General features: G+C 38.3%; 49 protein-coding genes and 1 other RNA gene (2 of these 50 running past the window's edge). 35 read left to right on the forward strand and 15 right to left on the reverse strand.

The window, feature by feature from the left end:
* On the reverse strand, positions 1-2925 hold the start of the coding sequence (locus tag ACUNWD_RS08275) for an Ig-like domain-containing protein (RefSeq protein ID WP_445587322.1). 4290 nt of this gene lie to the left of the window's left edge; the window shows 2925 of its 7215 coding nt (coding positions 1-2925); its start codon is at positions 2923-2925; its stop codon lies beyond the left edge, outside the window.
* 1439 nt (positions 2926-4364) lie between these two features.
* Between ACUNWD_RS08275 and ACUNWD_RS08280 the strand changes: the two genes are divergently transcribed.
* The 4 genes from ACUNWD_RS08280 to rnpB all read left to right on the forward strand — a co-directional run bounded on the left by ACUNWD_RS08280 (position 4365) and on the right by rnpB (position 8238).
* Positions 4365-4820, forward strand: coding sequence for a hypothetical protein (locus tag ACUNWD_RS08280; RefSeq protein WP_445587323.1), 456 nt, complete (start codon positions 4365-4367; stop codon positions 4818-4820).
* Positions 4821-5122: 302 nt separating this feature from the next.
* Entirely contained in the window at positions 5123-6130 is a 1008-nt protein-coding gene (gene gap / locus ACUNWD_RS08285) for a type I glyceraldehyde-3-phosphate dehydrogenase (protein WP_445587324.1), read from the forward strand.
* Positions 6131-6363: 233 nt separating this feature from the next.
* Positions 6364-7611, forward strand: a complete 1248-nt coding sequence (locus ACUNWD_RS08290) for an ABC transporter permease (RefSeq protein WP_445587325.1) — start codon at positions 6364-6366, stop codon at positions 7609-7611.
* Positions 7612-7834: 223 nt separating this feature from the next.
* An RNA gene (gene rnpB, locus ACUNWD_RS08295) (RNase P RNA component class A) lies at positions 7835-8238 on the forward strand.
* A gap of 27 nt (positions 8239-8265) precedes the next feature.
* Here rnpB and pdxH read toward each other — a convergent pair.
* Positions 8266-8895, reverse strand: coding sequence for a pyridoxamine 5'-phosphate oxidase (gene pdxH, locus ACUNWD_RS08300; protein WP_445587326.1), 630 nt, complete (start codon positions 8893-8895; stop codon positions 8266-8268).
* Positions 8896-8972: 77 nt separating this feature from the next.
* Here pdxH and ACUNWD_RS08305 point away from each other — a divergent pair, with 77 nt between their 5' ends.
* From ACUNWD_RS08305 to ACUNWD_RS08350, 10 genes are all read left to right on the forward strand, one after another.
* The gene (locus tag ACUNWD_RS08305) at positions 8973-9575 is read left to right on the forward strand and encodes a thioredoxin family protein (protein WP_445587327.1); all 603 of its coding nucleotides are present in this window, start codon (positions 8973-8975) and stop codon (positions 9573-9575) included.
* Positions 9576-9979: 404 nt separating this feature from the next.
* Positions 9980-10489, forward strand: coding sequence for an IS1096 element passenger TnpR family protein (locus tag ACUNWD_RS08310; RefSeq protein WP_445587328.1), 510 nt, complete (start codon positions 9980-9982; stop codon positions 10487-10489).
* A 56-nt stretch (positions 10490-10545) separates the two neighbouring features.
* Positions 10546-11451 carry a tRNA (adenosine(37)-N6)-dimethylallyltransferase MiaA gene (gene miaA, locus ACUNWD_RS08315; RefSeq protein ID WP_445587329.1) on the forward strand — a complete coding sequence of 302 codons (906 nt, stop codon included), beginning with the start codon at positions 10546-10548 and terminating at the stop codon, positions 11449-11451.
* Positions 11444-11902: an NUDIX domain-containing protein gene (locus ACUNWD_RS08320; RefSeq protein WP_445587330.1), complete on the forward strand. Its 459-nt coding sequence runs from the start codon at positions 11444-11446 to the stop codon at positions 11900-11902. Before miaA ends, ACUNWD_RS08320 begins: the two co-directional genes overlap by 8 nt.
* Positions 11903-11915: 13 nt before the next feature.
* Positions 11916-13073 carry a glycosyltransferase gene (locus ACUNWD_RS08325; RefSeq protein WP_445587331.1) on the forward strand — a complete coding sequence of 386 codons (1158 nt, stop codon included), beginning with the start codon at positions 11916-11918 and terminating at the stop codon, positions 13071-13073.
* Positions 13063-13632, forward strand: coding sequence for a D-sedoheptulose-7-phosphate isomerase (locus ACUNWD_RS08330; protein ID WP_445587332.1), 570 nt, complete (start codon positions 13063-13065; stop codon positions 13630-13632). Before ACUNWD_RS08325 ends, ACUNWD_RS08330 begins: the two co-directional genes overlap by 11 nt.
* A 155-nt stretch (positions 13633-13787) precedes the next feature.
* Positions 13788-16028: a RelA/SpoT family protein gene (locus ACUNWD_RS08335; protein ID WP_445587333.1), complete on the forward strand. Its 2241-nt coding sequence runs from the start codon at positions 13788-13790 to the stop codon at positions 16026-16028.
* A 68-nt stretch (positions 16029-16096) separates the two neighbouring features.
* Complete coding sequence (locus tag ACUNWD_RS08340) at positions 16097-16537, forward strand: Fur family transcriptional regulator (protein WP_445587334.1); 441 nt, start codon at positions 16097-16099, stop codon at positions 16535-16537.
* Positions 16538-16721: 184 nt separating this feature from the next.
* The gene (locus ACUNWD_RS08345) at positions 16722-17999 is read left to right on the forward strand and encodes an adenylosuccinate synthase (protein ID WP_445587335.1); all 1278 of its coding nucleotides are present in this window, start codon (positions 16722-16724) and stop codon (positions 17997-17999) included.
* Positions 18000-18310: 311 nt separating this feature from the next.
* Positions 18311-19414, forward strand: coding sequence for an alanine racemase (locus ACUNWD_RS08350; protein WP_445587336.1), 1104 nt, complete (start codon positions 18311-18313; stop codon positions 19412-19414).
* On the opposite strand, the gene ACUNWD_RS08355 is transcribed toward ACUNWD_RS08350, so the two are convergent.
* The 5 genes from ACUNWD_RS08355 to ACUNWD_RS08375 are packed head-to-tail and all read right to left on the reverse strand — an operon-like array spanning position 19411 to position 25576.
* Complete coding sequence (locus ACUNWD_RS08355) at positions 19411-21204, reverse strand: hypothetical protein (RefSeq protein ID WP_445587337.1); 1794 nt, start codon at positions 21202-21204, stop codon at positions 19411-19413. The two genes, ACUNWD_RS08350 and ACUNWD_RS08355, sit on opposite strands and share 4 nt — an antisense overlap.
* An 8-nt stretch (positions 21205-21212) precedes the next feature.
* Entirely contained in the window at positions 21213-22043 is an 831-nt protein-coding gene (locus ACUNWD_RS08360) for a hypothetical protein (protein ID WP_445587338.1), read from the reverse strand.
* Between the two features lie 10 nt (positions 22044-22053).
* Positions 22054-23622 carry a polyprenyl synthetase family protein gene (locus ACUNWD_RS08365; protein WP_445587339.1) on the reverse strand — a complete coding sequence of 523 codons (1569 nt, stop codon included), beginning with the start codon at positions 23620-23622 and terminating at the stop codon, positions 22054-22056.
* 6 nt (positions 23623-23628) lie between these two features.
* On the reverse strand, positions 23629-24804 hold the full coding sequence (locus ACUNWD_RS08370; RefSeq protein ID WP_445587340.1) for a radical SAM/SPASM domain-containing protein: 1176 nt from the start codon (positions 24802-24804) through the stop codon (positions 23629-23631).
* Between the two features lies 1 nt (position 24805).
* Complete coding sequence (locus ACUNWD_RS08375; protein ID WP_445587341.1) at positions 24806-25576, reverse strand: 4Fe-4S binding protein; 771 nt, start codon at positions 25574-25576, stop codon at positions 24806-24808.
* A 213-nt stretch (positions 25577-25789) separates the two neighbouring features.
* On the opposite strand from ACUNWD_RS08375, the gene ACUNWD_RS08380 reads away from it, so the two are divergent.
* The 4 genes from ACUNWD_RS08380 to ACUNWD_RS08395 all read left to right on the forward strand — a co-directional run bounded on the left by ACUNWD_RS08380 (position 25790) and on the right by ACUNWD_RS08395 (position 27957).
* On the forward strand, positions 25790-26050 hold the full coding sequence (locus tag ACUNWD_RS08380; RefSeq protein WP_445587342.1) for a TfoX/Sxy family protein: 261 nt from the start codon (positions 25790-25792) through the stop codon (positions 26048-26050).
* Positions 26047-26472 carry a VOC family protein gene (locus ACUNWD_RS08385; RefSeq protein WP_445587343.1) on the forward strand — a complete coding sequence of 142 codons (426 nt, stop codon included), beginning with the start codon at positions 26047-26049 and terminating at the stop codon, positions 26470-26472. Before ACUNWD_RS08380 ends, ACUNWD_RS08385 begins: the two co-directional genes overlap by 4 nt.
* Before the next feature lie 45 nt (positions 26473-26517).
* Positions 26518-27315 carry an ion transporter gene (locus ACUNWD_RS08390; protein ID WP_445587344.1) on the forward strand — a complete coding sequence of 266 codons (798 nt, stop codon included), beginning with the start codon at positions 26518-26520 and terminating at the stop codon, positions 27313-27315.
* Between the two features lie 81 nt (positions 27316-27396).
* Complete coding sequence (locus ACUNWD_RS08395) at positions 27397-27957, forward strand: hypothetical protein (protein ID WP_445587345.1); 561 nt, start codon at positions 27397-27399, stop codon at positions 27955-27957.
* A gap of 188 nt (positions 27958-28145) precedes the next feature.
* On the opposite strand, the gene ACUNWD_RS08400 is transcribed toward ACUNWD_RS08395, so the two are convergent.
* The 3 genes from ACUNWD_RS08400 to ACUNWD_RS08410 all read right to left on the reverse strand — a co-directional run bounded on the left by ACUNWD_RS08400 (position 28146) and on the right by ACUNWD_RS08410 (position 32481).
* Positions 28146-29609, reverse strand: a complete 1464-nt coding sequence (locus ACUNWD_RS08400; protein WP_445587346.1) for an aminoacyl-histidine dipeptidase — start codon at positions 29607-29609, stop codon at positions 28146-28148.
* A 146-nt stretch (positions 29610-29755) separates the two neighbouring features.
* Complete coding sequence (locus ACUNWD_RS08405; protein ID WP_445587347.1) at positions 29756-30856, reverse strand: DUF4831 family protein; 1101 nt, start codon at positions 30854-30856, stop codon at positions 29756-29758.
* 110 nt (positions 30857-30966) lie between these two features.
* A complete protein-coding gene (locus ACUNWD_RS08410; RefSeq protein ID WP_445587348.1) occupies positions 30967-32481 on the reverse strand; it encodes an NAD(P)H-hydrate dehydratase in 1515 nt (504 codons plus the stop codon).
* A gap of 163 nt (positions 32482-32644) precedes the next feature.
* On the opposite strand from ACUNWD_RS08410, the gene ACUNWD_RS08415 reads away from it, so the two are divergent.
* A complete protein-coding gene (locus tag ACUNWD_RS08415) occupies positions 32645-34177 on the forward strand; it encodes a peptide MFS transporter (protein ID WP_445587349.1) in 1533 nt (510 codons plus the stop codon).
* A gap of 169 nt (positions 34178-34346) precedes the next feature.
* Positions 34347-36056, forward strand: a complete 1710-nt coding sequence (locus ACUNWD_RS08420) for a peptide MFS transporter (RefSeq protein WP_445587350.1) — start codon at positions 34347-34349, stop codon at positions 36054-36056.
* A 59-nt stretch (positions 36057-36115) separates the two neighbouring features.
* Here the strand turns inward: ACUNWD_RS08420 and ACUNWD_RS08425 are convergent, their stop codons facing one another.
* Positions 36116-39583, reverse strand: coding sequence for a hypothetical protein (locus ACUNWD_RS08425; RefSeq protein ID WP_445587351.1), 3468 nt, complete (start codon positions 39581-39583; stop codon positions 36116-36118).
* Positions 39584-39821: 238 nt separating this feature from the next.
* Positions 39822-41735 (reverse strand): acetate--CoA ligase, encoded by a 1914-nt coding sequence (gene acs / locus ACUNWD_RS08430; RefSeq protein WP_445587352.1) that lies wholly within the window; start codon positions 41733-41735, stop codon positions 39822-39824.
* A gap of 176 nt (positions 41736-41911) precedes the next feature.
* On the opposite strand from acs, the gene ACUNWD_RS08435 reads away from it, so the two are divergent.
* The gene (locus ACUNWD_RS08435) at positions 41912-42571 is read left to right on the forward strand and encodes an NAD(P)H-binding protein (RefSeq protein ID WP_445587353.1); all 660 of its coding nucleotides are present in this window, start codon (positions 41912-41914) and stop codon (positions 42569-42571) included.
* Between the two features lie 18 nt (positions 42572-42589).
* Here ACUNWD_RS08435 and ACUNWD_RS08440 read toward each other — a convergent pair whose 3' ends face one another.
* Positions 42590-43387 (reverse strand): dienelactone hydrolase family protein, encoded by a 798-nt coding sequence (locus tag ACUNWD_RS08440; protein ID WP_445587354.1) that lies wholly within the window; start codon positions 43385-43387, stop codon positions 42590-42592.
* A gap of 161 nt (positions 43388-43548) precedes the next feature.
* Between ACUNWD_RS08440 and ACUNWD_RS08445 the strand changes: the two genes are divergently transcribed.
* The 14 genes from ACUNWD_RS08445 to ACUNWD_RS08510 all read left to right on the forward strand — a co-directional run bounded on the left by ACUNWD_RS08445 (position 43549) and on the right by ACUNWD_RS08510 (position 53983).
* Positions 43549-44130 (forward strand): RNA polymerase sigma factor, encoded by a 582-nt coding sequence (locus ACUNWD_RS08445; protein ID WP_445587355.1) that lies wholly within the window; start codon positions 43549-43551, stop codon positions 44128-44130.
* Positions 44127-44642, forward strand: a complete 516-nt coding sequence (locus ACUNWD_RS08450; RefSeq protein ID WP_445587356.1) for a hypothetical protein — start codon at positions 44127-44129, stop codon at positions 44640-44642. The genes ACUNWD_RS08445 and ACUNWD_RS08450 overlap by 4 nt, the downstream gene beginning before the upstream one ends.
* 10 nt (positions 44643-44652) lie before the next feature.
* Positions 44653-45753, forward strand: coding sequence for a DUF4097 family beta strand repeat-containing protein (locus tag ACUNWD_RS08455; RefSeq protein WP_445587357.1), 1101 nt, complete (start codon positions 44653-44655; stop codon positions 45751-45753).
* Between the two features lie 122 nt (positions 45754-45875).
* Entirely contained in the window at positions 45876-46598 is a 723-nt protein-coding gene (locus ACUNWD_RS08460; protein ID WP_445587358.1) for a head GIN domain-containing protein, read from the forward strand.
* A gap of 8 nt (positions 46599-46606) precedes the next feature.
* Positions 46607-47110 carry a hypothetical protein gene (locus tag ACUNWD_RS08465; protein WP_445587359.1) on the forward strand — a complete coding sequence of 168 codons (504 nt, stop codon included), beginning with the start codon at positions 46607-46609 and terminating at the stop codon, positions 47108-47110.
* Positions 47111-47133: 23 nt separating this feature from the next.
* Positions 47134-47760: an outer membrane beta-barrel protein gene (locus ACUNWD_RS08470; RefSeq protein WP_445587360.1), complete on the forward strand. Its 627-nt coding sequence runs from the start codon at positions 47134-47136 to the stop codon at positions 47758-47760.
* 128 nt (positions 47761-47888) lie between these two features.
* A complete protein-coding gene (locus ACUNWD_RS08475) occupies positions 47889-48371 on the forward strand; it encodes a MarR family winged helix-turn-helix transcriptional regulator (protein WP_445587361.1) in 483 nt (160 codons plus the stop codon).
* A gap of 152 nt (positions 48372-48523) precedes the next feature.
* Positions 48524-49843 (forward strand): lysine 2,3-aminomutase, encoded by a 1320-nt coding sequence (ablA, locus tag ACUNWD_RS08480; RefSeq protein WP_445587362.1) that lies wholly within the window; start codon positions 48524-48526, stop codon positions 49841-49843.
* Positions 49806-50663: a putative beta-lysine N-acetyltransferase gene (gene ablB / locus ACUNWD_RS08485; RefSeq protein WP_445587363.1), complete on the forward strand. Its 858-nt coding sequence runs from the start codon at positions 49806-49808 to the stop codon at positions 50661-50663. The genes ablA and ablB overlap by 38 nt, the downstream gene beginning before the upstream one ends.
* A gap of 2 nt (positions 50664-50665) precedes the next feature.
* A complete protein-coding gene (locus ACUNWD_RS08490; protein WP_445587364.1) occupies positions 50666-50881 on the forward strand; it encodes a hypothetical protein in 216 nt (71 codons plus the stop codon).
* 3 nt (positions 50882-50884) lie between these two features.
* Positions 50885-51100 carry a hypothetical protein gene (locus ACUNWD_RS08495; protein ID WP_445587365.1) on the forward strand — a complete coding sequence of 72 codons (216 nt, stop codon included), beginning with the start codon at positions 50885-50887 and terminating at the stop codon, positions 51098-51100.
* Positions 51101-51109: 9 nt separating this feature from the next.
* Entirely contained in the window at positions 51110-52543 is a 1434-nt protein-coding gene (locus ACUNWD_RS08500) for a sodium:solute symporter family protein (RefSeq protein ID WP_445587366.1), read from the forward strand.
* 47 nt (positions 52544-52590) lie between these two features.
* Positions 52591-53508, forward strand: a complete 918-nt coding sequence (locus tag ACUNWD_RS08505) for a DMT family transporter (protein WP_445587367.1) — start codon at positions 52591-52593, stop codon at positions 53506-53508.
* A complete protein-coding gene (locus tag ACUNWD_RS08510; RefSeq protein ID WP_445587368.1) occupies positions 53480-53983 on the forward strand; it encodes a YkgJ family cysteine cluster protein in 504 nt (167 codons plus the stop codon). The genes ACUNWD_RS08505 and ACUNWD_RS08510 overlap by 29 nt, the downstream gene beginning before the upstream one ends.
* Positions 53984-53988: 5 nt before the next feature.
* Here ACUNWD_RS08510 and ACUNWD_RS08515 read toward each other — a convergent pair whose 3' ends face one another.
* The gene (locus tag ACUNWD_RS08515) at positions 53989-55848 is read right to left on the reverse strand and encodes an AMP-dependent synthetase/ligase (protein ID WP_445587369.1); all 1860 of its coding nucleotides are present in this window, start codon (positions 55846-55848) and stop codon (positions 53989-53991) included.
* Between the two features lie 179 nt (positions 55849-56027).
* Positions 56028-57671 carry the 3' portion of a c-type cytochrome biogenesis protein CcsB gene (gene ccsB, locus ACUNWD_RS08520; RefSeq protein WP_445587370.1) on the reverse strand. The gene runs 1404 nt beyond the window's last position, so only the last 1644 of its 3048 coding nucleotides appear in the window; its start codon lies off the right edge, out of view — the gene reads right to left on this strand; its stop codon occupies positions 56028-56030.

Consider the following 57671-nt stretch of genomic DNA (forward strand, 5'->3'; position numbering starts at 1 on the left):
AATATCAAAATCGCCAATTGCAACAACATACTCATCACCTTCAGCACTACTAATTGTAACGTTTCCTGTTCCGGCTTTCAAATCTTCGCCACTGCCGGTTTCAGTAATTGTTATCGTTAGTTCTAGTCCATCAAACGCTTCTACTGCAGCAATAGTTGGTGCATCAGTATCTTTAGATGTAAAGTTCAATGTTGTTGCATCTAGAATACCACCGTATTTAACTTCGTTTGATGATGAAGAGACAATAATATCTTCTTCTATATTAATATAGTAATCTGTTTCAGATGTCCACGCTGCCCCTGGAGTAAAAGTCAGGGTTACGATGCTTCCATCAAAATCGCCAGCTTCAAGAGTCTGGCTAGCAATCTCAGAATCGTCAGAGGCTAAGTGAAGCGTTGCAGCTCCTGATAAACCAGGATTTGGTTTAACATTTTGGTCAAACGTAAGCATCACAACTAAATCTCCGCCAGCAAGCTCAACTCCAGTAGCACCATCGTTAGGATTCGAAGAAGATAACTCCACAACATCAGGATATGCAGGAGAATATGTGAACGTTCTGAATTGTGCATCAACTACATTGGTTCCGTCAGTTACAGCACCAACACCATAATAATATGTGTTTCCATCTACTAAATCAGCATCTGGATTAATTGTAACAACTGTACCATCAAAACTAACTGCTGCATCAAGATCAGCACCGTTTTTATCGTCTGCTTTAAACACGACAACAAGGTCGCTACTTGCAGGTGAAGGACCAACCTCTTCGTCAAATGTAATTGTAAGATCACCATCCGCGTTAACCGTTGTATAAGGATCTTCGTGGCTAAATGTAGCTGTTGGAGCAGTCACATCAGGAGTAGTGAATACCAAACTAGCTAAAGATGGGAAAGCAACTCCAAATTCATCTTCGAAGCTCTCAGTATCAACATCAACAGTATATTCAACTTCCTCAGCCAAATCAGCCGCTGGAGTTATTGTTAAAGTTGTACCAGCAAAAACAGCTGCATTTGCAACAGCACCACCATCAGAATAAGTAACTGTAAAATCAGCAGATTCAGCAGCAACTCCACCAATGTATACTGGCTTGTTGAATGTATAAGTTACTACACCGCTTACACCATCCATGTCATAATCAACGTCAACGGCAGGAGTAGTGAAATTCTCAGTAGTAACATCTAAGAATACCTCAACAGCACTGAAAGGATTTTCAGAAAGATCTTCAACAGTATTAGGACGAATCTTAACCTGATAAGTAGTCATCGGATCTAATGCAATTGTTGGAGTAATTACCAATTCCATTGCTGCATAAGTTGCAGTAAACGGTAGTTCTTCTCCTTCTTCTTCCAATGTAATATATGGGAACCAAACAGTTTGGTTCTGACCATTCAAGGTTGCAACATCTGTTCCATCAACTAGCTGAACGTCTTCACTGAATGTAACGATAACATCCTCAAGTCCATTTGGAGAAGCCGCAACTTCCATTGCAACAGTAGCAGTAGGAACTTTACTATCCGCAGAAGTAAACATCCAGTCCGTTGCAACAACAAAGTCAGAATCATAAGTATTACCAGTTGCATCAGCTACAATAGCGTCATCTACCAATACATAATAACCAACTTCATTTTCAAGACCTGCAAAACTTGCAGTAACAATCGAAGCATCTTCTGCATCAACCATCAAATCAGCAGCTGCAATTGTTCTTACAACTTCATTATTGCTTTGTAAACGAATTTCGATATTACCGGTTCCAGTAACAACATCTTCGTCAAATACCAATTTTAATCCAGTAGTAACATTATCAGTTGCTAATTCAGAATTAGATTCTAAGCTTGGTTTTGTAACATCAACAGTAGTAAACTCAATTGTTCCTACAGTTTCGCTTTCCACTCCGAAAGAGCTTTCAGCGGTATAATGTATGTAATAAGTAACACCATCATTAAGTGGAGTCAAGTCAGCTGTTTCAATTACACCGTCTTCATCAGTAGTGGCACTGAAGTAACCTGGACCTCCAGCAAACAATGTAGCAGCAGTAGGTGCTTCCTCAGACATATTTACTGTAAAATAAACAGTACCAGCTTCGCTTAGCGTAGCATCAAAATCTGCAGAATCATCAGTTACATTAGAAACAGCAGCTGAAACAAATGTAGGTGCTTCATAAACAGCAGTAGTAAATGTCCAGGTAGTATTATCCATAATCCCGGCAAACTCATTCGCATTCTCTGTGTCATCTTTAAAGGCACCTGCTTCAACATTTACGTAATATGAATTTACACCATAAAAATAAGCACCAGCAGCAACATCCACGGTAACGCTACCATCTAGATTAACAGTAGTGTTTCCTTCATTCATTTCAATGATGTCAACAACAGTTCCATCGGCCTGGTAAATCCAAAACTTACCACCTTCAACAGGATCAACAGTATTTGCATCAGTAAAACTGATAGTAAGTGAGAAACCGTCTTCTGTGTATACATTTGTTGCGCCATTTTCAGGATCCAGTGTATTAACAACAGGAGCAGTATAATCACCAACAGTGAAACCCCAGTCGATTTCCCCATTACCAGTTGGCGTAGCCACTGTTTCAACTGAACCAGCTGTAAGTATCACTGAGTAACTCATATTCTCTTCAAGGGTTACTCCAGAAGTAATCACCAAGCTATCTCCATCAATGATAGAAACATCAGTGCTTGTTGAACTTACAACGATGGCTTCAATTGGACTTCCATCCTTATAGATTGTAAAAGTCCCACCGTTTGCTGTAAACTGGATATCCTCCATGAATTTTACAGCAAATTCCGTGGTTGTTGGATCTACATTTGTCCCAGTTGGATAGGTATCGTCAAAGATTCCCTCGCCAAATGATGTAAACCCAAACGCACAGATCAGTATAAAAATACTAAAAAGCTGAGTAAATGATTTTCTCATAGCATTTGTTTTTTAATTGTACTTAATTGATTGATTGATTGTATTATATCATTCATATTTATTGATTATTTCATCCTATCATGGACATAGTGAGTCCAAGACCATACAAACCTATAAAAATTCTATTCAAAGAACAAGCGTTTAATTGCAATAAATTCAAGAATTTTTCCACTTTCTAAATTATTTTGAATCGCTCCAAAAGTGGAGTGGGTGCAAAGTTTAAGAATATCGCAGAGCTAATTTAACTTAATTGACACATTGATCTATTGCAAAATAATATTGACAATTCATGACACCACTTTGTCAATTCTTCATTCTACTTTTAATTGCAATTAATTACATTTTATCGTTTATAATAATTCAATTATATTCACGTTTCTTAAACAATATGAATAAAAAGTTGAAAAAATACTCCCTACTCATTTCCCTAATTGGCATTACGTTATTTACTGTCTCTTGTAAAACATGTGAATGCCCAGCGTATTCATTAAATAAACATACACCAACATTCAAGAATACCACTCAATCATCTTCACCTCCGTTTATTCAAGAAAAGTACAGCCAGGAGCTCGTCCTGACAGTACTACTTCCCAAATCACAATTTTAACTTCTTATAATAGAATTGAATTAACTTCAGATTTTTTCAAAGAACATTCAATCGCTATTTATGATTGAAATCTAGCTACATTTAGGTCTAATACCCTTAATAAGAAAATTACCCTACCAGAGCTTGCAACAACCCGGTGTACGATCGCCAAATAATAAATAAGGTTGTAAGAGAAAGGAGACCGGAGAACGGATGTTGCGGGTTGCAGGTTACGGGTTGAATTTGAGCAACGAGCACTGGACACAGAGAGCTGTAGCAAGGGAACCGTTCTCTTAGAAAAGGACGGTCCCTTTGGATCAAAGCTCAAATAGTGACTGGATGCTGGATCTTAGATAAATGGATTCGAACATTGATCATTGAACATTGAACATTGAACATTGAACATTGAAGGAAGGTGAGCACTGCGCCAGTGGAGAAAGGAAACCGAAATGTGGAATTTGGAACCCGCAACATTGATCATTGATCATTGATCATTGAACATTGATCATTGATCATTGATCATTGAACATTGATCATTGAACATTGAATTTTGAACCAACTCTCCTAGATTTCAAAAATACCGGAACAATAAAAACGGCTCATGAAAATTAAATATCAACAACTTATCCTTTTTAAAGGCCTGTGAGATTTTAATATTCAACTTACACCTGTGCTATTTCCTTAAATATTGAAACTACGTCTCGTTAAAATCGTAAAGTAAGTTTGCAAGCTAATTCTCTACCTTTTTGAAATAATTCAAAATTTGTACTATATTATTTGTTGTGTTTAAAAATATAAAATCAATGATCATGTAATTCTTTTTATATATTGTGATGTGAAAATAAAATATGAGATGAAACGGACTTCAAAACAAAAAGGGACAGGATATTTTAACGAAGCGATTGAGGTAATTAGTTCAAATTTGCAAGACGACCAATTAAGGAAATTACTTTCGAGATTAAATGACTTATTAAACTACTCAAGAAAACATTTAATAGATAAAGATTACGAGGGTTATTTCAAATCGACCAAGATGGCTTTCCATGCTGCGCATGATTTGAATAATGATGTATTAAAAGATTACTCCGAACTTTTCATGACATTTATAAAAGACTCGCTTGCCGAAACAAGGACTGAACTTAAAATCATGAGTTCAGGAATATTTGGAAAGAAAAAATATCTCCGATACGTTCAACAAGCTAATCTGCTTTTAGAAGAATTTGAAAATTATCGTGTCGCGGCGAGTGATCTGGATTCATTTGATATTAGTCAGTTTGAACACACCAAACACCGGTCGGGAAAAAAATAACGGAAAGGATAAACTTTCACTTTCTCGTTTCATTTCTATTATTCACATCCTATACATTATTATATAGTATACCTTAATCGTATCAGAATCACCTGTTCCACTATTTCAAACTATTCGTATTCACAGATTCTTCGAAGACTAACATTAATTAAATTTTAAACCGTTAGCAAAATAAAGAAATCGAAATAGAAAAATTTGAAGTTCTTGAATATAGTTAGTTATTTTGTGTGGCTTTAAAAAAATCAAATTAAAGGCTTAAAATATCAAAGAATAAATCTTTCATTAATTTTAAATTATTCACTATGTCAAAAATTAAAATCGGTATCAACGGATTTGGCCGTATCGGACGTTTTGTTTTCCGTCAGGCTGTTGCAAAAGGCACCATTCAAGTTGTTGGAATTAACGACTTGATCGATGTGGACTACATGGCTTACATGCTAAAATATGACTCTACTCACGGACAATTCGACGGTACTGTTGAAGTTAAAGATGGTAAACTAATTGTTAACGGTGACGAAATCCGCGTAACTGCTGAAAGAAATCCTGCTGACATTAACTGGGGTGCTATTGGTGCTGAATACGTTGTTGAATCAACTGGTCTTTTCTTGACAAAAGAATCAGCTCAAGGTCACTTGGACGCTGGTGCTAAAAAAGTTGTTATGTCTGCTCCTTCAAAAGACGATACTCCAATGTTCGTTATGGGTGTAAACAACACAGCTTATACTAACGATATGAATTTCGTTTCAAACGCTTCTTGTACTACTAACTGTTTGGCTCCTGTAGCTAAAGTATTGAACGACAACTTCGGTATCAAAGAAGGTTTGATGACTACTGTTCACGCAACTACTGCAACTCAAAAAACTGTTGACGGTCCTTCTATGAAAGACTGGAGAGGTGGACGTGGAGCTGGTCAAAACATTATCCCTTCATCAACTGGTGCTGCTAAAGCTGTAGGTAAAGTAATTCCTGAATTGAACGGAAAATTGACTGGTATGGCTTTCCGTGTTCCTACTCCTGATGTATCTGTTGTTGACTTGACTGTTACTTTGGAAAAAGGTGCTTCTTACGAAGAAATCTGTGCTGCTATGAAAGCTGCTTCTGAAGGCGAATTGGCAGGCGTACTTGGTTACACTGAAGATATGGTTGTTTCTAACGACTTCATCGGTGACACTCGTACTTCTATCTTCGACGCTGGTGCTGGTATCTCTTTGTCTCCAAACTTCGTAAAAGTTGTTTCTTGGTATGACAACGAAATGGGATATTCTGCAAAAGTTTGCGAATTGATTTCATACATGGACTCAGTAAAATAATTTGAGATTTTAATCTTACATTATTATATATGGAAACCGTCTCTTTGCAGAGACGGTTTTTTTTCGCCATCACAATTTATGTAACGAATTTCACTCGGCTTCGATCCTTCATTATACTTTCAAGAAAAACAGAACCTTATCAACACCCTCCTATCCTCAATAAATGAGCATACAATCTTTTTGGTGATTCGCCAATTATTTCTGAAATTGCCAAATAAATTAACTCAACCCCCATGCGCTTAGGTTCCTTACTCATCGAGAACTTAAAGATTTCATTGCAATCAATTCGCAGTAATCTTTTACGTACTATTCTTACAGTACTAATTATCGCTGTAGGAATCACAGCTTTAGTCGGCATCCTTACAGCAATTGATGCTATTAAAAAATCGATCACAGAAGAATTTACATTTATGGGGGTGAATACTTTCACCATTACGTCCAGAGGCATGCGTGTTCAGGTTGGTAATAATCGGTATCGTACAAAAAATCATGCATACATTAATTATTATCAGGCAAAAGAATTTAAAGACCGTTTTGAGTTTCCCGGAATGGTTTCTATTTCTGTGAATGCGACAGGCACGGCTACTGTTAAATATGAATCAAAAAAATCAAATCCCAATGTTACAGTTCAAGGCATTGACGAAAGCTTCATTTATACTGCTGGTCATGAAATTGAAAAGGGGCGAAATTTTTCAGCTTCTGACATAAACGACGGCTTAAATGTTGTTTTACTCGGTGACGGACTGGTAAAACGACTATTTGAAAATGGCGTCAATCCTCTCCAAAAAGAAATCAGCATAGGAAGCGGGCGCTACCGGGTTGTCGGCACCTTAAAACCGAAAGGTGGAGGTTTTGGTAGTAGTGGAAACGAGATGTGTTTAATACCATATTCCAATGTAAGGACTTATTTCTCACGTCCACAAATGAACTTCAACTTGCAGGTGAAGATCGACAATTCTCAATTAATGGATGCCGCGATGGGTGAAGCAGAAGGAACTTTCAGAATTGTTCGTGGACTTAACCCAAGTGATGAAAGCGATTTTAACATTGAGAAAAGTGATAACCTGGTAAATGTGTTACTTAATAATATTAAGAATATCACACTGGTCGCAACAATTATAGGTTTGATCACATTATTTGGTGCTGCTATTGGCTTGATGAATATTATGTTGGTATCCGTGACTGAACGAACCAGGGAAATTGGTGTTCGAAAAGCAATCGGAGCAACATCCTCACTAATCCGTCAACAGTTTCTAATTGAAGCAATTATAATCGGCCAAATGGGTGGTGCACTTGGAATTGTATTAGGCATCTTAGTCGGAAATATTGTCTCCATGCTAATCGGTATATCATTTATCATCCCGTGGGTTTGGATTTTTGTTGGTGTTGCTCTTTGTTTTGGTGTTGGCGTTGTTTCCGGATATTATCCTGCACAAAAAGCCGCCCGCTTTGATCCGATAGAAAGTTTGCGATACGAATAAGAGTGATGGATTGAAGGAGTGAATTACGGAAAAACTCATTAATATCAGGACGCTGTCAGTTGAAAGTATTTAATTGCATTGGTTATCAATTGCCAGCTCATTGATATGCGCTTATCACCACATATCAACTTGTAGCTCAGTACAAAACAAATTCGTTCCCCACGCCCACAACTCGCAACTCGTAACCTGCAACACGTAACTCGAAACTTTTCATTACTTTTGCCGTGCAGACCGCTCTATCGCTTTCCGTCAGCTGACGGGAGGAGGAAAGTCCGGGCAACACAGGGCACCATGCTTCTTAACGGGAAGGTAGGCGTAAGTTTACAGCAGTGTAACAGAAAAAAACCACCTCCGCTTGATGTATTCTTGCAGAGGAAAGGGTGAAAAGGTGAGGTAAGAGCTCACCGGTTCCGTAGGCAACTTCGGAAGCCGTACACCTCATGGGTTGCAAGGCCAAATATATTCCGATTTACAGAATGGCCCATTTTGGTTTCATTTATTATTAAATGAAGGTCGGAAGGGGTAGGCTGCTAGATCGTATTAGCAATAATACGGCCAGATAAATGATAGAGGTTCTCCGTCAGCTGACGGAGAGTACAGAACCCGGCTTACAGGTCTGCTTTTTATGCTTCTGATTAGTTTCAGGAGCATTTTTTATGGTTGCAACCGGGCATAATTCCAGTTTCCCTTGTGTAATTTATAACGAATTCTGTCGTGCAAGCGATTAGGACGCCCCTGCCAAAATTCTATTTCGTATGGAACAACTAAATAGCCTCCCCAATGATCAGGCCGACGAATTTGTTCTCCTTCAAACCTACGCTCAAATTCTTCATACTGCTGCTCCAGCCCTTCCCTGCTTTCAATCTCTTTACTTTGCTTGGATGCCCAGGCTCCCAACTGACTATCCCTGGGTCTGGTTGCAAAATAATCAGTTGATTCTTGCTCCCCAATTTTCTGAACCTCACCTTTTATTCTCACTTGTCTTTCAAGTTCAATCCAAAAAAAAGTTAATGCAACTTTTGGGTTGACACTGAGCTGTAATCCTTTCTGCCCCATATAATTTGTATAAAATACAAATCCACCATCACGAACCTCCTTAAGCAAAACAACCCGAGCATCTGGTTGTCCGGATGTGGAAGTCGCCAAAATCATTGCTGTGGGTTCTTTTACCTCATATCGTATCGCATCATCCATCCAATTTCTGAAAAAATCAATTGGATTATTTGTTAAAGAATCTTCTTTAAGCTCGAATTTATGGTAGTTATTTCGAATATCTCTAAGCATTTCTCATGTAGTTTACAATTATTAAGAAACAAGCCGGAAAGCAGTTTTGTTAAAATAAAAGACAAAAATGTATTATTATGAAAAAATTACTTAGCCTTCTAGTATTTTTTGCCGGCGTTTCAGTATTTGCAGGCAATAACCAACTTCAAGTTGGAGACGAAGCACCACATAGCGATGTTAAAATGACCTGTGTTTCAGGAAAAACATTTTCATTGGCTGATCTTAAGCAGGATAACGGACTTGTAGTGATATTCTCATGCAACACCTGCCCTTTTGTAAAGAAATGGGAAGGTCGATATAACGATTTAAAAAGCTGGGCTGATAAACATCAAGTTGGAATGGCAGTATTAAATTCAAATTACAGAAACCGATCCGGTGTTGATTCCTATGAAGCAATGCAAACACATGCAAAAGAACACAATTATCAATTCCCCTATTTAGTGGACAGGGAAAGTTTGCTTGCAAATGCAATTGGAGGACAAACAACTCCTCATGTATTCTTATTTAACAGCGAAATGAAATTAGTTTACAAAGGGGCAATTGAAGACAACTATGATGACGAATCAAAAGTTAACAATGCTTACCTCAAGAATGCAATTAAAAGCATATCAGAAGGAGGAACAGTAAACCCATCTGAAACAAAACCAATTGGCTGCGGCATTAAGCGAAAAACTATATAAGTGAGCCTAATAAACGGATATGTATTTAACTTAAAACATCACAAATAAAGGGAAAACTTGAATTTTTACTCGATTCAAAATGGGTTCCAGAATAATCAACTCCGAATCTATTATAATCATAATCAATAGAATTTTAGATTTATAAGTTCGATTTTTTGCCGAACATACGAAGATTTCATTCTAGTATTTGTTAAAAACATGATTTATATCAGAGAATCCAGCAACCATAACATCCTGCATCGCAACTTTTTAGAACTGCCTTTTTGTCAATTAATCTTTTTTAACATTTATACTCTAACCTTTTTTTTAGATTGCCGTTAAAAAAACCTGCGTGCTTTAAACAGGGTTAAAAAAACTTATTTGCTAAATCACAATTTACAAAATGTATGATTTACCAATTTAGAATGACATCTATTGAAAATCCTGATTTTTTACGCTCGATTGAAATAGATAGTCAAAACACATTTGCTGATTTACATCGCTGCATACAAGAAACCTGCGGTTACGAGCCGGATCAAATGGCCTCGTTTTTCGTTCCGGGAGAAAAGCACGGCAGTCAATTGGAGATAACACTCCTTGATTTAGGATTTAGCGGAATGCAAAGCAGGATAATGGGCAAAACAACATTAAACGAATTTATAACTGATGTTAATCAGCGATTACTTTATGTATTTGACTTTTTTAATGACAGATCTTTTTATATTGAACTAACTCAAATTTCTATGGAAAAGCATCTTCAAGAAACAAAAGTAACCTTGAAAAAAGGTGAAGCTCCTGCGCAAGTGATTGAACAAGAAATGCACGATCAGGGAATTAGAACGCAGAACAACGGCGTTGTCTATCAAGACTATGGTGATCTAGATGATTATAACGAAATTTTTGGAGAGATGGAAGATTTGGTTGAAGGGGATTAATTCCCCTTCTTTTTTTATTTAAAACGGCTACCTTTGGCTTTCGCAATTAGTTATCAATGGAAAAAACGTTAGTTGTCGTATTGGGGCCTACAGGAGTCGGAAAAAGCGACCTTAGCATACGAATAGCAAAAGAATTCAGTACTGAAATAATTTCTTCAGACTCCCGTCAGATTTATAGGGAACTTAGCATAGGAACAGCTGTTCCACCGCAAAAAGACATTGAAGCGGTCAACCATCATCTCATCCACTCCCATTCAATTACAGAATATTACAGCGCAAGCCAGTTCGAGAAAGAGGCATTGGCAATCATTGAGACCTTGCATAAATACAAACCTCTGGCATTAATGACTGGTGGCTCCATGATGTACATAGATGCCTTGTGCAATGGGATAGATGAACTACCTACTGTTGACGCAAAGTTGCGTGATGAGCTAGCAAATGAATTCAAAGAATTTGGAATTGAGCATTTACGCCTTCAATTAAAAAAACTGGATCCGGTATACTATGAACAGGTGGATTTGAAAAATCCAAAACGATTACTACATGCGCTGGAAATTTGCATGATGACCGGAAAACCATATTCGTTGTTGAGAACAAAAACAATCAAACAAAGACCATTTCGAATCATCAAGATTGGACTAAACCGGGACCGGGAAGAATTATACAACAGAATCAATCTACGAGTTGATCAAATGATTGCTGACGGTTTGGAACAAGAAGCAAGATCTGTATATGAAAACCGTCACTTAAATTCATTGAACACGGTTGGTTACCGCGAACTATTCAGCTATTTTGACGGAGAAATTAGTCTAGAAAAGGCAATTGAATTGATTAAACGAAATTCCAGACACTACGCTCGTAAACAATTAACCTGGTTCCGAAAAGATCAAGCAATTAATTGGTTCCACCCAGATCAGGAGGATGAAATCGTCCAATGGCTAAAAAACGAACTTCATGAATAAAAACCTCAACCATTTCAACATTCGGGTATACGGAATATTCGAAAACGAACAAGATGAAATTCTTATTACCGACGAATTTCAACTGGACACAAAAATGACAAAATTTCCAGGGGGAGGTTTAAAATTTGGAGAAGGAACAATTGAATGCTTAAAACGAGAAATGCTTGAAGAATGTCAACAGGAAATTGGGCAGATCAAACATTTTTACACAACTGATTTTTACCAAAAAGCATTGTATTTTAAAGATCATCAACTAATCAGTATTTACTACAAGGCAAAACTAAAAGCGCCGATTAATTTTAAAATATCTCATCAACCATTTGACTTTAATGAGATGAAAAATGGGAATCAATCATTTCGATGGGTAAAAAGAAAAAATCTAAACTCGCCTGAATTTACTTTTCCAATTGACAAACATGTTGCAACTTTGCTAAAAGAAGAACAAAATTAAACCTGACCCCATTTTGAAGACTGTAAAAATCATAGGTCCTGCATTCCCTTACAGAGGTGGATTAGCCGCATATAACGAAAGACTTGCCAGAGAATTTATTTCGCAAGGGTACAAAGTCGAAATCGAAACATTCACCTTACAATACCCATCAATCCTGTTTCCGGGGAAGACACAATATGCCGATTGGGATGCCCCAAGTGAGCTTTCAATCAAGCGAACTGTGAACTCGGTGAATCCTTTAAATTGGTTGAAAATTGGTAAACGCTTGAAAAGGGAAAAGCCAGATTTATTGATGGTGAGATATTGGCTCCCATTTATGGCGCCATGTTTAGGTACAATCTGCCGAATAGTTCAAAAAAACAAACAGACAAAAGTAATCTGCCTTGCAGACAATATCATACCTCATGAAAAAAGACCCGGAGACAATCTCCTGACCAAATATTTCATGAAGAGTATTGATGGAATGGTGGCAATGTCAAAATCTGTTTTAGAGGATATTGACCAGTTCAATAAAAAACTTCCTCGTGCACTTTGTCCACATCCACTTTTTGACAATTTCGGAGAAAAAATTGAATCGAAAGAGGCAAAGAAACTATTAAAGCTGGAGCCAGATACCGGTTATTTACTATTCTTCGGCTTTATTAGAGATTACAAAGGATTGGATATTTTACTGGATGCCTTTGCAGATAGCCGGCTGGCAGAATTTCCCATCAAATTAATTGTTGCAGGAGAGTTTTACACTTCCCCGTCGCCTTACCTTGAATTAATTAAGAAATATAAGTTGCAAGACCAAATCATTCTCAAAACTGATTTTATTCCGGATGACCAGGTCTATAAATACTTTGGGGCAGCTGATTTGGTTGTTCAACCTTACAAAAGCGCGACTCAAAGTGGAGTTACTCAAATTGGCTATCATTTTGAAAAAGCTATGTTGGTGACAAATGTTGGCGGACTTCCTGAAATAATACCTGACCAAAAAGTTGGATATGTTGTTGAACCCAATGGGAAGGCAATTGCAAATGCGATCATAGACTTTTACCAAAACAATAGGCAATCAGAATTTGAAATCAACATTCTGGAGGAAAAAAAGAAATTTTCATGGGCGAATATGGTAAATGCATTTCTAACCGTTTACCATGAAGTGTCCAAACAGAGCAATCATGATTCGTGACAGAATAAAACAGTCCATATCATTGAAAGAAAATATTCTTCGTGATGACAAACTGATAAGCAATATTGAGAAGGCAGCAGAAGCTTTAATTGCATGTTATCAGCGAGGCAATAAAACCCTTTTTTGCGGGAATGGAGGAAGTGCTGCTGATGCTCAACACTTGGCTGCTGAACTTTCCGGTAAGTTTTATCTTGATCGTCCACCCATCCATGCCGAAGCCTGTCATGTAAATTCATCATTTATCACTGCTTATTCTAACGACTATCATTTCGAAAATGCATACGAGCGCTATGTCGCTTCTACCGGAAAAAAAGGAGACGTATTCATAGCTATATCCACCTCTGGAAATTCTATCAACATTATTAATGCAGCAAAAAAAGCAAAAGATATTGGGATGTTTGTTGTCGCACTAACCGGCGAAACCGGTGGAGACCTAAAAGCTATTTGCGACATTCTAATAAATGTTCCGTCCTCAAATACAGCCCGCATTCAGGAAGCACAAATTCTAATCGGACACATCATCTGTGAGATTACAGAACAAAAGCTTTTCGGAGAATAATCACTATCCTGACTGAACAATTCAAGTCTGATTGATATTCATTCTTAAAAGATTGAAAAATGAGTGAACTGAGATTTTCAGATATAACAGGTTTTAGAAGAAAAAATCTATATTTACCAGTTACAAGTCTGATCTTCACAAACAGCAAGGATTGAATGAATACACTACAAACAAAAGCTGAGCAACGGTTAATCGCTGATTATTACGACGATTTGGCACGAACATTCGGTCAACGAATCAGCGATGAAGGGAAAGAGAGAATTCAAAAGGCTTTTGAGTTTGCGAACAGTGCGCATGCAGGAGTTAAACGAAAATCCGGCGAACCGTACATCATTCATCCTTTAGCAGTTGCACATATTGTCTCAAGTGAAATTGGACTGGGAGCAACTTCAATTATTTCTGCTATTCTGCACGACGTTGTTGAAGATACCGATTACACACTTGAAGACATTGAAAATCTTTTTGGCGAAAAAGTCTCAAAAGTTGTAGACGGCCTAACAAAGCTATCAGATGAAATAACTTCTACGCACGATTCGAAGCAAGCAACAAACTTTCGAAAAATGCTCATGACGCTTTCTGATGATGTTAGGGTTATCTTGATAAAACTTGCAGACAGGCTTCACAACATGCGCACTTTAGACAGCATGCAGCCCAATAAGCAACTCAAAATAGCGGCAGAAACACTCTATATTTTCGCCCCACTCGCCCATCGACTCGGACTTTACACCATAAAGACAGAATTAGAAGACCTCAGTCTAAAATATACACATCCTGAAACATACAGTCAGATTCTTTTTCGTTTGCATAGCCAAAAAGAAAGAAGAGATTATTTGGTTGAAGAATTTATTGCCCCCATTGAAAGCCAATTGAAATCTGAAAATATCAATTTCAATATTTCGGGCAGGCTTAAATCCGTATTTTCCATATGGAATAAAATGCAAACCAAAGGGGTGTCTTTTGACGAAGTTTATGATCTAATGGCAATTCGAATTGTTTTTAATCCGAAAAATAATCTATCGGAAAAAAGGCAATGCTTTGATATTTTATCGATCATTACAGACATTTACAAGCCTAAACCAGACCGCATTCGTGATTGGATCACAATTCCTAAGGCAAATGGTTATGAAGCTTTACACGTGACCGTAATGGGGCCACAAGGGAAATGGGTTGAAGTGCAGATACGCACACAGCGGATGGATGAGATTGCCGAAAGGGGATTTGCTGCGCATTATAAGTACAAAGGAGATGAAACGCCTGAATCGGAACTTGACCGGTGGCTGGAGAAAATCAGGGAAATGCTTCAAAATCCCGAATCTGACGCGTTAGAATTTCTGGATGAATTCAAAATGAACCTGTACAGCTCCGAGATAATTGTATTTACACCAAAGGGAGAAATGGTAAATCTTCCGAAAGGATCAACAATTATTGACTTTGCTTACGAAATTCACACAGATTTGGGGAATCACTGCATCGGTGCGAAAATAAACCATAAGCTGGTTCCGGTAAGTCATGTGTTGCAAAGTGGAGACCAAGTTGAAATATTGACTTCAAAAACTCAATTGCCGGATATCTCATGGTTGAAATTTATCATTACCGCAAAAGCAAAAGGGAAAGTAAAGCAAGCATTTAAGCTGGACAAAAAGCGCCACCTTGAAAAAGGACGGGAGATCATCGAGGAAAAACTGAAGAAACACAATATTAAACCTTCGTCGGACACGCTTAAAAAGCTATCCAGTTATTACAATCTATCAAATAAAGACCAACTTTACGCCCAGGTCGGTATGGGTTTCCTTGAATTAGATGAATTGGAGAGCATTCTCAAAACAAGAAGGGAGAACAAGCTTGCAAAATTCTGGACACTCTCATTTGGCTGGAACAAAAAGGACAAGCCAGAAGAAAAACAATTTGAATTTCCGAAAAGAAAAATTGACAAAAAAGGAACATTCATCTTAAAGGAAAATCCGGAAGAGAGTAATTACTCATTAGCCAAATGTTGTCAACCCATTCCGGGAGAAGAAGTTTTGGGCTATATAAATTCAAATAATCACGTAATCATTCATAAACGTAATTGTCCGGAAGCAAACAAGCTCATGTCACAACAAGGTGACCGCATTATAACCGCCGAATGGACTAAATTCAAAAAAAGATCCTACCTCAGTCATATTAAGCTTAACGGTTTCGACCGGGTTGGCATCCTCAACGAGGTAACCACTATCATCTCAAAACAAAACAATATTAACATGCGCACAGTAATGTTTGATACGCATGATGGCATTTTCGAAGGAGACCTTTATTTATACATCCACAATGTTGAAGATTTAAAAAACCTTATTGCACGATTAATGAAAATCAAAGGAATAGATAGTGTCCTAAGAATTGAAAGTATTGAAGAATAATTTTTATTTAGTCTAAACTATTTTAAAAAAATTACTATTTTTGGCCTTTATTTAAAATTGGTTTAAGTATGAATAACCATAAAACGAAAGACACTGTGAAGAATATGTTCACAGAATATCTGGAGAAAAACGGACATCGTAAAACCCCTGAAAGGTTTGCGATACTTGAAGAAATCTATTCACGCGAAGGCCACTTTGATATCGAGTCTTTATATATTTCAATGAAAAATAAAAATTACAGAGTGAGTCGTGCGACCCTCTATAATACCATTGATCTTTTACTCGAGTGTAAGTTGGTTGTTAAACATCAGTTTGGTAAGAACATTGCTCAATTTGAAAAAGCATTTGCAACCTTACAACACGACCACATGATTGATGTGAACAATGGAGACGTACATGAATTCTATGATCCACGAATACGTCAGATTATTGAAGAGGCATGCTTAAAATACAATTTTAAATTATCGCATCACACCCTGTATATTTACGGAGAAAACATTGAACGTTAATTTGTTTTAAATTCATTATAAATAAAATCCCCTTATCAATCAGGGGATTTTTTATGCCTGTATGCGAAAAATAATTTGTAATTTTATCTGCCAAATAATTTCGACAAGGCACCGTGGAAATTCGTCCCAAACAATGACAAAATTTCTGCGGTTTAATATGTTTGAGAACTTGTAAAATAATAGAATGAAAGTAGATGTAATTTTAGGTCTTCAATGGGGAGACGAAGGAAAAGGCAAAATTGTTGATGTGCTTACCCCAAAATACGATGCGATTTCAAGATTTCAAGGCGGTCCAAATGCCGGACACACCTTAGAAATTAACGATTTCAAACAAGTTTTGCATACCATCCCTTCAGGAATTTTCCATGAAAATAAAATCAACCTGATTGGAAACGGAGTTGTGTTAGATCCAATGGTTTTTAAGAAAGAAATCGAATCAATCAAAAAGCACAATATTGATTTGACCAAAAACCTTTATATTTCTAAAAAAGCACACCTGATCCTTCCTACACACAAACTACTTGATGCTGCCTCTGAAGCAGCTAAAGGTGAAACTAAAATCGGATCTACTTTAAAAGGTATTGGACCAACATACAAAGACAAAATTGGACGCGATGGACTGCGCGTTGGAGACCTTGTCGAAAATTTTGAAGAAAAATATAAAACCCGCACACAGGCTCATAAGGAAATGCTTGAGAAGTTCTTCAACTTTGACTACAAACAAATGCTTGAAGACTGTGAGAAGGAATGGTTTGAAGGAATTGAAGCATTAAAGGCTTTCAAATTTGTTGATAGTGAACACATGGTAAATGAGCTGATCAATGATGAAAAATCAGTACTGGCAGAAGGCGCCCAGGGAACTTTACTTGACATTGATTTTGGATCGTACCCTTTTGTAACTTCTTCAAACACCATTTGTGCAGGTGCCTGTACAGGATTAGGAATTGCTCCTCAGAAAATAGGCAGTGTATTTGGCATTTTCAAAGCATACTGTACTCGCGTTGGTATGGGACCATTCCCAACAGAGCTATTTGACGAAACAGGTCAAAAATTGCGCGATTCAGGAAATGAATATGGATCGACAACAGGTCGCCCACGTCGCTGTGGCTGGCTTGACTTGGTTGCTTTAAAATATTCAATCATGATCAATGGTGTCACCGAGTTATTTATGATGAAAGGTGACGTATTAGACGACTTTGACACGATCAAGGTTTGTGTTGGTTATGAAATTGATGGCGAAGTTGTAGATAAATTCCCATTTGAGCTGAATGATGACGTTAAACCAGTTTATGTTGAGCTACCAGGTTGGAAAACTGACTTAACCAAATTAACCAGTGAAGATGAGTTCCCTGAAGAATTGAACAACTACATCAACTTTATTGAAGATGAAACAGGCTTACCTATTACAATTGCCTCAGTTGGTCCAAACAGAGCTCAGACTATTTTGCTGGAAAGAAAATAAAAACACACATTATAATATGTATGAAAGAGTCTCATTTCGAGGCTCTTTTTTTATTGCAATTTCCTACAAAATTATTTTTAAAGTAAATCTTATTAACTACTTTTAAAAGCGTTATTTCATAAAGGGACATTTTTTGTATTTCGATTTATAAACAATCGAATTATTGGTTTTAATTAACATTGAAATAACCAGAATTGCTTATAGCTGATCTCTTTGTTTGATCACTATTTTTATTGTTGCTAGTTAATATCAAAGTTTTAAAAGAAAGATTTCGCAGAGGAGAAGTTATTTAACCGTTTAATAAAACGATTATGGAAATTGTGCGTCCAACGCTTTTGCTTGACAAGGAAATTTGCATGCGGAATATTGAAAGAATGGCTCAAAAAGCAGAAGCAAAAAAGCTTCAATTCCGACCACATTTCAAAACACACCAATCAGCTCAAGTTGGTGAATGGTTCCGTGAATTTGGAGTAAAATCAATTACGGTTTCATCCGTTCAAATGGCACAATACTTTGCAAAGTACAACTGGAAGGATATTACAATTGCATTTCCTGTGAACATCCATGAAATAAATGACATCAACTCTCTGGCTTCAAAAATCAAACTAAATCTGCTTGTCGAAAATAAGGAAACACTCACTCAACTCAGCAAGTTCATCAAGGCTCCTGTTGGCATCTTCATCGAAATTGATACGGGACACAACAGAACTGGTGTGCTTCCAGGAAAAACAAATTTAATTGACACGTTACTGGAGATTATTCGAGCAAATAAGCGTTTAGATTTTAAAGGCTTTCTAACACATGCCGGCCATACTTACCAGGCAAATAGCCGACACGAGATTTTCAATTTTCATTTTGATGCATTACTCAAAATGCGATCGTTGAAAAACAGGTATAAAAAAGACTGGCCTGACTTAATTGTTTCAATGGGAGACACACCTTCTGCTAGTATTTGCGAAAATTTTGAAGGAGTGGACGAAATCAGACCGGGAAACTTCATTTTTTACGATTTAATGCAGCTAAAATTGGGCAGTTGCAGATTTGAAGATATCGCCATTCGGATGGTTTGTCCAATCGTCGCAAAAAACACTTCCCGAAATGAAATCATTGTATACGGCGGAGCAGTCCATATTTCTAAAGATTTCATTATAAATACTGCAGGAAAAAAAATGTATGCCCAAATAGTGGTAAAAAGTACAGGCGATGAAATTCTTTTAAGTGAAAAAAGCTATTTAAGTGACATGTCTCAAGAGCATGGAATCTTAAAAATTACCTACAAAGATTTTCACCTATTTAACGTTGGTGATTTTGTTGATATCATTCCTGTGCATAGTTGTCTGACTGCAAATCTGATGGGATCTTATCTTACTAATGAAGGAGAAGTGATTACGACTAGTCGTAACGAAACGATTTAGAGTTCCAAGGATCTGCTCAAAGCCTCAAGGTAAGAAGTAAGTGGATAAAGTTTCTCATCGTACCATAATGATGCAAAATAAAGCCCAATAGGCGAAGCCTGCAATCCATTTGCCTGGTAATATTCATCCAACCATTTTAGCCCCTTAATCGCAGTCTTTTTATTATTGTCAGAAATTATTGCTGAAACTGACAGCGCAGTTTCTTCAATCGTACCAGGAACATGCGCTCCTCCTCCCCAACTGCCATCATCATTTTGCACACTAACTAAAAATTTCTCCCCTTGCTCAATTAGCTCACGAATTTCAAGTGTCTTTGAATGGTCTATCCATTTATGAACGACTGAATCTTTCAGATAAGTTAAAACCCTTGCGGTTCCATAAACCGGATTCGTATGATCTGCTGTTAATTGATTTCCAAACCAAAGAGGCAGCCAACTCCCATTCTTGCGCTGATTCTTTTTAAGGTAATTGAGAGAACTATTAAAACTGCGCATATACCTTTTGAGATCCAACGGATTCAAATCATCTCCATACAGATCAATGCTAGTTGAAATCGCTAACAAGCAATGCCCCGTCAGGTCAGCACAACTTTGATCAAAAGGTAATTTACCCCAGCCTTTTGAAAATGTAGGAAATCCGCCATCTTTATTTTGAAGACGTAACAGCCAATCACACCCTGCTAATACTTGCTTCTTTACTGCTTCTTTCGACTGAAGCTGAAGCAAAGCCAATATTGTCCCCGGTGTATCATCCCCATCCGGAACCGAGCCGGAAAAATTGGTCCATCCCCACCCTCCAGGCTGACTGCCATTAAAGGGGTGTACCTCTCTGTTGTGAATATAAACTAAATGAGCTGCCAGTTTTTCCTGACCAGCGGAAGAAAGGACCTCATCTTTCATTGATCGCAGAGACTTTACGGCCAATGTACTCACCCAGGTAGAAAGATCAATATCAATTGGCCAACTTCCATCTTCTCTTTGGGTTTCCAGTAAGAACAGAATGCCTTTTTCAACCACCTTCAAATCACGAAAGCCAGATTCAATTAAACTCAAGCTTACAAAAGCGGTAAGCGGAATTGCCTCCAGAAATCCGCCACTTTCCGGCATTAAGTGATTGAGCAATTTCAGAGATGGTTTAATAGCCCATTGTCTCATTTTCCGGCTAAAAACCGAAGATTGTTTCTTTTTAAAGACGACAATTCCCACGGCAACTAACGCAGGGATAGCATAACTAACCACGCTTAAATTAAGCATTCGGTAAAACTTGCGAGGTACCAAAGATAACTCAAAAGGTAGTTGGGGAATATGATTGAAAGCTTCCTTACCGGGAACACCACACAATCCACACATCGTCAAAATGGGGACCGAAAAAGTGTAATCTTTTTTATAATGATCGAGGATGACTTTTGCCACCTGCTCCGAATAAACATCTATATTTTGGGAAGAAAGATAATCGGCAATTTTACCTTGCAATAAAGCAGTTTCACTATCTGCCAAAGTATATAAATTGCATGCTGCATATACCAACAAGCTGGTACTTACATTGCCGGGGCTTTCAGGCGTATCGCCAAAACTCCCATCTTCATTCACATTTTTCTGAAGCCAACTCAAACCTTTCAGAATCTGTTTATGATACTTTTTCTCATCATAAAAATGCAAAGCAGCAACAGCAACAGCAACGCCCAATGCACTTGACGAGAGTTCACCTTCCCAGAAGCCTTGTGGATTCATTTCTTCCAACAAAATTTCTGACAATTCATTAAACCTTTTTTCTAATTGATCTTTCTGCATTTATATCACTAATTATCTGAAAGGCTTCCCAAAGCAAGCAAGCCATAAAACGTATATTCCAAATCGCGGGTCAAATCTCCATCACCCGACAGGAAAGCTCCTTTTGCAAAATTTTGCTGGATGAAATTCAAACAGGAACTTGCAACTAATCGCATATCAAAATTACTTTTTTTCAAAGCAAATAGTGCTACAGCAGTAGAAAGCATATCAGCATTCTGAATATGTCTAAAGGAAACAAATCCACTACTTTCATTAAAATAGGATAATAATTCTTTTTGTTGATTTAGAGTTGATAATCCAACTTCTTCTCGAACAACCAATAATGCGGCAAACAAACTAGATGGGGAATCCTCCGAGGGACGATACAGACTCAAAAAGATACGCACCATCCAATTCATCCATCTTTTGCGCCCATATCTGGCATCAAACACCAATAAAAACAAAAATAATTGGTAGGAAAAATTTACAGGATATTCCTTCTTAACTAATTGTCTGAAAAAATTTATTTTCCCTTCTTGTCGGTTTAGCAGTCCTTGCTGAATAAGCATGAGTGAAAATCGATCTACCGGATTACTCTGCTCTTTCTGAGTAATTGTAAATTCTTTCAGCTTATCTAATTCTACATTTAAACCCAATGCCGAAGCCAACCAATATCCAAATAATGAATAGTATAAATCAACCTGATTCCCACGATCCTTAAAACCGCCATTTTCATGTTGGCTCGCTGCAACAAACTGTCGAATTTCCTTTTGACTGGTTTCATCCAATAGTTGCAGTCCGGCTTTTAATCGCATAATAAATTGACGATAAATTGGGATGTATGTCTGGTTGATGCCCATTTGTTGCGGATCAAAAGATTTTCCCCATCACGCCATACAAACTAAGTTTTAGTTTGAGGTTTTCAAGTTGATCCAGTTCGTGATAACATTTATCGACATACAATTTCAGGAAAGCATCAGCATGCTTGTCAACCTGCTCATCAACAATAAGCTGCCTCAATTTATTTGAATCTAATTCCCGTATCTCGTTTATACGTTCTGATTCTCCATTCTCCTGCAAACGTTCATTCAACAAGGCAACTAAAAATGGGAAATGATGGGTATGTTCTGGCTGATAATCTTCTCTGAATTCGTTCAAATCATCCCTAATCTGATAGGCAATTCCAAACCAGTCGGAAAAAGTTTCCAGTCTCTTTAATTCATCTTTTGGCGCACCACCATTAATAGCCCCAAGCAATAAAGCAACCTTAACAGCTTCGCCTGTCTTTTGAGTAAATATTTTCAATAATTGATCAACGGTTGTTGAATGAAGACGATCTGCCAACATCAAATCAGCCCCCTGCCCAGTCGCAAGATTTAAATGCGAAGATGATACCACCCGAAGTGAATCTGCCAATATTTCTGGGGCAACTGCCAGATTACTCAATAGCTGATACCCTTTTCCAATCAAATAATCCCCCACATTGATAGCAACAGGAATGCCATGTGATTTATGAAGTGTTTTTTGATCGTAACGAAAATCATCATCATCCTCAATATCGTCGTGAATAAGAGATGCTTTGTGAAAACACTCAATAATAATCGCCAAAGCTGCTTGTATATTTTCCTGTGTATTTTCAGAATACGACCGATAGGCCAAAACAGTAATCAATGGACGGATACGCTGTCCTCCCATCACCAACATTCTTTTTGCCAGCTTCTCGGTCTCATCATTAAAATGGAAGAAATCCTGCAAGGTGTATTCCGAAAAGTAATCCTGCACCTGGTCTTTTAATAACGAAACAGATAATGGCTCTTTTAACGGATTTGGCTTCAATTGGTGCATTTCTTCGAACAACCACCCATAGTCAACATTCGTATTTTCGCAACCATCATACAATAATGGCAATCCCAAAACAGGAACAGCTGCACGCGAAACCGGCTCAAACGAACGCTGCAAAACAGGCATACAACTTACACCGATAACGGCATCAATGGCACCTTCCTCAACCAACCCAACAGCAACGGTAGTACCTTCAGCCACGAGTGTTGTGTACCCTAGTGCCTCGGCTTTATTCAATACCGAATCAATCTGACATCCTTTACAGCCTGCACATATTAATCCTAAAGAATCCAACTCTCCCTGGCAACTCTGTGTATTTTTCAAACATTGGGGCAACAACAGCAAACGACGTTCAAATGGTGTTGCAGCAACCACTTCTCGCCAAATTTCATTACCGCACAAAACGATGGCAAAATCCAGGTATTGCTGTTCTGCATCACTATTTAGAATTACCTCCTCTGCCAACAACTGTAATTGCTCAAAATCAGCAGGAGGCAGAATATTCCTCTCAGCGATTAGTCGATTAGCTTCCTTTCGAAGCAAATTCCTAACCTTGACATCTTTCGGTACTTTTAATATGCGTGTTGTTTCAAACATCTTTTTTTATCCGTAAGCGCCCAAACCGAAGAATGCGCGTTTTTTAGCAAATTTATATGCCCAGTTTTTTTCAGGAATAGGCTTGCCTGAACCATGACTTGTTACGGGTATCATTGCCCGTAAACGTTCTGCTTCATTATCCCGTCCAGAAGTATCTTGCGCACCATGTTCCTCTACAAAATCGACTAACCAATTCGGATCTTCCATGATGATACAGCCATTGGTTTTTTGGGGTATCTCAACTTTCAAATCCCTCAAAAAAGCAGAGCTGCGATAAAGCTCCATTAATGGCTTTTCACCAACCCGATCAGTTGCAAACTGAATCACAGGACATGGCTCAATATAACCGGAAGCATTAATATGATGACTCAAACCGGAAGCCGCCGGACACAAACCACGGCCTTCTTCATCCCAGTATGCATCAACAATTACCAGTTTATATTTTGTTCGAGCATCTACCATGTATGTACGAAGCTGCTCAATTTCAGATTTACTAAGACTCAATTCAACAGTTGCATTTTCTCCAACCGGGCGATATATGTAATACCAAAGATAGGTCACTCCTTTTTCTATTAGAGATTGAATAAAATCAGGTGACAAAGCCAATTCCAAATTGGACTTGCAAACACTCATGGCGACACCTGTCACCAAACCAGCATTGATAGAATTATCAATTGCTTGCTGTGTTCGTTGATACACCTGTTTTCCCCCACGACGAATATCTGCTACTTGCTCATCTCCTTCAAAACTAATGAGAGGCGAAACATTGGCACATTGCCGAATCTGCTCTGCAATATCGGGAGTAAGCAACGTTCCGTTGGTAAATAACTGAAAATAGCAATCGCTGTGTTTTCTAAAAATGTCAAAAAGAGGCTTATAAAGTAATGGTTCTCCACCTAAAATTCCAAAGAAATAAGATCCTTGAGCTTTGGTTTCAGTAATAATTTGATCCAACTGCTCTTCGGACATTCTGCTGTTTTTCTTCTTGCCCATTACCCAGCATCCCTGGCAATTGAGGTTGCAATCTTCTGTCACCGAAATAAAATGAAATGCAGGAAAAAATTCTCCTTTTTTCAAACGCTTCTGAAAACGATTAAAACTAAGAGTTCCTTTCACCCCAAGGTTATATACAAATTTATATAAACACCGCCTATCCGTTCTAAACAGCAATTGCTTCAGCATACTACTTTTTCTTTTGAATACTCTTCTTAAACTCCTCCAAGGCCTTCCTGCGTTCTTCTTCTGCCATTTGAACAACACCTTGTTTAAAAATGTTTTTTCGGTTCTGATTCCGTTCATTCAGCATGACAAATAAACCATCTTTTTTCCCTCGTTGAGCGGCCCCCTTTTCACCTGGCTCAGCACCTTCCAAAACTGAATTTTCGGCCAGTCGCGGAAACATGATAGCCGAAGTTGGACAAGTACGCCCACAAGCGGGGCAATTATTTTTACAAGCCAACGGATTTACAACCGTCAGGCTTTTCTTATTATATGAATACACCCCGAATAAACAAAAACGGGCACATTGTCCGCAAAGGGTACATCTAGATTCGTCAATAACCGGGAACCAGGCCGGAACATCCAATTCGCTTACCTGAACCTGATATCTAGCTTCTCCTTCCTTAATGTGGTGTACTGTTTCAATTTCCTCCTTGATCTGACTTACGGAAAGTTCTTTAAAATTCAGCACGTCAAATTCACCCATTTGCACACCAGCCTGACGGAACATATTTTTAATCGCACGCGGATAACACGCTACAATTATCTTCTTATCATATTTCTCTCCGATCGACTGTAAAACATCTTTTTCATTGATTGAAAGTGCACATAAATCTTTCAACTCATATACATCTGCGTCAACCTGATGAAAAACTTCAGCTAATTGGTCTGTTTTTTCAATTGAAATTACATTGGCTCCACAACGGCAAAAAAGAATACAGGTCTTTTGGGTCATTCTATCTAAACATTTGAATAGCTAAATAAATTAAAATCTGCTTCAATGGAAAATACATCGTTCACTTCTGCAGCAACATTAACAAGTATTTACATTTTAATGATGACATTTACTCCAAACCATTCAATTTCAAGAATATTTTAAAACAGAAGAACAAATAAAATGAAAAATATATTGATAAGTATTCACTAAATTTGACAAAAATGAATCCCAATGAATCAATTAACTGAACTCCCAAATATTGGCAAGGTTATAGGAAACAAGTTAAAAGAAGCAGAAATTGAAACTCCAGCACAATTAAAATCGACTGGTGCAGAGCGGGCATTTCTGAGGCTTTCCGGCATTGACGACTCAGCCTGCTACAATATGCTTTGCGCTCTTGAAGGCGCGATTCAGAATATTCGCTGGCATCAGCTACCCAAAGATCGAAAAGAGGAACTCAAACATTTTTTAAATCAAATGAAACTCAAATGAAACCACGGATAACAATCATTACTCTTGGTGTGAAAAATTTAAATCATTCCAGGGAATTTTACAAAAAAGCCTTAGGTTGGACACCTGCAAAAGGAAGCGATGAAAATATTGTCTTTTACGATCAGGGAGGTATTTCGTTTGCCCTCTACCCCATCGATAAACTTGCTGAAGATGCGAAATTGCCATCAGAAAGAATTGGTTTTTCCGGTGTCACATTAGCTATTAACACCGAAAGCAAAGAAGAAGTGGATCAGCTGTACAATCAAGTAATTGCGAATGAAGCCAAATCATTGGTTGAACCCCGTGAAACTTTTTGGGGTGGCTACGATGCCTATTTTGCCGATCCTGACGGCCAAGCATGGGAAATTGCTTGGGCACCATTTTGGAAATACGATGAAAAAGGAAGTTTGATGTTTGAGTAAACAAACATTTCTAAAAAAATAACTTTCCCCCGATATTCAAAAATTATGAAACTAAAACATAAAATATTTCATCTAGTAGAAAAGGGATCGCACGGTTCAAAAATGAATTTGATTTTTGATTATTCAATAATGGCTCTAATTATTTTAAATACAATCGCAATCATTCTAAAATCAATTCCTGAAATCAATTCACACATTCGTATATTTTTAATTGAATTTGAGATTTTTTCCGTAATTATTTTCTCAATCGAATATCTATTGAGAATTTATGTTGCAGATATGACTCATCCTTCTCCTTCAAAAACAAAATCCATTGTAAAATTTATTTTTTCTCCTTACGGAATAATTGACTTATTAGCAATATTGCCATTTTATTTACCTTTCATTATTTCCATCGATTTGAGATTTCTTAGAATACTTCGATTAATGAGATTTCTCAGACTAATGAAAATTAATCGATATAATAGTTCTCTCAAACTAATAGGAGAAGTAATTAAAGAAAAGAAGACAGAATTGGCAATGACGGGTTTTATTACCTTACTTATCTTGCTAATAGCATCTTTTCTGATGTATGATGTAGAAGGGAAAGTACAACCAGAAAAATTTCCAAATATTTTGGCTTGTTTCTGGTGGGCAATTGCGACACTAACTACAGTTGGGTATGGTGATGTTTACCCTATTACAGCGTTAGGCAAATTTATTAGTGGCGTAATTGCAACTGTTGGAATTGGCATAGTTGCTTTACCAACAGGAATAATAAGCGCAGGATTTATGGGAAAAATCGAGAACAAGAAAAATCCAGTTCAAAAATGTCCCCATTGCGGTAAAAACACTCAACCTTAAATTCCATTTCACAGCAAACAAACTAAAGTTCCTATGATTAAACCAATTTAATGCAAAACAGTATTTTCACAAAAGTATACTATGCCCTATTCTTCAAAAATACACGACCAGGCTTTTGACAAGTACGCTCAGAACACCAAGGATTGGGGATTTCTATTTTCTGCGATCCTGGCCATTATTGTTATCAGTAGTTTTTATGCTTACGGTGAATTTAGTGATGAAATGGATAATCCCGAAGCAATCCAAATTGGATTCATAATTGGATTAATGTTCTTACTTATTGGTTATGTGGCTGGCCGATCAACTACTAAAGCTCAAACCTGGGACGGTGTTATCGTTGATAAAAAAACAAAAACTACAACCAAAGACATTGGATACCCAGGGGTAAAAGCCGAGCGACATGTATTCACTATTCTTATAAAAGATGGGAATGGAAGAATTCACGAAATAAGAGACGAGGACGATGAAACTGTTTTTAACTACTATAATATAGGAGATAAAGTAAGATATCACGGCAAATTAAAGTCGTATGAAAAATATGACAAATCGAAAGATGAAATTATTTTTTGTAATGCCTGTGCCTTTTTGCACGACATAGAGGAGGATATTTGCAAAAATTGTGGTTGCCCTTTATTAAAATAATTGACATGGCAGTTTGAATGAGTTATTGATATGGAAGAGCTATTTAAAAAATTCATTGAAAAGTCATTCCGAACTTGTTTCGGAATCTCAAGAAATTCCCTATCAAATTAAAAGATTCTGAAATAAATTCAGGATGACATGGACAAGACTTTTTAAATAGCTCTTCGGTAAAAGTGCCGCCAATCCATCTATTTCACAGGAACATTCTCAAGTGTTGTCAATAAAAAGTCCCAAAATTTCTGAACGGTTTCAATATTCACTTTTTCATCTGGAGAATGAGGGTATTTAATAGTTGGCCCAAAAGAAATCATATCCCAACTTGGATAAGTAGCTCCCAAAATACCACATTCCAGTCCCGCATGCATGGCTAACAGCTTCGGTTCAACACCATATTTCTTTGCATACAAATTTTTCATGACTTCCAATATCGCCGAATCCATGTTGGGTATCCATCCCGGATAACTACCTTCCAAAATAACCTTTGCTCCGGCCAATTTAAACACGGATTCCAATCTGGATGCTAAAGCCATCTTTGCCGTTTCGGAAAAACTTCTAACCAAACAACTGATTTCTATTTCCTTTTTATTGCTTTTAACAATTGCCAGATTTGAAGAAGTTTCCACTGTATTCACCATGGTGTCACTCATTCGTGCCACATCATTTGGAACAGACCAAATTGCGTCTGTCAGTTTTTTCTGCAGCTTCTTATCCAGTATTGTTTTGGGTATCGGTGCCTCTTCAATCACAATGGACAAATCAGGCTCTACATGAGCTAATTCAACTTTTATTTCAGATCCAAGTTGCTCTACTTTTTCATGTAGCTTTTCTGCATACTTTTGCTTTACCACGATAACGCCAAATGCCTCGCGAGGAATTGCATTTCTCAGGCTTCCCCCATCAATTTCAGATAACCCAGCCTTCAGTTCGCTATTTAGCGCTTTCAAAATGCGGAAGAATATTTTGTTTGCATTCCCTCTCCCCAAATGAATATCAACCCCGGAATGACCACCTTTTAAGCCCGTAATACTTAATTTGTATGCTTGAATATCCTTTGACTTTATCTTCTTTCTTTTGCTTTTAAAAGTGGCCACTACGTCAATTCCTCCGGCACAGCCTACACTAAAAGTACCTTCATCTTCAGTGTCTGTATTCAAAAATATGTCTCCTTCCAAAAGACCAGCTTCCAAACCTTCTGCTCCATCCATGCCAGTTTCTTCCGTTGCAGTAAACAATCCTTCTACTGGACCGTGCTTTACACTGTCAGATGCCAAAACTGCCATTGTCGCAGCAACACCAATTCCATTATCGGCTCCAAGAGTGGTTCCATTAGCGGTCACCCAACCTCCATCAATAAAGGTTTCAATCGGATCATTTTCAAAGTCGTGTTCTTTATCGCTGTTTTTCTGCGGCACCATATCCAGGTGTCCTTGGAGAATCACACCTTTTCTGTTTTCCATTCCCGGAGTTGCAGGCTTGCGAATAATAATATTTCCTGCTGCATCTTTTATTGTTTCCAAGCCCAATTTCTGACCAAATTCAAAGACAAAATCCTGAATACGAGCTTCATGATTTGAAGGTCGTGGAATTTGAGTCAAACTATAAAAATAATCCCAAAGTGCTTTGGGTTCGAGATTTGTAATTTCTTTATTCATTTTTTGTTTGATTTATCATTCATAAGAATCATCCCCTAAAAGTACAACTGAAGTGGTAAACTTGTTCTGAGATTCGTCATCCATTCAAAAAAAACCCTATCCATCAAAAGACGGACAGGGCAATATTTTACACTATTCAGAATTTCTTATTTAGAAGTAATGCTTTTAATAGCACCAGTTTTTGGGTGAAATTTCACTTCATAACTTCCATTCAACAAGTTTTCAGGCATTGGCGCCACTTCGCCAAACTGAGCAATAGTAGCGCGAGAGGTTGCCATCAAATTTAAACCATTCATCATGCGAATTTCTGCTTTCCCTGGAATGCGATAAAAGACTCCATTTTGTCCAGCAGAAGGATTTGCAGAAGCCTTTAGTTTTCCTTGTGCTGCTGCCAAAGATTCTTCTTTTTTAATATCTATAGCAACTGGCTTTCCACTCAAGTCAGTTTTTGGAAGCACTCCTTTTGTTTCAGAGAAACGGAAAACAACCTCACCGGACACGCCATTTTCACCCGGCATAAATTCAAAGGTATATTCATATTTTTCCTTGTAAGTTTTCCCAATAAACAAGGCAAGGTACTCATCTTCCAAATCGCCAAGCTCATCAACCATCACATCATATGCCTTTCCATCTGGCAACTGTTCCTCATAACCATTTGAGAGCGTTTTAAATCTTCTTTTGCGAAGTTTAGTAATGACATGAGCAACATCAACCGCTTTTTCTTCCAAAGATTTTGCCATCAACACATTCCTTCTGGTTGAATCGCCTTGTTCATAGAAGTCGCTCATTGACAAATCCGGAAATGGAAAACTGGGAACACTGGTCTCGTTTAGAAATGTAGAAACGACCATATCTTCCTCGTCTGTTTCAACCTCAGTATTGATACCTGCAATCACTCCGGATTCAGTCAAACTGATTAAAGACGCAACCTCACGCATCGCTTTATGTACTTGAGCAGGATCTGGCTCGCTGTAAGTTTCCAATTTAATTTTCGTTATCGTCCATTTTTCAGCATCTTGCGATGGAGCACCTTCAATTCCCAGCAAGGTTTCTGCATACTTGTAATAAGGCCCATGAAAAAATTTCTCCTGCATTGCTTTTACATGAACCCGAATTCCGGTGCGCGGCAAACTGTAGATTACTCCTTCCGGAACAACAGTAACCACCTCATCCTTTTTGTCTCGTTGTGCCCAAATGGCTGTAACTGAAAATAGTAATATAAAAGTTATTAAAATTCCTTTTCTCATGATCTTTGTAGTTTTAGGTTGACCAAAAATAGTGATTGTCTGTTCAAAAGAAAACGACTGTTTCAAAATATTTACAAGAAACCAACCATCAATAATAACCGGATAGTTAATTACTTATTTTGCAATCGTGAAAAAACATTTTTCATTCCCTCGGCAATATCGCCAGCTGTCATGGCTTCCGCACTGTTAGACTCAGCATATATATCACCGGACAGACCATGTAAAAATACAGCAAGCAAAGCCGCATCTCCTGGTGAATAATTCTGAGCGAGAAAGCCTAAAACAATTCCTGTTAACACATCACCACTTCCTGCTGTTGCCATACCAGGATTACCGGTTGTGTTAAAATACACCTGCCCGTTTGGAAAAGTAATGCAGGTATGTGCGCCTTTTAACACGACAATTACTTTGTATTTTTTTGAAAATTGAACTTGCATTTGCAATCGTGACCATGAATCATGACTCTCTCCTGCAAGTCTCTCAAATTCTTTTGGGTGAGGTGTAAGAATGGAGTTTTCAGGAAGTAATTCCAACCACTCCTTTTTATCCGACAAAATATTTAATCCGTCGGCGTCAATTACCAACTTTTCCGGTTTTGCAAGCAATAGTTCACGCAAAGCACGTTGCGAATTGCTTTTCAATCCCAATCCAGGCCCAACACCCACGGCTGAAAATTGCCCAAGATCCGGAAACTCTGTAAACATCAAATCTGACGCATCGATAGAACACATCGCTTCGGGCACTGTCGTTTGTATAATTTCATAACCTGTTCTTGGAATGTGACTGGTTAATAAGCCAACACCTGACCTGAGACAAGCTTTCGAGGCTAAAACAGCAGCTCCCATTTTACCATACGAACCAGCAATAAGCAAAGCATGCCCATAAGTTCCTTTGTGTGAAAACTTACTTCTGCACACTAATTTTGAAGCAATAAGCTCACTGGTCAGAAATTGGAAGAGAGTTTCAAAATCATCAATTGCCTTTGGATGAAGACCAATTGGTAAAACTTCCCAATCACCCAATAATTCATCGTGTTCAGGGAAAAAGAAACTCAGCTTTGGAAACTGAAATGTAAGCGTGTGATTTGCCCGCAGAACATTGGAAAGCTTATTTTCTGAATTATCTTCTCCAAACAAGCCACTTGGTATGTCAATTGCAATAACCAGTGAACCTGATTGATTGATCTTTTTAACAATTTCAACTGGCAAGCCATCCAAAACACGGCTTAATCCAGAACCAAACAGACCATCCAGTATAACTGCATCCGAACTTACATCTGGAATATCATCTTCCGATTCAATCGTTGAAAGTTTAACTTTTCCCTGTTGCTCCAATCGTTGCCAGTTTATTGCCGGAGATCCTTTCAATTCTTTACCAAAACTCAACAAGTAAAGCTCGCAACTATAATCGTGCTCAGCCATTATACGTGCTATTGCCAAGGCATCACCCCCATTATTTCCAGGACCAGCGAAAAAGATCAGTTTCTTTTCGTTTGAAATTCTATGAATTAGCCAATCAACAATCTGTAAAGATGCACGTTCCATTAAATCAATATCTGCAATGGGTTCATTTTTTATCGTGTATTGATCAATTTCAGCTATCTGTTTGGTAGAAAAAATCTTCATGAAAATTCAATTTTACCCGAATTTACAAAATCTATTAATAATTGCCTGTAATCTCAATTTATTTATCCGCCGATGAATTTCACAAAAAAGAATACTGACATTTCACCAAGTTAAGAAGTAAAAAGATGTTTATCTTTGCTTTCTTCATTTAAACATAAAAGATATGGCTAGCGATAAGAACACTGCTTTTTTTGGACACCCAATTGGGTTATCCTCATTGTTTGCAACCGAAATGTGGGAGAGATTTAGTTATTATGGAATGAGGGCCTTGTTGGTGCTTTTCTTAACCGCAACATTTGCCAATGGTGGATTTGAAATGGCCGAGCTGGATGCTTTTACCATTTACGGAATATTTACAGGACTTGTGTATGTAACTCCAATAATCGGTGGAATTTTAGCTGATAAAGTTCTTGGTCAACGAAAAACAATATACATCGGTGGCCTTTCCATGGCTATTGGACAGTTTTTACTGGCAACCAGCGCTATGTCTGTTGAAAGTAATATGGCATTTCGTCAGCCCCTATTTTACGCTGGTTTGGGTATTCTTATCTTGGGAAATGGATTTTTTAAACCAAATATTTCTACCATGGTTGGGGAATTGTATGATAACAATGACCCTCGTAAAGACGGTGGATTTACAATATTCTACATGGGTATCAACCTGGGAGCCTTCCTTTCGCCACTTGTTGCCGGATATCTTGGTGAACAAATTGCATGGGAATATGGATTTCTTTCAGCAGGAGCTGGAATGCTACTGGGAACAACCTGGTTTTTTATTCGCAGCCACACCCTCGGAAATATCGGAATGCCTCCTAAGGTAAAAGCAGAAAGAAATCGATTGGCAGTTAAAGACTGGATCAGCATTCTTATTTACGTGCTTGTGATTGTTGCTTTTATTATCGGATTCATTTTAGGATGGAGTTCAATTGCTGCAGGTATTCAAACCTGGATCATTCGCATTGTTGGTTTTGGTGGCTTAGCTTACTTAATCTTTAGTATCGTTACCGGCACCAACGGAAAAACAGAATGGAGCCGGGTATTTGTTATTCTCATTTTAGCCGTTTTTAATATTTTCTTCTGGAGCGGATTTGAACAAGCTGGTACTACTTTTAATATTTTTGCCCGTGACAATACACAACGAATGATTGGAAGTTGGGAGATTCCCGCAACTTGGTTCCAAAGTGTGAATGCTATTTTCATTGTATTGTTCGCACCTCTTTTCAGTGTTTTATGGCTTAAATTAGATAGGAAAAAACTCAATCCAAATACTCCCATGAAGTTTGCATGGGGAATGATTTTCTTAAGTCTTGGTTTTATTATAATGGCTATTGCATATACGAAATCCACAACTGGAAATGCTGATGGTCCAGTATTATTAGTTAGTCCGCTTTGGTTGGTTTTCGTATTCATGCTTCACACATTTGGAGAATTGTGTTTGTCTCCTATTGGCTTATCGATGGTTACAAAGTTGTCGCCACCAAAACTCGTTTCTACCATGATGGGAGTTTGGATGGGATCATTTGCTGCCGGTAACTTCGTAGCGTCTCAAATGAAAGCCATCTCTATTCGACTTCAGGATGCATTGGGAAGAGAAGTTCAGGTATTTTGGTTAATTGCAATCCAATCAGCTATCATTGGTGCGATTTTGGTTGTTCTATCACCATGGCTAAAGAAAATGATGAAAGGAATCAAATAATATCTTTCTTACTGATAATAAAATGAACCCGGGCAATCACCCGGGTTTTCTTATGCTCAAATTCTGATATTTTGATAAATATCATTTTTTCAAAGCTTGGGGTTTTATCATTTTGATTAACTTGTGGGGTGGTTATTATTGTACCTCACAAAAAACTAAAATACTGGTTATGGCAAAAAACAAACATCCCAAAGGTTTAGCAATTCTCTTTTTCACAGAAATGTGGGAACGCTTCGGTTATTACCTGATGCTCGGCATCTTCACCTTGTACATGATTGCACCGGAAACAGCAAAATTTGCCGGACTGGGAATGAGTAATCTGGAAGCAGCCGACATTTATGGAACTTACCTGGCACTAGTTTACCTGACCCCATTTTTTGGTGGATTATTAGCCGACCGCTTCCTGGGATATCGAAGATCAATATACATTGGCGGATTGTTCATGGCTGCCGGTTACATTGGTCTCTCCATACCAAACAGCATGATGGCCTTTTACCTTTCATTGCTGATGATCATTTTGGGAAACGGTCTTTTCAAACCCAATGTATCGGTTTTATTAGGAAAATTATATGAGAAACCAGAATACGAACACTTAAAAGATTCCGGCTATAATATCTTCTACATGGGTATCAATATTGGAGCCTTTGTATGTAATTTCGTTGCTGCCTGGTTACGTCTTTCCTATGGATGGGGATGGGCTTTTGCCGCAGCTGGATTCGGTATGTTAATCGGAATTGTTTGGTTTGCCATTGGAAACTGGAGAGTACCTGAAATTAAGGAAGCAGATAAAATATCACCAAAACGCGAAAGCGATTTATCACTTCTACGTATTTTTATGGTTTTATTTCTTCCTGCATTTGCCGCTGCAACAGTTGGTTGGTTAATTCCTGACAATCTTTTTGGGTCCGATTCCAATGATGCATTTATCTTTTTCTGCCTGCCTGTTCTTTATTTCTTTTTCAATACTTGGCGCACTGCAGATCAAAATGAAAAAGCTCCCATCGCAGCCTTGCTATCTATTTTTGGAGTTGTAATTATTTTCTGGGCAGTATTTCATCAAAATGGCTCAGCACTTACCTATTGGGCAAAAAATAATACAGCCCGTGAGCTTGGGCCGAAAATGGAACAAGTAATAAATACTATTGCAAGCACAGAAGAAGTATCGACAGTGCCCCGTGAAAAGCAACTAATTGGTTTGCATGGTGAAGATTTAGGAACAGAAGTTGGGCCAAGCTACTATTTCGATAATTATGCTGAAGAATGGCCGGTTGGAAACTTGGATGGTAAACCGGAAGATTTGACAGAGAAAGAATGGAAACAAGTCGACAAAAGTTCAGTCAACAAATATGGTAAACTTAAGCTCTGGCCGACAGAACTTCAAGCGTCTATAAACCCTTTCTTTGTAGTTATATTTACACCGTTGGTAGTTGCCTTTTTTGGATTCCTTGGGCGAAGGAAAAGAGAGCCTTCTACTCCTGGAAAAATTGCATGGGGCATGCTTATTTCTGCTGTATCGTGGTTGGTAATGGTAGCTGCTGCAGTTCTATCTGGAAATGGAATTGAAAAAGCATCGGTTGCCTGGTTATTCGGAGTTTATGGTGTGATTACCATCGGTGAACTCTGTTTGAGTCCGATGGGATTATCACTGGTATCAAAACTGGCGCCGAGGCGAATTGCTGCATTGATGATGGGTGGATGGTTTTTAGCAACCGCTATCGGGAATAAACTGTCAGGCGTACTTTCCGGAATGTGGGATTTGTTTGAAAAGAAATCCAATTTCTTCCTAACAAATGCAATTTTAACCGCCGGAGCATTTCTGATCATCCTCTCTATCCTACCCTGGCTAAAGCGTGTTTACAACGAGAATGTAAAAAATTAATAGATCAAATCTTAAAACAAAAGAGAGCAGCCATCCGCTGCTCTCTTTTGTTTTAAACATTAGTCTTCTATGGAGAGTAAAGTATCAGCACCAATGGTGCCACTCAGAAATTCAATATATTCAGGAGACGAGACTTCTTTTAGTTTAGCTTTCGCTTTTACTAACCGTTCCGGTAAATTTAATCGGATTGATGTTTCAGCAAAGGTTGTTCTACTAATCACATCTTCAATATATTCAACATTCTTTGTCCACTGGTTTATATCACGATTTTGTTTTTCAACGAGTCGCTGTTTATACCATTCGCTATTCAGTACGGCATCTCTAGTAAACATCTGCCTAACATCCGGATGATTCCTATCCATACCTTTATATTTGCCATCGACCATGATATGAATCAATGCTTTCAACGGAGGGCACAACATATCAACCGAACCATCACGAACCAATCCTTCAGCAACTCTTCTCTGCGTAATTGACAAGTTCTCAACCGAAGCAACAAAAGTGTCAATATCCTGTAGTTCTGGCTTCAACATATCCTCACTAAACACCGCATCAGGCTTACTAAAGATTCGCGCCATAAAGCTCTTTACAAATTTCATGGTAATACGATATCCCAATAAACTTGCTTCAACAACTTTCCCTTTGTGTTTGAAATTCTCAACTTTTTCCAAATAACCATTTTCAATTAAGAATTTTGGGTCGCGCTCCTGAACTGACATCCTACACCAAATTTCAGGAACCAATAAGCTGATATCATGATCTACTTTATATTTTGGGCCAACATACCCGGCAGCTGAGCTGAATCCGTCATAGTCCGTTAAAATATAAGATAGGAATGCATTATTAAGATCGGATGCAGGAAGCAGGCTATTAAAAGGCCCCTTGGTTAATGCACCTTCTGATCCAAAACCAGTTGTTGATGGTGATTTACCGGTAATGCTACAAATAAAATCAATAAACAATTCTGGTAATTCCTGGTAATGAATTGGACTATAAACAGCCAATGGTGGCACATTATTCTCAGGTTCTGCAGGATTATTCCTTCTACCCGGCAATACCGCATTTACTGGTAAATAAACAGGCTTATTAAGTGGAATCTTCCTAAATATTCTTGTTGTTACTTCTGCAAGATATTTATCCAGAGGCTCAACAAGATCGGGCCTTACCTGCAAATAACGAGGGTTTTTAGATGGAACTCCATCTACCAACCTCGGTTCTGAAGGTACAACCAAATATTCGGGTCCTTTACCATCAAGGAAATTGTTGATCAAATCCTTGACCGGCTGCGTATACAACTCAAATCCAATAGAATCTTCTTTAATTTCCTGAACCTGCTCACGAGTCAATGGTTCAAAATTCGACAAGAATGTATTTGGTGTTGACAAGTCTTTTTCGCCTTGTTTGTCATATCCTTTTATTACGCAATCATCCGGACGCTGAAATAAGCGAGACTCGACATTCCGCACAATTTTCACACTTGGATTATCGTATTCAGTATTGAGGTTCTCAAGCTTCTTTGAATCCAGGATAATGGAAGCCGTAATGTCATCTTCCATTTGTACTTTGCTGGAAGGATTGTAATCTTGCCTTAACAAGAATATTCTCCATGAGCCATCCACATCATGACCAACGCGCAGGAAGTTCGATAGCAGTTTGCTATTTTGAAATTTCAACTCATTTCCAGGAATTCCATTTACTTTATCAACTGAAAAATATTTTCTCCAGTCTTTATCCCAATCTTCACTGTAATTCCCCTTGATAACATAGATCAAAACCTTTATCCGCTGAGGAATAGAAGCTAACCAATCATTGTACTCGTCGGTATATAATTCAGATGGTGTTAACAATTTGATTACCGAACCAAGAGAACGGCGACGGCTTAAAATACTTCGCGAAGCGTTCTCAGAATAATCAGCTGGAACTTTAAACCGATTTGAAAAATCCTTAGCCATTACCTCCTCAACCATATCCAAATCGGCAGTCAGATCGGTAACAATTACTGACCCCTGAATCATGGCATCCTTAATGGATTTGGAAATTTCTGATTTTCCACCTCCAGATACAGTACAGGGCTTATGACAAAGGGTTCCTTCAGCAATCGTTCCAACCAAATGCCACTTAGGTCCTTCAATCCTTTTCTTCATCTCAACACGGAACCCGGTAGGGAAAATGTAATGCTTATAAGGCAACAATTTTATCCTTTTTGTTTCACCACCTTTTTCCCATGTTATGGATTGCTTCAACAAATTAAAATTAGCATCTTCAGGGACGTATACTATCTCAGGAAACTTTTTATCAATGGCATATCCTTCCTCTTTCAAATCAAGCATTTCTGCATAATTATAAAGGAACGAGGCAAAGTTCATTTCGTTAGTCGGGTATTTTTCATCGACGTAATACTTCTCCCCCAGGTTATGGCTGCGAAATGCAATTGCTCCACCAGCATGCTCTTCTTCTGCCAAACCATAGAGATTTGCTGAATATCCAATTAAGGTTTTAACCTCCTTTTTGCAATAACCATAATAGTTGTCAGCAATTAAGGTTACAACCACTCCCTTTTCATTCCGGGCTGTCAGCTTAAATGCACTGCCATCATTGTATTTCTCGTCTTCTTCCGTCCAACACATTCCATCACGCAATTGACGTTCAGTCGCATTGCTACAATGCGGAAGACCTAATTCTTTTTTTGTGAATTTTGTCAAATGAGGAGCTAAAATTACCATTCCGGTATGACCGGTCCAGGTCTCAGGAGACAAGGCTGCGTCGTTTTCAGGAAGGAAAGGATCACCTGCATTTCCAAAAATAGATTCAACAAAATCGAGATTGGAAACCAAACTACCAGGTGCTAAAAATGCAACTTCCATTGATTTTTCTTCAATAACACCAGGAATCTCAGGAACAACGATTGGCCTTAACATCAAACTAACAAATAGCTCAGCCTTCTCTTCTTGTTGAGAAGTAAAAGGCAGTTTCATTAATTCTTGTGGAGGATTCAAAGCAGCCTGAAGCAACTTACAAAACGTCGCCTTTGGAACAGCTTTTTTATCATCGGGAATTGGCAATCCACCTTCAGCAACATGAAAAACTCCTTTTGTAGTTCTTCTATCTTCCTTTGGATTATTTAAAACCCCTTGCGCAGTACGGTAACTTCTGATGATATCCGTTTCATAATAATCATCATTAACAGGAAGCGATAGCATTCTTCCCAGACCATATCGGTCCAATATAAACGGATAACTTGGCAGTGTTACTTTATTGTCACCGGGAACATCGCTTAAATAATCATGAAGAAAATTAAGTACCCTTTCTCCCAACGGAGATTGTTTTTTAGAAAGTAACCTGGATTTGATGTTGTAATTATTTAACAACGGTTTAGCCATTTCCAAAAAATCAGACTTTGCTCCTTCAATACATGTCGGATACCCGTCGGCAGCCAATTTTAAATTGATGTATTGAATCTTCTTTTTGACTGATACTTCAGGCTCATGATCATCAGTTCCGATCCCAAAAGCTCTTTTAACTGTCATAAAATTGTTTTTAATTTTTCTATTTCCGATACAAACCCGTATTACTAGTTATTGCAATACATGCATAATGTCATTTCCCGGACAACTGACCGAATCAATCTCCCGGAATCAAAACAAAACTATATAGAATAAAGACTCATTTCTGCAATCTGAATCGGACGATATTCAAGTTTAACACAAAGATTATATCAGAACATCGTACAATAATTGAATGGAAAAGATTCCATATAAAAGCGGGCTATCTCTTCACTTCCAGCAATGCTCCATCAATAATCTTATCTACAACATCTTCGTCCAATAATGTAGTAATATCTCCCAGATTTGAAGCGTCACCCTCTGCTACCTTACGCAAAATTCGTCGCATGATTTTTCCACTTCGTGTTTTGGGTAATCCGGGGACCAACTGAACCAAATCCGGTCGGGCAATTGGCCCAATAATTTTTGTCACCCCTTGCATGATACTTTTTCGAATGCCTTCTTCCCCACCAGTTGAAAGCTCACCACAAACAACAAATGCATAGATACCCTGCCCTTTAATTGGATGCGGATAGCCAACAACAGCAGATTCGTTTACCAATGGGTGCTCATTAATTGCGTTCTCAATTTCTGCAGTTCCCAATCGATGGCCAGAAACATTAATCACATCATCAACGCGACCTAGAATACGGTAATAGCCATCTTCATCCCGCTTCACCCCATCACCTGTAAAATATCGATTTAAAAAAGTTGAAAAGTAAGTATCATGAAATCGTTGATGGTCTCCCCATAACGTACGTGCCATCCCCGGCCAGGGGAACTTAATGCAAAGGTTGCCCTCAACAGAATTACCCGTCAATTCTTTTCCTTCATTATCAACAATAATCGGCTGAATTCCTGGCAATGGCAAAGTTGCAAATGAAGGTTTTGTTGGGGTAACTCCAGCAATTGGAGAAATCATAACACCACCAGTTTCTGTCTGCCACCATGTATCAACAATTGGACACTTGTTTTTACCAATATGATCGTGATACCAGTGCCAGGCTTCTTCGTTGATTGGTTCACCTACTGTTCCAAGCACTTTTAAAGAGGATAAATCTTTACCTTCCAGATATTCATTTCCCATCGCAAGTAAAGAACGTAATGCGGTTGGGGCAGTATAAAACTGATTTACTTTATACTTATCCACAATATCCCAAAAACGACCAGCATCCGGCCAAGTTGGAACTCCTTCAAACATCAAGGTTTTAGCACCATTTAGCAACGGACCATAAACGATATACGAATGCCCCGTAATCCAACCAATATCAGCGGTACAAAAATAAACATCACCTGCATGATACTGGAAAACATTATTAAAGGTATACGCTGAATAAACCATATACCCACCCGTTGTATGGACGATCCCTTTTGGTTTTCCGGTAGAACCGGAAGTATATAAAATGAATAATTCATCTTCAGCATCCATCTCCTCGGCGCAACATTCTTCAGATTGCCCATCAATGGCCTTGTGCCACCAAATATCCCGTCCAACTCGCATATCTACTTCTGAATTGGTCCGTTTTAATACAACCACCGTTTCAACCGACGGACTGCTTTCCAATGCCTCATCGGCAATTTCTTTTAGCGGGGTAACTTTTGATCCACGATAACCACCGTCAGCGGTTAACAATACTTTAGCAGTTGCGTCATTCATCCTTTCAGATAACGCGTGAGCAGAAAAGCCCGCAAAAATAACCGAATGAATCGCTCCAATCCTGGCGCAAGCCAACAGTGCTATTGCTAATTCCGGTAGCATCGGCATATAAATTGCCACTCGATCACCTTTATGCACCCCCAGCCTTCTTAAGGTATTTGCAAACTTGTTTACTTCTTTAAAAAGTTCCGAATAGGTCAGAGTTCTTGTCTCTTCATTTGGATCATTTGGCTCCCATATAATTGCTTCTTGGTCGCCATGAGTGTATAAATTACGTTCGAAAATATTTTCGGTGAGATTCAGTTTTCCATTTACATACCATTTGATTGATGGACTTGCAAAATCCCACTCCAACACACGATCCCAACGTTTATGCCAATAAAAACATTCCGCCTGCTGACCCCAAAATGCCTGTGGATTTGCAATACTCTTTTGATACTCGTGGATGTAACCACCTAAACTGTGAATCTTGTTTATCATCTCTGTTCAGTTTTAGTTTATTGGTTTTGAGAACAATTTTATATTGAACTGGATAAAAATTAGAAACAAGATACCATCCTAAAAGTTTACCTTTCAATGATTTGCTTGCTGATAAAAAATGTCATTTATTTGGGTTATAGATCAAGGAACACTTCTCTTTATAAAATAACGACAACATGAATCTCAAGGCCTGTATTATCGGAGCAACCGGATTGGTTGGAAGCCAATTAGTCAGATTATTATTGGATGACAATAATTTTGAACGTGTGTTAGTTTTCTCCCGAAGTACTACAACTTTTAAGCATCCAAAGCTTGAAGAGAAAATTGTTGACTTTGAGAATATTGCAGACTGGGAGGACCAGATTGTCGGCAACGTATTATTTTCGACACTCGGAACCACTCTGAAAACTGCTGGGAGCAAAGAAAAACAATATTTGGTTGATTACACATTTCAATATATGGTAGCAAAAGCTGCTTCTAAAAATGGAATCAGAAACTATGTTTTAGTATCATCTGCCGGCGCAAACGCAAATTCAAAACTATTTTACAGCAGAATAAAAGGAGAATTGGAAGATGACATTTCCAAACTGAACTTCACTAAAATAACAATTCTTAGGCCTTCTATTTTAACTGGAAACAGAAAAGAAAAAAGAATTACAGAATCTATCTCCTTAACCATCAGCCGTTGGTTAACCCAATATTTGTTTAAAAAGTATCGTCCAATAAAAGATCATATTGTAGCACAGGCAATGATCAACTCAGTAACTTATGAAGGAATAAAAGAAGGCCATTTCGTTTATGAACTGGATGAAATTTTCAAGTTAGCGGAAGAATAATACTCCCGCATTTCCAATTCAAATTCCTTCCAGAATTCGTTTCAACCGCACCCACGATTCATTCCGGGCAGTTTTATTAGGAGACTCATCGGCCGGATCATCTCCTCGGCGCATATAAGCATGACCAGCACCCTCATAAATTTCATATTCATAAAACTTGCCAAACTTCTTCATTGATTCTTCAGTGTCAGCGATTCCAGCATTTATGCGGGCATCATCGCCTCCGTAAAACCCATATACCGGCGCATTAATTTCAGCAATCTGAGACTCATCGTCCGGCGCACTTCCATAAAAGACCATTGCTGCCTTTAGTTGATTGTTGTAGGTAGCAAATTGAAAACTTTGCGATCCTCCCCAACAGAAACCAATGGATACAGTTTTTCCATTACTTGCTTTGATATTCGTCGCATATGCCTGCACTGCATTCAAATCATTTTTCACCTGATCCGCATTCAATTGGTAAATGGCGTTTCTGGCTTCATCGGAAGTCGGAAAATCACTGGTCTTTTGATGTGCTTCGGAAAAATCTGACAACAAATCTGGAGCAATTGCTATATAACCTGCTTGTGCAATTTGATCAGCAAAACTACGCACCCAGTCTGTCAGTCCTCGATTTTCATGAATAACAATTACCACCGTTGCTTTACCTGAAATCTCAGGAAAAGCAATAAAACAACTCACTTCTCTTTCTCCTGCTTTCACTTTTACCCACTCATGATGACGAGGTGATTTCTCTAATTGATTCAACGCATAATCTTGTGCAAAAACAGCTTGAATGTATACTACAAACACGATCGCTAACAAGTATTTCTTCATGACTATCCAATTTGGTTATCAACAGCTTAACAAGCAATGATCAAATCTTGTTCGTTCGTCGCCATATTCCGGTTATGCATTTCTATTTAATTCCGAAAAACAAAATTCTCTACTATTTTTTTAATATTTTTAATCATCCTTGCAACCCTGCAACATTTTTCTTGTCAGTAATAGCGAAAACAGAACTAAAATTGGGAAAAGCGGCATTCATACATCAACACCTGATCGAGGACTGCAAACGTGGTAGCGACCGTGCACGGTTCCAGCTTTACGAGCTCTATGCCAAAGCCATGTTCAACGTGTGTTACCGCATGATGAATAATCGCGAAGATGCTGAAGACATGTTGCAGGAAGTTTTTCTACAGGCTTTTTCAAAACTGGATAGTTTCCGTTATGAATCAAGTTTTGGAACCTGGATAAAAACCATCGCCATTCGCTCATGCATTAACGCTATTAAAAAGCGAAAAATTGATCTGGTGTTTTGTGAAGAAATTTTCGATCATGCGCCGTCCGAAGAAGAAACGGATGCCGTGAAACTCACAGCCGAAGAAATCCTCAAAGCCATGGAGGAACTTCCGGAAGGAGGCAGGATCGTTTTCTCTCTTTACCTGCTTGAAGGATATGACCACGGTGAAATCTCGACCATTCTGGGAATCACCGAATCTACTTCAAAATCGCAATATATGCGGGCAAAACGCAGGGTGCAGGAAATATTAAGGAACCAACAAATGCAAACAGCATGAAGGAAGATCGTTTAGAATCATTTGTGAGGGGAAACAAGGAGTCATTCGACATCCACAGCCCGTCACCAGAAGTTTGGGGGAAATTGAATCAACAACTTCATAAGAAGGAACAAAAACATTGGATGAAGTCTCGTTGGTTGCAAGTAGCAGCTGTATTGGCCATTGTGATAATTAGTTCCGGAGTAATTGTAAAATCATTGGTCTCGCCATCTGATCGTTTGCGGCTGGCAGCTGATGCAGATCCGGAAGTTAGAGAATTAATTGAAGCTGAAGCCTATTATGCACAGCAGGTTAGCGGAAAATTGAAAGAGATTCGCAAGTGCTACAAGTTAGTTCCTGAATTGGAGATGGAAGTTGAAAATGATTTACTGGAATTGGAAGGCATGTATCAGGAACTCAAAAAAGACCTGAAAGAAAACGTTTCCAACAAAGAGGTCATTGAAGCTATGATAGAAAACAACCGCTTTCGAATGAAACTGGTTGATGATGTACTTGAACAAATTAATTGCTAAAAATATAACAATGAATAAGCTTAGTCGCCATTTGATTTTTATACTCGTCGCACTACTTGCCGGAAGTGTGACTGCTCAGGCGCAGTTTACAGAAACGAAAGAATTTACCAAACGGTTTAAGGTTACGCCAGGGAAAAGTATTGAAATCGCCAATAAGTACGGTAAAATTGAATTAATCACATGGAAGAAGGACTCAGTGGTTATTGAGGTGAAGATGAGGGTTGAAGAGAAAAAAAGCACGAAGTTGGACAAAGCCCTTGACAATATCGATTTCGACTTTACCGAAAGCCAGCACTACTTGATTGCACGTACCATTGCAGATAAAAATCGTAGTCAGCTGGAAAGTGAATTTTTGAAATTCAAGGAAACCCTTTTGCAAACTGATGGAAGCATTGAAATTGACTATAAAGTTTGGTTACCGGCAACCAATCCGCTAAAAGTCGAAAATAAATTTGGTGACATTTATATCGATGATTATGAAGGCGAAGCAGAAATCAGCTTAAGTAATGGAAAATTGAAAGCGCACAACCTTAATGCAAAAACGACTATCAACCTGAACTTTGCCGATGCAACAATAAACTCATTAAGTTACGGCAGAGTTGAATCAAACTATAGTGACATTTATATCAAGCAAGGAAATCAAATACGCTATTCAGGAAAGTCGTCGGAAATTGAGATTATAGAAATTGCCGATTTAACGGTTGACTCCAGAAGAGATAAATTCCGGATAAAACAAATAGGCTTGCTGGAAGCCGATGCAAATTTTTCAAATATTCGAATTTCAGATCTATTAAAACGTGCAACCCTTCGATTCACTTATGGCGACCTTGAAATTGAAAATACAGCTGTTGACTTTGAGAACATTTACATCGAATCAAAATCAACAGATATCAATCTGTTTTTTTCCACCGATTCAAATTTTGGATTTGAGATCAGAGAGACAAAAGCAGATCTGGATTTAACCCGCGAGATGGATGTGCAGGAACGAAAAGAGATTGACTCAAAAGATGGAACCACAAGGCTGAAAGGAAAATTTGGAACCGACACCGAAGTTGATGAAAAACTCTACATCAATGCTTTATCTGGAAAAGTAACCATAGAAACTAATTAAAAAAATCGATTTTTTCTTAGAAGAATTGCAACCCTTATAAAAAAAGCTTGTCTCTAAAAACAGAACACAGAAACAAATTAGCACAAGCTTTTTAAATCAGAAAACAATTTAATTTATTAGTCATGAAAACAAAGAAAACAATCATGCTGGCCACTGCTATGTCCTTATTTTTAGGCATGTCCTCCTGTCTCGAAGATATCGGTGTTAACGGAAATGGAATTGAAAGCACGGAAACACGTTGGGCAAGTAGTTTTGACGAAGTCAGCTCCAGCGGCTCGTTTATTGTGCATGTTATTCCTGGAGATGACTACCACATCGAGGTAACTGCAGAATCGAATTTGCAACCATACATTGTAACAGATATTGATGGGGACAAACTAAAAATTCGAACAAGTGGCATCCACGCTTTGCACAATCATTTACCAATGGAAGTTTTTGTTACCACTCCACAATTAAACAAAGTTAGCCTTAGTGGCTCCGGCTACATATACACAGGAAGCTATGAAGGCAATCATTTCTCCGTGAATGTTTCCGGATCTGGCCAGGTGGAAAGTAATGTGGATGTCATCACATTAGATGCGAAAATTTCAGGTTCAGGAAAAATTAGGTTGAATGGATTCGCATCCGAAACTGATATGGTGGTAAGCGGATCAGGAAAGATTCTCGCTTACGATCTGGAACAGCAGTTTTGCAATGCAACAATCTCCGGTAGTGGCAATATGTATGTTAATGTTGAAAATACGATTGATGCAAGTATTTCCGGTAGTGGGAATGTCTTGTTTGTAAACACTCCAGATGTACACAGTCACATTTCCGGTTCAGGAAAAGTAATCAATGATAATTAATACGTAGTATGAAAAATTTTATCTTTTTAAGTCTTTTATGCTTAGTCACCCTTGCAAGTAAGGGACAGGAACACCCACGTGCAGTAGGAATCAGAGGCGGGTTTTCCTCAGGTTTTGAATATCGGGCTTATGCAAATGAACTGAATTCTTACAAAGTTTTGCTTAGCACTCGAAACCGGGGAATTCAGCTTACCGGACTTAAAGAATTTCATCAACCCGGCTTATTCGATTTCACCGACCAATTAAACTTTATTTACGGTTATGGTATCCATGTGGGCTATGAAAGATGGAATGCTTATGATCCATACGAAACAGTACATTCTCCTTACTATTTCGAAAAACGATCAGGGCCAGTTGTCGGTCTCGATGGATTAGGTGCGCTGGAATACACCTTTTGGGAAGTCCCAATTTCAGTAGGTTTTGAAGTGAAACCCTATTTCAATCTTTTTGGAAAGAACTTCTTTCAGCTTCATCCATTCGATTTCGCCTTTACAGTAAAATACGTCTTTTAACAAACAATTAAACAATAGAAAACATGAAAAAATTTGCAATATTACTCATCATCGCCCTTTGTGCTCAGGTTGTATCCGCACAGAATGATTACCGTGATCAGGAAGAAATAAACACCATTTTTTCAAAAAGAAAGTCAAATGGTGGTTACGGAGCAATAAGCTTCAGCTATTCAGAAATTGATGGCAAAGATGCCTTTAATATGGGAGCCCGTGGAGGTTGGATCATCGATCATTCCTTTGCAATTGGATTAGGTGGAAATGGTTTTGTCAATGACATTAATTACCACAATATTTTAGAAAATGATTTAGATTACAACCTTGCCGGTGGCTACGGTGGTCTCTTTATCGAACCCATTATCGGATCAAAACTACCTGTCCACTTATCATTCCCGGTTCTTTTTGGTGTTGGTGGTGTAGCCTATATCGAAAATCACAACCATTGGGATTATTGGTGGTCTGACAATGAAAGTTCAGATGTCTTTTTTGTGATTGAACCAGCTGTTGAATTGGAATTTAACATGACGCGTCACTTCAGAATGGCTGCAACTGCAAGTTATCGCTTTACCTCTGATATTGAAATGATTAATACCGACCCGGATATCCTGAATGGTTTCTCTGCAGGATTGGTATTTAAATTCGGGAAGTTCTAAGTCTGCTTTTACCAATTAGTGACTATGCCGGAAAGTTGAGAGCAACCTTCCGGCTTTTTTCATTCAGAAGCAATCCCTCATTCAAAAAAAAATCTATTTTTGTTCCATAGAAACTTTCCAGTTAAGAAATGGACACCACAGAAATTTTAATCAAAATCAGGCGTATTGTTCGCTCCATTAATTTGGAGTCAAAAAAAATTCAAAAAGAATACGGTGTAAGCATTCCACAGGTTTTATGCTTAAATTATCTAAAAGATTCGTCCAATTTTCAATCTACACAAGGTGAAATAAGAAAATTTCTGAATTTAAATTCGAGCACTGTAAGCGGAATTATTGATCGACTGGAAAAGAAAACACTACTTGCCCGATTACCAAAATCTGGAGACAAACGGGTTGTAAATATCGTACTAACTTCAAAAGGTGCTGACCTATTAGACAGGATCCCATCGCTTCTACACGAACAACTTAGCAAAAAATTGCAATTTCTTAACGATGAAAAATTAAAACAGATTACAGAAAGTCTGAATACCCTTGTCTCACTGCTTGATATAGAAGATCTGGAAGCTTCCCCGATGATCATGATCGATGATCCTACTGATATTCAGCCATAAAACTACAACAAAACAAAATACACCTCAAGTATTTCATAGTCATTAAAATACAGCCGAATCTCCTTACTTTATGGGATTTTTGGATCGATCACATTTTTGTGACCTTATTTTAAAAGAGTATTTTTGTTCCTATAGAAACTATTTGAGACATTATGAAGATTTTTAATGAGGCACAGCAAGACATCGCGAGTAGAATTAAACCTGGATCAAACATTTCAAACTGGAAAGACTGGAAATGGCAATTGAAAAACTCAATTAAAACAGTTGAATCCTTTGAAAAACTAACAGGTATTAAATTTCACTTGGATGAGAAAATTCGACTGGAACAAACCCTAAACAAATTTCCACTATCCATTACCCCTTATTATGCATCTCTAATATCCAGTGAAAATTATCAAAACGATCCTGTATTTATACAGTCGTTTGCTTCAGTCAATGAGCTAACTGTCCTGCACAATGAATTAAACGACCCATTATCTGAGGAACATGATAGTCCGGTAGAAGGTATTACTCACCGCTATCCAGACCGGGTGCTTTTTCATGTAAGTAATATCTGTTCAATGTATTGCAGACACTGCACCAGAAAAAGAAAAGTCGGCGATCAGGATTTCATTCCATCCAAAGAACAACTCCAAAAGGGTATTGAATATATAAAAGCCACCCCTCAAGTTCGAGATGTGTTACTATCTGGAGGTGATCCATTTATGTTACCTGACAGCAAAATAGATTGGCTATTAAACGAGCTAACTGCAATTCCTCATGTCGAAATTGTTCGCATAGGAACTAGAATGCCTGTTGTTCTCCCGTACCGAATTACTGACGATCTGGTAAACATTCTAAAAAAATACCAGCCACTTTGGATTAACACCCATTTCAATCACCCGAGAGAACTGACAGCTTCAGCAAAAGAAGCTTTGAGAAAACTAGCAGATGGAGGTTTTCCTCTAGGAAACCAAACAGTATTGCTCGCCAATGTTAATGACTGCCCCCGAATCATGAAGAAATTGGTTCAAAAGCTTGTTCACAACCGGGTACGCCCCTACTACCTATACCAATGTGATCTTTCGGAAGGACTTTCACATTTTCGCACACCTGTGGGAAAAGGAATTGAGATTATGGAAAGCTTGATTGGACACACCAGTGGTTTTGCAGTTCCTACCTATGTAATTGATGCACCAGGCGGAGGAGGAAAAATTCCAATCATGCCAAATTATATTATCTCGTGGTCAACGCACAAAGTGGTACTCCGCAACTACGAGGGGGTTATCACAACATACAAAGAACCAGACAATTATGAAAATATATTTTGTGACCGTGACTGCGAAAACTGCAATTTGGAATTAAACCTGGAGGAAAGTCAAGAAATAACTTCGATGGGAATTGAAAAATTACTTTCTGACTCGAATGAGTCTATTTCATTAATTCCTGAAGACAATGAAAGACATCAACGAAGAGAAGAGCATGACAGATAAAATTGAAAAACTCGGAAATTCAACCATTCAACATGGAAAGTTTAACGACCGGATTTATCTGATGAAATACGATAAAAAGGACGGTGATGGAATATTGAGTTTACTCTCCGAACTTGCAATAAAAAACGGTTATACAAAAATATTTGCAAAAATTCCATCCAGCGTCTTGCCGCTGTTTCTGTTAGATAATTACAAAATGGAGGCCACAATTCCCCACTTTTTCAAGGCACAGGAAGATGTATATTTCATGGCAAAATATCTGGATGCAAATCGAGCAAAAGGGAACAATGAGGCTTTGTCTGTATTAAGCAGTTTGATGAAGGACATCAGCTCAAATGGGCTGCAGAAACTTGATCAAGATTTTCAAATTAAAAAACTGGAAGCGAATCAAGTTCAAGACGCCAGTAAAATATATAAACGTGTTTTTGCGACCTATCCATTCCCAATTCACGATGTGAACCACCTCAAAGAAACAATAAAAGAAGGCGACGTTGAGTATTATGGCGTCTGGCATAACGCCAAGCTAATCGGCTTATCTTCAGCAGAAATGGATCACAAAAACCTGAATGCAGAAATGACTGATTTTGCTGTACTTCCAGAGTATCGCGGCAAAAAGCTTGCTGAGTTTCTATTAAGGGAAATGGAAGTAAAAATGAAACAAAAAAAAATCAAAACCTTATACACTATTGCACGCCTTCAATCACCCGGAATGAACAAAACCTTCCTGAATATGGGTTATAGTTATTCAGGGACATTGGTTAACAACACCAATATTTCCGGAAAAATTGAAAGTATGAATGTATATTATAAACCATTGTAGCCATGCCAGTAGAAAGATACCTAGGGCGACTTTGCCCATACGCCAGCGATTGTCCTGTATATCAAGGAACATTGAAAATAAAAGGGATCAACTTTTTTATTATCAAAAACGTGTTTTGTAACCGGAATTACAAAGGATGGAAAAATTGCAAGCGTTTTGAGCTGGCTGACAATAACAGGGAGATCCCAGTAACAGCCACACCTTATAAATACAAATAATATATGACTAAAGAAAAAACCAAACCAATAGAATTTAGTAATGACACAGAGCGGGATATTATTGAATTAATCAGGAAAAATGGCAAATGCCTGCTTGGTGACATATTGATGAAATTAAAACTAAGTTATCAAAATGGCTCCAAAACAATCAATAACCTGATGGCTAAAGATATCACCAGAAACACAGAAGAACCACCTTACTTCACATTAAATAATTAAGCCTGCTTAATGCATTGGATTGATTTTACCATTTTTGGTATTTACCTGGCGTCCATGCTAGGTGTAGGATTCTATTTCCTAAAAAAGAATAAAGATACTGAAGACTATTTTGTTGGAGGACGACAAATGAGCAGCCTACATATTGGACTTTCTGTGGTTGCAACTGACGTTGGTGGCGGCTTTTCCATTGGCCTTGGCGGACTAGGATTTCTAATGGGAATATCCGGAAGCTGGCTGCTTTTTAGTGGTTTAATTGGGGCATGGCTGGCAGCAGTCATTCTAATTCCACGAGTTCATACGCTTTCTCGCAGATTCAATTTTTTATCGTTCCCTCAATTTTTGGCGAGTACCTATAACAAGCAAGTTGCCCTTATTGCAGGGATCATATCAGCCATTGGATACCTCGGTTTTACAAGCTCGCAGGTATTGGCAGGTGCAAAACTCGCGTCAGCAACTTTCCCCTCCTTATCGCTTAACCAAGCGTTACTGGTGATGGGTGTAATTGCTGTCGTGTACACTGTAATGGGCGGACTTAAAGCAGTAATCTACACCGACACAATCCAATGGATTGTTTTAATGGGTGGACTTCTATTTGTAGGACTTCCACTTTGCTACCAAGCAGTTGGTGGATTTGAAGCAGTTCGAAACGATCTGTCACATGAATTCCTCTCGCTGACAAATGTTAGCTGGCAGCAGATTGTCAACTGGATGATCACCATTATTCCCATCTGGTTTATCGGAATGACTCTCTACCAGCGAATCTATGCGGCGCGTGATCAAAAAACAGCACAACGAGCATGGTTCATCGCTGGACTATTTGAATATCCCCTCATGGCTTTCACCGGTGTTTTATTGGGTCTATTTGCACGCGTCGCTTTTGAAGATGGTATGTTTATTTCTTCAGGCTTTGCGCCAGGCGATGCTATCGATTCTGAAATGGGCTTGCCGCTCCTTCTAAAAACCGTTCTCCCTGTAGGGTTAACCGGAATCGTTCTTTCTGCTTATTTTTCAGCAATCATGTCTACGGCAGATAGTTGTTTAATGGCCGCATCCGGCAATGTTCTTACCGATATTCTAAAGAGACACAACCACCCCGGAAGTTTGAGGTTTTCTCAAATTTTAACACTCATCATTGGAATATTGGCCTTACTTATTGCCATAAAAATGCCCAATGTTTTAGAGTTGATGCTTTATTCATACACCTTCATGGTGTCTGGTTTGTTTATTCCAGTTATGGCTGCAATCATTTCACCCAATAGTAAATCAATTGCAGCTTTTTGGTCTATGATTATCGGGGGAGGTACTTCATTAATCCTTATCATACTCAATCCCAAATTACCTTTTAATCTGGATGCAAACATCTTTGGAATTTCCGCCTCTCTAGTTGTTTTTATTCTGATTTCAATCATAAAAAAAGGTCGTAAGGTATCTTCCAGCTTATAGTTTTGCTTTAGATTAATAGCTAATTTTGTGGCTTCATAATTCTATCAATGCAAAACAAAACTCTGCAATATTACGGAGCAGCTCTAATCGCAATGTTCTTTTGGAGCTTTTCGTTTGTCTGGTTTAAAGTGGCTTATATCGCCTACGAACCAATGACGGTGATTTTGATCAGACTATCATTATCTGCGGTTATCATGTTTGCGGTTGCCAAGTTAATACGAAAACTACAACCGATAAAAAGAGAAGACATCGGCTGGATGATCTTACTTTCGTTTTTTGAACCCTTTCTGTATTTTATGGGTGAAAGTTATGGATTGAAGTATGTTTCTTCAACCGTGGCAGCAGTTATTGTTGCCACCATCCCCTTGTTTACTCCTATTGCAGCCTGGTACTTTCATAAGGAAAAACTGAGTTGGAGCAATTTCATTGGACTATTGATTTCATTCATGGGAGTTAGCCTGGTTGTTTTCGACAGTTCTTTTGGATTGGATGCTTCACCGCTTGGTGTTGCACTCGAATTTATTGCCGTTTTGTCAACCATTGGTTATGCAATCATCCTCAAAAAATTAACTGGCGATTATAACGGTTATACCATTATTGGATACCAGAATTTATTTGGAGTCTTTATGTTCCTTCCTTTTTGGTTGATTTTCGAATCGTCACTAACTTTTCAAACTCCGTTTAATCAAGAAGCATTTATGGCTATTGTGAAACTGGCCATCTTTGCGTCAATCTTGGCATTCATCTTTTTCACCTATAGCATTCGTCATATCGGAATAAATAAATCGAGCATGTTCATTAATATTATTCCCGTTTTCGTGGCTATTCTAGCGTTTTTCATTTTGGGTGATCGATTAAACCTGCAGAAGATGATAGGAATTGGGATTGTAATAGCTGGACTATTCCTGGCTCAGTTAAAACGTAAAAAGCGTAAAAATGGAAAATATCCGGTATTTCAAGCCTAAAGAATTGAAAGAAATGACTGCTAATCGAAAGCAGGATTTTTCGATGCTTTTCCAAAAACTTAAAAAGAAAAAACCTAAAAATTTAGATCAGGTTGTACATCAATTGCACGAGGAAGCTTTTGATCAATTTGACTGTTTGGATTGCGCTAACTGTTGTTCCAGCATTAGTCCAATTGTGACCGACAAGGACGCAGAGCGGCTCGCCAAGTCTCAAAAACAAAAAGCCATTGATTTTATTGACCAGCATCTTTATATGGATGAAGATCATGATTACGTTTTTAAAGAAATCCCCTGCCCTTTTTTGATGGCGGACAACTATTGTTGCGTATACGAAAATAGACCGCGAGCCTGCCGTGAGTACCCGCACACCGATCGCAAACGCTTTTATCAAATCCTCAATCTAAGCAAGAAAAATTGTGAAATATGCCCCGTGGTTTTTGCAATTGTTGATGAAATGACAAAAATGGATTGGTAAATTCACTAAAACTTCAAGCGCTTCCGCAACTCCCCCATATCGAACCGGAGATTTTTCAAGAGGCCACCATTTGACTGGCTTTGCTTGGATACCGAATAAATATCTTCAATGATATGAGCATATTTTTCAGCGACGTAATTCCGCTTCAATTTCAAGGTAGGTGAAAGTTCTCCATTTTGTGGTGTCCATTCTTCACAAACCAACCGAAAGCGTTTTATTTGCTCATGATCACCCAACTCTTTATTAATCAGACTCACTTCTTTTTGATATTGGGCAGTTACTTCGGAAATTCCAACCAACTCTTCATTATCACGAAAGTGAATTTTATGCTGAGAACACCAGTCATGCAAATACTCAAAATTGGGAGAAATTAATGCGCTCGCAAACTTTTCATTGCTGCCAATCACCATCGCCTGCTCAATAAAAAATGACTCTTTCAGCTTATTTTCAATCATTTGCGGAGCAATGTATTTTCCTCCCGACATCTTAAACATTTCTTTCTTTCGATCGGTAATCTTCAGATATTTCCCTTCTTCCAGAATTCCGATATCACCTGTATGAAACCAACCTTCCTCATCAATAACTTCAGCTGTTAAATCCGGAGCTTTATAATACCCCTGCATCACACTTGGCCCCTTGCAAAGAATTTCGCCATCATCAGCTATTTTTACTTCCACATTTTCCAAAATCGGACCAACCGTGCCAATTTTCATTTCGCCTGTAGCCGGATTGTTCACTGCAATAACGGGCGAAGTTTCGGTCAACCCATAACCTTCCAGCGTATACATTCCCGCCATACCGAGTACCCTTGCTATGCGAGGCTGTAGGGCTGCACCACCTGAAACCACATAAACAATGTTATTTCCAAGTGCATCACGCCATTTAGAGTATATCAATTTATCAGCAAGTCGAATCCTCAACTTCAAAAACAGGTTATATTTTTTATTGTATTCAAAATGTCTGGTCAGCTTAAGTGCCCAAAAATAAATCACCTTTTTAACTCCGGATAGCTCCTTCCCTTTTGATACAAATCCGTCATAAACACGCTCCAACAAACGAGGAACGGAGTTAAACATATGAGGTTTGATTTCCTTAATTGCATTTACAATTTGCCCCAGATTTCCAACGTAGTAAATCCCCATTCCTTTGTACTGAAAATGGTAATTCACGCTCCGCTCATAAACATGGCAAAGTGGAAGAAAACTGATCACTCGGTGATCTTTCCCCAAGTGATGCATGTTTGAATGCGTTACGAAATTTGACACCAGGTTTTCCTGAGTTAACATGACTCCTTTTGGAACACCGGTAGTTCCTGAAGTATAAATCAATGTCGCCAAATCCGAGGGTAAGACAGATTCTTTAATTTTCTCCAATTCATCTATTAATTCAACTTGCTTACTTTTCCCAAGTTTCAATATTTCATTAAAATGCTTGCAACCATCGACACCTTCAAATGAGTATATTTCTTTGATGGATGGAATCTCACTGACAATTGGATTTAGTTTCTCGTATAATTTCTTGTCACCAACAATGATGTATTTTACGTCAGCGTGTTCCAAAATGAACTTATATTCCTCTTCACTAATTGTAGGATAAATAGGGACATGAACAAAACCACCCATTGAAAGCCCCATATCTACAAAGTTCCATTCTGGTCGATTGGTGGTAACTGTAGCAACTTTATCACTTTTTTGCAGCCCCAGAGCCATCATTCCCAGTGCAAAGTAATGCGAATTTTCCTTGTACTCAGAAGTTGAGTAAGTATACCATTCCCCATCTCTTTTGCCTCCCAAGCAATCTTCACGAGGAAAATTTTTCTCACAACGTTCGAGAAGATCAAACGTCCTTCTAACGTCAATACTCATAAGTTTAGATTTGATTTATACCCTTAATTGAAACAAAGATAGCATTTAGGGGAAGTCCAAATGTTTACAGTTATCTGTTCTGAACAACAAATCGATTATTTGGAATAATTTCAAATAATCACAACATACTAGCAACATGCGTGTTATGAATTTTTTATCGATTTTTTTAATCTATTATTCTATTCGGCTACTTCTTCAAACCGCTTGAATTTAAAGTAGGAAACGAGTATGAGTCCAACAATCAATATTGCTGAAACATAAACTGCCCAATGAACTCCATCAGCTGATCCCTTACCATATGAGTGCAAACCTGACAGGAAGTAATTCACTCCGAAATAGGTCATCAATACCGAACTAAATCCGATAACATTGGCAAGGTTATAATTGTATCGTCCTTTTAATGAAGGGATCAATCGCATATGTACGACAAAAGCATAAATTAAAACCGTAATCAGTGCCCAGGTTTCCTTCGGATCCCACCCCCAATAACGGCCCCAGCTTTCATTAGCCCAAACTCCTCCGAGGAATGTTCCAATGGTTAGCATGTAAAGTCCAAGCGTAGCAGCTAGCTCACTTATTGTTGTCAGCTGCTCAATAAAATGATCGACATTTAAGCGATTCTTCGCATTCATTAATGCATATAAAATAAGAACCAAAAGGCCCAGAATGGCACTCAAGCCAATAAAACCATAACTGGCAGTAATAATAGCAACATGGATTAATAACCAATAAGATTTCAGCACGGGAACCAAGTGTGTGATTTCAGGGTTCATCCAGTTTAGGTGAGCCACAAACAAAGTGATTCCTGCAAGGAATGCAGCTGTGCCGATAACCATCGGATATTTTCTGCCAAAAATGTAACCGGACAACATGGTTGCCCAGGCAATATACACCATTGACTCGTAGCCATTACTCCATGGAGCATGTCCGGAGATGTACCAGCGCAATATCAGGCCACCGGTATGCACGAGAAAAATAACTGTAATTAAGCCCAGAAAAGTCCAATTAGCATATTTGCTTAAGTTTTTCTGCCTGAAAATATTGACAAACATGACCACCAACAATGTGAAACTCACCAGCAAATACCAGGGAAATACTTTCTTCAATGGTTGAAATTCATTGTAGAAAATTTCATACGCCTTCTTTTGTTCCGATGGAAGGATATCACTCCCAAATTTTTTCTGATAAGACGCAACTGTGGCAATAATCTGCCGTGGCTGAATCTGACTCCCGGGATTCATTGCTTCTTTCAGCAAATCAAAACTCCGATTTACAAATAGCGAATCAGGCTCTGGAATTCCGGTAGGATTACTTCCCGCGGGCCACCACGCATCGCGCTGATTGGCAGGAGGAAAAAATGTCAACAGATTTCCATTGAAAACCATGAAACAAATATTAATCCGCTCGTCAAGATTAATGTACTCTTTTTCCAACTTATTTCTAAAAGCAGGAGCTTTTGCAAATGCATCCTTCACTTTCTCTGAAATACGGTAATTACCTTCCTCATCAAACAGATCAATAATTGCAGCGTATTTCTTCCGAATATTTAGATTCCCTGCAATTTCTTTATCAATCTTGATAAATGAAACCGTTTTCCAAAGTTCGGGGTACAAGTTCATGCTTAGAACAACCTCATCCGATGACTTTCCATCCAATGTTGACTTACGAGTTAATTTCCTTAAGATCTCACTAGACAGTGTTGACATGGGTTCGATTCTGCCATCTCGTCCATGCACCCAAAGTTCTGAAAAGTCGGTCACCAAATCTTCTTCCAAACTTGGAATACCAGCTGTAGATAATTCATTTCCACGAACCGATCCTGA

This window comes from Sunxiuqinia sp. A32, assembly GCF_052690465.1.

Excerpts from the sequence above, each read along its gene's own strand:
- ACUNWD_RS08360 (WP_445587338.1), bottom strand. The coding sequence starts at position 22,043 with ATGGGCATCAACCAGACATACATCCCAATTTATCGTCAATTTATTATG.
- ACUNWD_RS08435 (WP_445587353.1), top strand. The coding sequence starts at position 41,912 with ATGAATCTCAAGGCCTGTATTATCGGAGCAACCGGATTGGTTGGAAGC.
- gap (WP_445587324.1), top strand. The coding sequence starts at position 5,123 with ATGTCAAAAATTAAAATCGGTATCAACGGATTTGGCCGTATCGGACGT.
- ACUNWD_RS08370 (WP_445587340.1), bottom strand. The coding sequence starts at position 24,804 with ATGCTGAAGCAATTGCTGTTTAGAACGGATAGGCGGTGTTTATATAAA.
- ablA (WP_445587362.1), top strand. The coding sequence starts at position 48,524 with ATGAAGATTTTTAATGAGGCACAGCAAGACATCGCGAGTAGAATTAAA.
- ACUNWD_RS08495 (WP_445587365.1), top strand. The coding sequence starts at position 50,885 with ATGACTAAAGAAAAAACCAAACCAATAGAATTTAGTAATGACACAGAG.
- ACUNWD_RS08470 (WP_445587360.1), top strand. The coding sequence starts at position 47,134 with ATGAAAAAATTTGCAATATTACTCATCATCGCCCTTTGTGCTCAGGTT.
- ACUNWD_RS08440 (WP_445587354.1), bottom strand. The coding sequence starts at position 43,387 with ATGAAGAAATACTTGTTAGCGATCGTGTTTGTAGTATACATTCAAGCT.
- ACUNWD_RS08425 (WP_445587351.1), bottom strand. The coding sequence starts at position 39,583 with ATGACAGTTAAAAGAGCTTTTGGGATCGGAACTGATGATCATGAGCCT.
- ACUNWD_RS08345 (WP_445587335.1), top strand. The coding sequence starts at position 16,722 with ATGAAAGTAGATGTAATTTTAGGTCTTCAATGGGGAGACGAAGGAAAA.
- ACUNWD_RS08395 (WP_445587345.1), top strand. The coding sequence starts at position 27,397 with ATGCCCTATTCTTCAAAAATACACGACCAGGCTTTTGACAAGTACGCT.
- ACUNWD_RS08340 (WP_445587334.1), top strand. The coding sequence starts at position 16,097 with ATGAATAACCATAAAACGAAAGACACTGTGAAGAATATGTTCACAGAA.
- ACUNWD_RS08335 (WP_445587333.1), top strand. The coding sequence starts at position 13,788 with ATGAATACACTACAAACAAAAGCTGAGCAACGGTTAATCGCTGATTAT.
- ACUNWD_RS08475 (WP_445587361.1), top strand. The coding sequence starts at position 47,889 with ATGGACACCACAGAAATTTTAATCAAAATCAGGCGTATTGTTCGCTCC.
- acs (WP_445587352.1), bottom strand. The coding sequence starts at position 41,735 with ATGATAAACAAGATTCACAGTTTAGGTGGTTACATCCACGAGTATCAA.
- ACUNWD_RS08380 (WP_445587342.1), top strand. The coding sequence starts at position 25,790 with ATGAATCAATTAACTGAACTCCCAAATATTGGCAAGGTTATAGGAAAC.
- ACUNWD_RS08320 (WP_445587330.1), top strand. The coding sequence starts at position 11,444 with ATGAATAAAAACCTCAACCATTTCAACATTCGGGTATACGGAATATTC.
- ACUNWD_RS08455 (WP_445587357.1), top strand. The coding sequence starts at position 44,653 with ATGAATAAGCTTAGTCGCCATTTGATTTTTATACTCGTCGCACTACTT.
- ACUNWD_RS08365 (WP_445587339.1), bottom strand. The coding sequence starts at position 23,622 with ATGTTTGAAACAACACGCATATTAAAAGTACCGAAAGATGTCAAGGTT.
- ACUNWD_RS08385 (WP_445587343.1), top strand. The coding sequence starts at position 26,047 with ATGAAACCACGGATAACAATCATTACTCTTGGTGTGAAAAATTTAAAT.
- ACUNWD_RS08410 (WP_445587348.1), bottom strand. The coding sequence starts at position 32,481 with ATGAAGATTTTTTCTACCAAACAGATAGCTGAAATTGATCAATACACG.
- ACUNWD_RS08330 (WP_445587332.1), top strand. The coding sequence starts at position 13,063 with ATGATTCGTGACAGAATAAAACAGTCCATATCATTGAAAGAAAATATT.
- ACUNWD_RS08420 (WP_445587350.1), top strand. The coding sequence starts at position 34,347 with ATGGCAAAAAACAAACATCCCAAAGGTTTAGCAATTCTCTTTTTCACA.
- ACUNWD_RS08375 (WP_445587341.1), bottom strand. The coding sequence starts at position 25,576 with ATGACCCAAAAGACCTGTATTCTTTTTTGCCGTTGTGGAGCCAATGTA.
- ACUNWD_RS08415 (WP_445587349.1), top strand. The coding sequence starts at position 32,645 with ATGGCTAGCGATAAGAACACTGCTTTTTTTGGACACCCAATTGGGTTA.
- ACUNWD_RS08460 (WP_445587358.1), top strand. The coding sequence starts at position 45,876 with ATGAAAACAAAGAAAACAATCATGCTGGCCACTGCTATGTCCTTATTT.
- ACUNWD_RS08400 (WP_445587346.1), bottom strand. The coding sequence starts at position 29,609 with ATGAATAAAGAAATTACAAATCTCGAACCCAAAGCACTTTGGGATTAT.
- ACUNWD_RS08515 (WP_445587369.1), bottom strand. The coding sequence starts at position 55,848 with ATGAGTATTGACGTTAGAAGGACGTTTGATCTTCTCGAACGTTGTGAG.
- ACUNWD_RS08350 (WP_445587336.1), top strand. The coding sequence starts at position 18,311 with ATGGAAATTGTGCGTCCAACGCTTTTGCTTGACAAGGAAATTTGCATG.
- miaA (WP_445587329.1), top strand. The coding sequence starts at position 10,546 with ATGGAAAAAACGTTAGTTGTCGTATTGGGGCCTACAGGAGTCGGAAAA.
- ablB (WP_445587363.1), top strand. The coding sequence starts at position 49,806 with ATGAAAGACATCAACGAAGAGAAGAGCATGACAGATAAAATTGAAAAA.
- ACUNWD_RS08280 (WP_445587323.1), top strand. The coding sequence starts at position 4,365 with ATGAAACGGACTTCAAAACAAAAAGGGACAGGATATTTTAACGAAGCG.
- ACUNWD_RS08405 (WP_445587347.1), bottom strand. The coding sequence starts at position 30,856 with ATGAGAAAAGGAATTTTAATAACTTTTATATTACTATTTTCAGTTACA.
- ACUNWD_RS08305 (WP_445587327.1), top strand. The coding sequence starts at position 8,973 with ATGAAAAAATTACTTAGCCTTCTAGTATTTTTTGCCGGCGTTTCAGTA.
- pdxH (WP_445587326.1), bottom strand. The coding sequence starts at position 8,895 with ATGCTTAGAGATATTCGAAATAACTACCATAAATTCGAGCTTAAAGAA.
- ACUNWD_RS08290 (WP_445587325.1), top strand. The coding sequence starts at position 6,364 with ATGCGCTTAGGTTCCTTACTCATCGAGAACTTAAAGATTTCATTGCAA.
- ACUNWD_RS08510 (WP_445587368.1), top strand. The coding sequence starts at position 53,480 with ATGGAAAATATCCGGTATTTCAAGCCTAAAGAATTGAAAGAAATGACT.
- ACUNWD_RS08450 (WP_445587356.1), top strand. The coding sequence starts at position 44,127 with ATGAAGGAAGATCGTTTAGAATCATTTGTGAGGGGAAACAAGGAGTCA.
- ACUNWD_RS08465 (WP_445587359.1), top strand. The coding sequence starts at position 46,607 with ATGAAAAATTTTATCTTTTTAAGTCTTTTATGCTTAGTCACCCTTGCA.
- ACUNWD_RS08490 (WP_445587364.1), top strand. The coding sequence starts at position 50,666 with ATGCCAGTAGAAAGATACCTAGGGCGACTTTGCCCATACGCCAGCGAT.
- ACUNWD_RS08310 (WP_445587328.1), top strand. The coding sequence starts at position 9,980 with ATGACATCTATTGAAAATCCTGATTTTTTACGCTCGATTGAAATAGAT.
- ACUNWD_RS08500 (WP_445587366.1), top strand. The coding sequence starts at position 51,110 with ATGCATTGGATTGATTTTACCATTTTTGGTATTTACCTGGCGTCCATG.
- ACUNWD_RS08390 (WP_445587344.1), top strand. The coding sequence starts at position 26,518 with ATGAAACTAAAACATAAAATATTTCATCTAGTAGAAAAGGGATCGCAC.
- ACUNWD_RS08355 (WP_445587337.1), bottom strand. The coding sequence starts at position 21,204 with ATGCAGAAAGATCAATTAGAAAAAAGGTTTAATGAATTGTCAGAAATT.
- ACUNWD_RS08505 (WP_445587367.1), top strand. The coding sequence starts at position 52,591 with ATGCAAAACAAAACTCTGCAATATTACGGAGCAGCTCTAATCGCAATG.